Annotated in this window: 56 protein-coding genes and 5 pseudogenes (1 of these 61 running past the window's edge); 35 read left to right on the top strand and 26 right to left on the bottom strand. The window is 60.3% G+C overall.

The window, feature by feature from the left end:
• From aac(3) to N2597_RS03835, 3 genes are all read left to right on the top strand, one after another.
• Nucleotides 1–361: the end of an aminoglycoside 3-N-acetyltransferase gene (gene aac(3) / locus N2597_RS03825; RefSeq protein ID WP_183598926.1), read on the top strand. 455 nt of this gene lie to the left of the window's left edge; 361 of the gene's 816 nt are visible here — the last part of the coding sequence; the start codon falls outside the window, past its left edge; the stop codon is at nt 359–361.
• A 119-nt stretch (nt 362–480) separates the two neighbouring features.
• Nucleotides 481–822, top strand: coding sequence for a hypothetical protein (locus N2597_RS03830; protein ID WP_039618494.1), 342 nt, complete (start codon nt 481–483; stop codon nt 820–822).
• A 143-nt stretch (nt 823–965) separates the two neighbouring features.
• Nucleotides 966–1,502: a YidB family protein gene (locus N2597_RS03835; RefSeq protein WP_183598928.1), complete on the top strand. Its 537-nt coding sequence runs from the start codon at nt 966–968 to the stop codon at nt 1,500–1,502.
• A 505-nt stretch (nt 1,503–2,007) separates the two neighbouring features.
• Here N2597_RS03835 and N2597_RS03840 read toward each other — a convergent pair.
• Complete coding sequence (locus N2597_RS03840) at nt 2,008–2,853, bottom strand: dienelactone hydrolase family protein (protein WP_245435288.1); 846 nt, start codon at nt 2,851–2,853, stop codon at nt 2,008–2,010.
• Between the two features lie 133 nt (nt 2,854–2,986).
• On the opposite strand from N2597_RS03840, the pseudogene N2597_RS03845 reads away from it, so the two are divergent.
• The 4 genes and pseudogenes from N2597_RS03845 to N2597_RS03865 all read left to right on the top strand — a co-directional run.
• Nucleotides 2,987–3,295: pseudogene (locus tag N2597_RS03845) on the top strand (transposase); the annotation flags it as partial.
• A 233-nt stretch (nt 3,296–3,528) separates the two neighbouring features.
• Nucleotides 3,529–4,450, top strand: a pseudogene (locus N2597_RS33695) (integrase core domain-containing protein).
• Between the two features lie 181 nt (nt 4,451–4,631).
• Nucleotides 4,632–5,585 (top strand): phage tail tip lysozyme, encoded by a 954-nt coding sequence (locus N2597_RS03860; RefSeq protein ID WP_225881432.1) that lies wholly within the window; start codon nt 4,632–4,634, stop codon nt 5,583–5,585.
• Nucleotides 5,586–6,066: 481 nt separating this feature from the next.
• A complete protein-coding gene (locus N2597_RS03865) occupies nt 6,067–6,489 on the top strand; it encodes a class I SAM-dependent methyltransferase (RefSeq protein WP_225881433.1) in 423 nt (140 codons plus the stop codon).
• Nucleotides 6,490–6,532: 43 nt separating this feature from the next.
• Here the strand turns inward: N2597_RS03865 and N2597_RS03870 are convergent, their stop codons facing one another.
• The 7 genes from N2597_RS03870 to N2597_RS03900 all read right to left on the bottom strand — a co-directional run bounded on the left by N2597_RS03870 (nt 6,533) and on the right by N2597_RS03900 (nt 13,382).
• A complete protein-coding gene (locus N2597_RS03870) occupies nt 6,533–7,495 on the bottom strand; it encodes a class I SAM-dependent methyltransferase (RefSeq protein ID WP_077990179.1) in 963 nt (320 codons plus the stop codon).
• A gap of 17 nt (nt 7,496–7,512) precedes the next feature.
• Nucleotides 7,513–8,520, bottom strand: a complete 1,008-nt coding sequence (locus tag N2597_RS03875) for a fatty acid desaturase family protein (RefSeq protein WP_183598932.1) — start codon at nt 8,518–8,520, stop codon at nt 7,513–7,515.
• 41 nt (nt 8,521–8,561) lie between these two features.
• Entirely contained in the window at nt 8,562–9,425 is an 864-nt protein-coding gene (locus N2597_RS03880) for an O-antigen terminal fucose tri-O-methylation protein WreA (protein WP_039618505.1), read from the bottom strand.
• A gap of 16 nt (nt 9,426–9,441) precedes the next feature.
• Complete coding sequence (locus N2597_RS03885; RefSeq protein WP_225881434.1) at nt 9,442–10,083, bottom strand: O-antigen terminal fucose tri-O-methylation protein WreF; 642 nt, start codon at nt 10,081–10,083, stop codon at nt 9,442–9,444.
• A 110-nt stretch (nt 10,084–10,193) separates the two neighbouring features.
• Nucleotides 10,194–10,976: an O-antigen terminal fucose tri-O-methylation protein WreD gene (locus tag N2597_RS03890; RefSeq protein ID WP_039618509.1), complete on the bottom strand. Its 783-nt coding sequence runs from the start codon at nt 10,974–10,976 to the stop codon at nt 10,194–10,196.
• A gap of 2 nt (nt 10,977–10,978) precedes the next feature.
• Complete coding sequence (locus N2597_RS03895) at nt 10,979–12,310, bottom strand: GDP-L-fucose:lipid-linked oligosaccharide alpha-1,4-O-methyl-L-fucosyltransferase WreB (protein ID WP_077990177.1); 1,332 nt, start codon at nt 12,308–12,310, stop codon at nt 10,979–10,981.
• Between the two features lie 4 nt (nt 12,311–12,314).
• The gene (locus tag N2597_RS03900) at nt 12,315–13,382 is read right to left on the bottom strand and encodes a lysylphosphatidylglycerol synthase domain-containing protein (RefSeq protein WP_183598934.1); all 1,068 of its coding nucleotides are present in this window, start codon (nt 13,380–13,382) and stop codon (nt 12,315–12,317) included.
• 151 nt (nt 13,383–13,533) lie between these two features.
• Here N2597_RS03900 and N2597_RS03905 point away from each other — a divergent pair, with 151 nt between their 5' ends.
• Complete coding sequence (locus N2597_RS03905; RefSeq protein WP_183598936.1) at nt 13,534–14,865, top strand: hypothetical protein; 1,332 nt, start codon at nt 13,534–13,536, stop codon at nt 14,863–14,865.
• Between the two features lie 90 nt (nt 14,866–14,955).
• Complete coding sequence (locus N2597_RS03910) at nt 14,956–15,126, top strand: hypothetical protein (protein WP_341356223.1); 171 nt, start codon at nt 14,956–14,958, stop codon at nt 15,124–15,126.
• Here N2597_RS03910 and N2597_RS03915 read toward each other — a convergent pair.
• Nucleotides 15,107–16,192 (bottom strand): glycosyltransferase family protein, encoded by a 1,086-nt coding sequence (locus N2597_RS03915; RefSeq protein ID WP_077994684.1) that lies wholly within the window; start codon nt 16,190–16,192, stop codon nt 15,107–15,109. The two genes, N2597_RS03910 and N2597_RS03915, sit on opposite strands and share 20 nt — an antisense overlap.
• Before the next feature lie 527 nt (nt 16,193–16,719).
• Here N2597_RS03915 and N2597_RS33700 point away from each other — a divergent pair.
• Both N2597_RS33700 and N2597_RS03925 read left to right on the top strand, forming a co-directional pair.
• Nucleotides 16,720–16,824: pseudogene (locus N2597_RS33700) on the top strand (DapH/DapD/GlmU-related protein); the annotation flags it as partial.
• A gap of 44 nt (nt 16,825–16,868) precedes the next feature.
• Nucleotides 16,869–17,768 (top strand): hypothetical protein, encoded by a 900-nt coding sequence (locus N2597_RS03925; RefSeq protein WP_077994692.1) that lies wholly within the window; start codon nt 16,869–16,871, stop codon nt 17,766–17,768.
• On the opposite strand, the gene N2597_RS03930 is transcribed toward N2597_RS03925, so the two are convergent.
• On the bottom strand, nt 17,758–17,934 hold the full coding sequence (locus N2597_RS03930; RefSeq protein WP_167482301.1) for a hypothetical protein: 177 nt from the start codon (nt 17,932–17,934) through the stop codon (nt 17,758–17,760). The genes N2597_RS03925 and N2597_RS03930 overlap by 11 nt on opposite strands.
• Before the next feature lie 261 nt (nt 17,935–18,195).
• Nucleotides 18,196–18,339: pseudogene (locus tag N2597_RS03935) on the bottom strand (ATP dependent DNA ligase); the annotation flags it as partial.
• Nucleotides 18,340–18,631: 292 nt separating this feature from the next.
• Here N2597_RS03935 and N2597_RS03940 point away from each other — a divergent pair.
• From N2597_RS03940 to N2597_RS03975, 8 genes are all read left to right on the top strand, one after another.
• Nucleotides 18,632–18,859 carry an SGNH/GDSL hydrolase family protein gene (locus N2597_RS03940; protein ID WP_077994694.1) on the top strand — a complete coding sequence of 76 codons (228 nt, stop codon included), beginning with the start codon at nt 18,632–18,634 and terminating at the stop codon, nt 18,857–18,859.
• Between the two features lie 53 nt (nt 18,860–18,912).
• Entirely contained in the window at nt 18,913–19,125 is a 213-nt protein-coding gene (locus N2597_RS03945; protein ID WP_183598938.1) for a DUF7940 domain-containing protein, read from the top strand.
• Nucleotides 19,115–19,579 carry a lysozyme gene (locus N2597_RS03950; protein ID WP_077994696.1) on the top strand — a complete coding sequence of 155 codons (465 nt, stop codon included), beginning with the start codon at nt 19,115–19,117 and terminating at the stop codon, nt 19,577–19,579. Before N2597_RS03945 ends, N2597_RS03950 begins: the two co-directional genes overlap by 11 nt.
• Entirely contained in the window at nt 19,579–19,941 is a 363-nt protein-coding gene (locus N2597_RS03955; RefSeq protein ID WP_077994698.1) for a hypothetical protein, read from the top strand. The genes N2597_RS03950 and N2597_RS03955 overlap by 1 nt, the downstream gene beginning before the upstream one ends.
• A gap of 4 nt (nt 19,942–19,945) precedes the next feature.
• Nucleotides 19,946–20,173 (top strand): hypothetical protein, encoded by a 228-nt coding sequence (locus N2597_RS03960; protein WP_039623124.1) that lies wholly within the window; start codon nt 19,946–19,948, stop codon nt 20,171–20,173.
• A complete protein-coding gene (locus N2597_RS03965; RefSeq protein WP_183598940.1) occupies nt 20,170–22,023 on the top strand; it encodes a hypothetical protein in 1,854 nt (617 codons plus the stop codon). Before N2597_RS03960 ends, N2597_RS03965 begins: the two co-directional genes overlap by 4 nt.
• A 12-nt stretch (nt 22,024–22,035) precedes the next feature.
• Nucleotides 22,036–22,464, top strand: coding sequence for a DUF1515 domain-containing protein (locus N2597_RS03970; protein WP_077994701.1), 429 nt, complete (start codon nt 22,036–22,038; stop codon nt 22,462–22,464).
• Between the two features lie 189 nt (nt 22,465–22,653).
• On the top strand, nt 22,654–22,839 hold the full coding sequence (locus N2597_RS03975) for a hypothetical protein (protein WP_004669502.1): 186 nt from the start codon (nt 22,654–22,656) through the stop codon (nt 22,837–22,839).
• Nucleotides 22,840–23,143: 304 nt separating this feature from the next.
• Here N2597_RS03975 and N2597_RS03980 read toward each other — a convergent pair whose 3' ends face one another.
• Together N2597_RS03980 and N2597_RS03985 are read right to left on the bottom strand one after the other, a co-directional pair.
• Nucleotides 23,144–23,344 (bottom strand): hypothetical protein, encoded by a 201-nt coding sequence (locus N2597_RS03980; RefSeq protein WP_038687547.1) that lies wholly within the window; start codon nt 23,342–23,344, stop codon nt 23,144–23,146.
• Nucleotides 23,345–23,831: 487 nt separating this feature from the next.
• Nucleotides 23,832–25,334 (bottom strand): DegQ family serine endoprotease, encoded by a 1,503-nt coding sequence (locus N2597_RS03985; RefSeq protein WP_183598942.1) that lies wholly within the window; start codon nt 25,332–25,334, stop codon nt 23,832–23,834.
• Nucleotides 25,335–25,484: 150 nt separating this feature from the next.
• Here N2597_RS03985 and N2597_RS03990 point away from each other — a divergent pair, with 150 nt between their 5' ends.
• From N2597_RS03990 to N2597_RS04000, 3 genes are all read left to right on the top strand, one after another.
• A complete protein-coding gene (locus N2597_RS03990) occupies nt 25,485–25,757 on the top strand; it encodes a hypothetical protein (RefSeq protein ID WP_183598944.1) in 273 nt (90 codons plus the stop codon).
• 76 nt (nt 25,758–25,833) lie between these two features.
• Entirely contained in the window at nt 25,834–26,871 is a 1,038-nt protein-coding gene (locus N2597_RS03995) for a LacI family DNA-binding transcriptional regulator (protein ID WP_183598946.1), read from the top strand.
• 111 nt (nt 26,872–26,982) lie between these two features.
• Nucleotides 26,983–27,903, top strand: a complete 921-nt coding sequence (locus tag N2597_RS04000) for a LysR family transcriptional regulator (protein WP_039618528.1) — start codon at nt 26,983–26,985, stop codon at nt 27,901–27,903.
• Nucleotides 27,904–27,941: 38 nt separating this feature from the next.
• On the opposite strand, the gene N2597_RS04005 is transcribed toward N2597_RS04000, so the two are convergent.
• Nucleotides 27,942–28,895, bottom strand: coding sequence for an NmrA/HSCARG family protein (locus N2597_RS04005; protein WP_183598948.1), 954 nt, complete (start codon nt 28,893–28,895; stop codon nt 27,942–27,944).
• Nucleotides 28,896–29,139: 244 nt separating this feature from the next.
• On the bottom strand, nt 29,140–30,111 hold the full coding sequence (locus N2597_RS04010) for a quinone oxidoreductase family protein (RefSeq protein WP_039618530.1): 972 nt from the start codon (nt 30,109–30,111) through the stop codon (nt 29,140–29,142).
• Between the two features lie 71 nt (nt 30,112–30,182).
• On the opposite strand from N2597_RS04010, the gene N2597_RS04015 reads away from it, so the two are divergent.
• Nucleotides 30,183–31,049, top strand: coding sequence for a LysR family transcriptional regulator (locus tag N2597_RS04015; protein WP_039618531.1), 867 nt, complete (start codon nt 30,183–30,185; stop codon nt 31,047–31,049).
• An 82-nt stretch (nt 31,050–31,131) separates the two neighbouring features.
• Here the strand turns inward: N2597_RS04015 and N2597_RS04020 are convergent, their stop codons facing one another.
• From N2597_RS04020 to N2597_RS04040, 5 genes are all read right to left on the bottom strand, one after another.
• Nucleotides 31,132–33,426, bottom strand: a complete 2,295-nt coding sequence (locus N2597_RS04020; RefSeq protein ID WP_039618534.1) for a PBP1A family penicillin-binding protein — start codon at nt 33,424–33,426, stop codon at nt 31,132–31,134.
• A gap of 112 nt (nt 33,427–33,538) precedes the next feature.
• Complete coding sequence (locus N2597_RS04025; protein WP_039618536.1) at nt 33,539–34,180, bottom strand: peroxiredoxin-like family protein; 642 nt, start codon at nt 34,178–34,180, stop codon at nt 33,539–33,541.
• 419 nt (nt 34,181–34,599) lie between these two features.
• The gene (gene cysN / locus N2597_RS04030) at nt 34,600–36,096 is read right to left on the bottom strand and encodes a sulfate adenylyltransferase subunit CysN (protein WP_039618538.1); all 1,497 of its coding nucleotides are present in this window, start codon (nt 36,094–36,096) and stop codon (nt 34,600–34,602) included.
• Nucleotide 36,097: 1 nt separating this feature from the next.
• Nucleotides 36,098–37,051: a sulfate adenylyltransferase subunit CysD gene (gene cysD, locus N2597_RS04035; RefSeq protein ID WP_038687572.1), complete on the bottom strand. Its 954-nt coding sequence runs from the start codon at nt 37,049–37,051 to the stop codon at nt 36,098–36,100.
• 114 nt (nt 37,052–37,165) lie between these two features.
• On the bottom strand, nt 37,166–37,924 hold the full coding sequence (locus tag N2597_RS04040) for a phosphoadenylyl-sulfate reductase (RefSeq protein WP_039618540.1): 759 nt from the start codon (nt 37,922–37,924) through the stop codon (nt 37,166–37,168).
• Nucleotides 37,925–38,343: 419 nt separating this feature from the next.
• Here N2597_RS04040 and N2597_RS04045 point away from each other — a divergent pair, with 419 nt between their 5' ends.
• The 5 genes from N2597_RS04045 (at nt 38,344) to N2597_RS04065 (ending at nt 40,566) form a co-directional block, all read left to right on the top strand.
• Nucleotides 38,344–38,790, top strand: coding sequence for an RrF2 family transcriptional regulator (locus tag N2597_RS04045; RefSeq protein WP_010034604.1), 447 nt, complete (start codon nt 38,344–38,346; stop codon nt 38,788–38,790).
• Between the two features lie 110 nt (nt 38,791–38,900).
• Nucleotides 38,901–39,287, top strand: a complete 387-nt coding sequence (locus N2597_RS04050; protein WP_038687577.1) for a DUF6152 family protein — start codon at nt 38,901–38,903, stop codon at nt 39,285–39,287.
• A gap of 6 nt (nt 39,288–39,293) precedes the next feature.
• On the top strand, nt 39,294–39,767 hold the full coding sequence (locus tag N2597_RS04055) for a DUF6644 family protein (protein WP_038687578.1): 474 nt from the start codon (nt 39,294–39,296) through the stop codon (nt 39,765–39,767).
• 99 nt (nt 39,768–39,866) lie between these two features.
• The gene (locus tag N2597_RS04060) at nt 39,867–40,154 is read left to right on the top strand and encodes a type II toxin-antitoxin system HigB family toxin (protein WP_039623128.1); all 288 of its coding nucleotides are present in this window, start codon (nt 39,867–39,869) and stop codon (nt 40,152–40,154) included.
• Nucleotides 40,155–40,158: 4 nt separating this feature from the next.
• Nucleotides 40,159–40,566, top strand: coding sequence for a helix-turn-helix domain-containing protein (locus tag N2597_RS04065; RefSeq protein WP_039618543.1), 408 nt, complete (start codon nt 40,159–40,161; stop codon nt 40,564–40,566).
• A gap of 16 nt (nt 40,567–40,582) precedes the next feature.
• On the opposite strand, the gene N2597_RS04070 is transcribed toward N2597_RS04065, so the two are convergent.
• The 4 genes from N2597_RS04070 to betI form a co-directional block, all read right to left on the bottom strand.
• Nucleotides 40,583–41,020 (bottom strand): VOC family protein, encoded by a 438-nt coding sequence (locus N2597_RS04070; RefSeq protein ID WP_039618545.1) that lies wholly within the window; start codon nt 41,018–41,020, stop codon nt 40,583–40,585.
• Between the two features lie 80 nt (nt 41,021–41,100).
• A complete protein-coding gene (gene betA / locus N2597_RS04075; RefSeq protein ID WP_183598950.1) occupies nt 41,101–42,750 on the bottom strand; it encodes a choline dehydrogenase in 1,650 nt (549 codons plus the stop codon).
• A gap of 209 nt (nt 42,751–42,959) precedes the next feature.
• Nucleotides 42,960–44,423: a betaine-aldehyde dehydrogenase gene (gene betB / locus N2597_RS04080; RefSeq protein WP_039618549.1), complete on the bottom strand. Its 1,464-nt coding sequence runs from the start codon at nt 44,421–44,423 to the stop codon at nt 42,960–42,962.
• A 1-nt stretch (nt 44,424) separates the two neighbouring features.
• Entirely contained in the window at nt 44,425–45,105 is a 681-nt protein-coding gene (betI, locus tag N2597_RS04085; protein WP_341356225.1) for a transcriptional regulator BetI, read from the bottom strand.
• Between the two features lie 150 nt (nt 45,106–45,255).
• Between betI and N2597_RS04090 the strand changes: the two genes are divergently transcribed.
• The 5 genes from N2597_RS04090 (at nt 45,256) to N2597_RS04110 (ending at nt 50,268) form a co-directional block, all read left to right on the top strand.
• The gene (locus tag N2597_RS04090) at nt 45,256–45,834 is read left to right on the top strand and encodes an HdeD family acid-resistance protein (protein ID WP_106797259.1); all 579 of its coding nucleotides are present in this window, start codon (nt 45,256–45,258) and stop codon (nt 45,832–45,834) included.
• Between the two features lie 199 nt (nt 45,835–46,033).
• A complete protein-coding gene (locus N2597_RS04095) occupies nt 46,034–46,276 on the top strand; it encodes a ribbon-helix-helix domain-containing protein (protein ID WP_077994732.1) in 243 nt (80 codons plus the stop codon).
• A 159-nt stretch (nt 46,277–46,435) separates the two neighbouring features.
• The gene (locus N2597_RS04100; RefSeq protein WP_225881435.1) at nt 46,436–48,253 is read left to right on the top strand and encodes a GGDEF domain-containing protein; all 1,818 of its coding nucleotides are present in this window, start codon (nt 46,436–46,438) and stop codon (nt 48,251–48,253) included.
• Between the two features lie 78 nt (nt 48,254–48,331).
• The gene (locus N2597_RS04105) at nt 48,332–49,327 is read left to right on the top strand and encodes an NAD(P)H-quinone oxidoreductase (protein ID WP_183598956.1); all 996 of its coding nucleotides are present in this window, start codon (nt 48,332–48,334) and stop codon (nt 49,325–49,327) included.
• Between the two features lie 161 nt (nt 49,328–49,488).
• Nucleotides 49,489–50,268 (top strand): class I SAM-dependent methyltransferase, encoded by a 780-nt coding sequence (locus tag N2597_RS04110; protein WP_077994735.1) that lies wholly within the window; start codon nt 49,489–49,491, stop codon nt 50,266–50,268.
• A gap of 48 nt (nt 50,269–50,316) precedes the next feature.
• Here N2597_RS04110 and N2597_RS04115 read toward each other — a convergent pair whose 3' ends face one another.
• Nucleotides 50,317–51,744: an MFS transporter gene (locus N2597_RS04115; RefSeq protein ID WP_096764010.1), complete on the bottom strand. Its 1,428-nt coding sequence runs from the start codon at nt 51,742–51,744 to the stop codon at nt 50,317–50,319.
• A gap of 102 nt (nt 51,745–51,846) precedes the next feature.
• Here N2597_RS04115 and N2597_RS04120 point away from each other — a divergent pair, with 102 nt between their 5' ends.
• Nucleotides 51,847–52,470, top strand: a complete 624-nt coding sequence (locus N2597_RS04120; protein WP_183598958.1) for a helix-turn-helix transcriptional regulator — start codon at nt 51,847–51,849, stop codon at nt 52,468–52,470.
• A 28-nt stretch (nt 52,471–52,498) separates the two neighbouring features.
• On the opposite strand, the pseudogene N2597_RS04125 reads toward N2597_RS04120, so the two are convergent.
• Nucleotides 52,499–53,708: pseudogene (locus N2597_RS04125) on the bottom strand (MFS transporter).
• Between the two features lie 707 nt (nt 53,709–54,415).
• Between N2597_RS04125 and N2597_RS04130 the strand changes: the two are divergent.
• Complete coding sequence (locus tag N2597_RS04130) at nt 54,416–54,754, top strand: hypothetical protein (protein ID WP_010055075.1); 339 nt, start codon at nt 54,416–54,418, stop codon at nt 54,752–54,754.
• Nucleotides 54,755–54,818 lie beyond the last annotated feature (64 nt).

The raw sequence follows: 54,818 nt of genomic DNA on the forward strand, positions 1-54,818 counted from the left end.
CAAACTGGTGGAGGCGGGCGGCAAGGTCCTCATGGTCGGAGCCCCGCTCGATACGATGACCCTTCTCCACCATGCCGAGCATCTCACGCGAATCCCGGGCAAGCGCCTGCGCCGATATGAGGCGCCCTTCGCCACGCCGGCGGGCGTGGTTTGGCGCATGCTGGAGGAATTCGACACCAGCGAGCCGGTCGTGGACGGGCTCGAAAGCGATTATTTCGCCCGGATCGTCACCGAATTCCTTGCCGGCGGGCAGGGTGCGCAAGGCCTGATTGGCGAAGCGCCGTCGGTTCTGGTCGATGCGGCGTCGATCTGCAGCTTCGCCGTCGCCTGGCTGGAGCAGCATGTTCAGCCGGAGAACTGAGCCGCGCGATCCGGGCATTCGCAGACTTTCGCTTACCGCCCCGGCTTCTCCTGCCGACGGAACAAAATCCCGGCGGCGATGTTGGTATGGCGATAAGCAAAAGACCATGGGAGGAATCCATGCACAAGTCTCTGCAGTTCATACTGATCGGCCTGGCCGCCATGAGCGGGTTGACGATCGCGCCGACCATTGCCGCCGCGCAGGATTTGGAATTGCGCCTCGGCCCCGGCGGGGTCGGCGTTTACGACCGGGACCGGGACCGCGACCGTTACGACCGCTACGACCGCCGCCGGCCGCGCGGCTGCGATCCCGATGACGCGCTCGACATTGCCCGCAGCGAAGGCCTTCGCCGCGCCCAGATCGTCCGCATGTCGCCGCGCAGCATCGTCGTCCAGGGAATGACGCGCCGCGGGCCGGAACGGATGGTCTTCGCCAACCGGCGCGGCTGCCCGGAAATCTGACCGGCGCCTGAGCGCCGGCGCACGGCCGCACCTTCGCAATAAATGCGGCCGGGTGGACGGTTTGGCGGCTGCCGACGCTGTTTGAGCGCGCCTGCGGTCTTGCATGAAGCTGAACTGCTTCGAACAACGATGGAGGATTCATCATGATGAGCGGTCAATTGAAGGCGCTTCTCGCCGTGCTTGCCGTTGCCGGCTACCAGAACAGGGACAAGATCGGCGAGCTCCTGCGCGGTCTCCAGAACCCGCAGCAACCAGGGCCCGGAGGCCAGCAGTCGGGCGGGCTCGGCGGTATGCTCGGCAAGCTTGGCGGCTCCGGCGGCGGGCTGGGCGGCCTCCTCGGAGGGCTCACCTCCGGCGGCATCGTCAGCGGTGGTCTCGGCGATCTCCTGAAGACATTTCAGCAGAACGGGCACGGCGACAAGATGGAATCCTGGGTGCGCCCCGGCCAGAATGCCGACATCAATGACGGCGAACTTGCCGAAGCGCTCGGCCCGGATGTCTTGAACGAGATCGCCAGGAATACTGGCCTCTCGCATCAGGAAATCCTCGGACGGCTGAGCCGCGATCTGCCGAAGGCCGTCGACGAGCTGACGCCGCAAGGGAAGGTGCCGAGCGAAGAGGAGGCGTTCCTGTCTTCGGCGAGCCAGGCGACAAGTTCCGGGCGGCCGAGCGGCGTCTAGGCGCTTTCATTCGGCCGTGCCGCGGGCATCGCTGAAACGCCCTTGCGAAATCGCCCCAGCCTCTTCAGGTTTGAACCGCAGTGATCGCCTCGCACTCCGTCTTCCTCGGGATTGACCTGAGGACGCAAGCACGTCTCCACCGTCGCTGGGAATGGATCCCAGGCTCAAGGCCTGGGATGACGGAGGGTGGGGTGGCGTGGGTGCCAGACACGGCCGGGATGCGGACATGACCTAGAACCGTCGGGAAGATTCGGGCTGACCTCGGCGAGGGCGTGTTTTCGCTCAGGCGTCACTGAATTTGCCGCAAAGGTCGCCCCACGCTCCGTCCTCCTCGGGCGCGACCCAGTGCTTGACCCGAGGATCCAAGCACGTCTCCACCGCCGCAGGGCATGGATCCCGGGCTCAAGCTTGGGATGACGGAGGGTGGCGTGGGTTGCCAGTCACGGCGGGGACGGGAGATGACCTCGAGCAATCGGCCCTGATCTGCCCGAATACGCCAAGAGTTCTACTTCCCCAGATGCTTGCGAAGAAACGTGTACACCGCGCGGATGGATTTTCCTGCGCCGTCGCGGTCGTATTTTTCGATATGGCCCAAGACCCGCTTTCCCATCGCGAATTCCGGGGCGTCGAAACCGTGATACGTGCCCTTGTAGATGTTGAGCTCGATCGGCGGGCCATCGCCGCTCAGACGGGCGAGCCTCTTCTGGCATCGTTCGGGCCGGCTCCAATTATCCCGTTCGCCAATCAAAATCAGGCTCGGCACCGTCGCATCGCCGCGGTCTGCGTCACAGGCGGGATAATAGGCAATCGCCGCCCGGAACTTGCGTTCGACGAGTTGCTCGTATCCTCCGGTTTTTGTTGCATCCAGCGTTGTGGTGCCGCCGGCCGAAAAGCCCATCAAGGCGACGCGCTCCACATCGACGAAGCCTGATTGCGACAGGAAATCCAAGGCGCCATAGGCGTCGAAGGCGCGATCGGGGACATGGCTTCGACAGGGATCCTTGACGTTGCGGGTGGTGAAGCTGTCGACAACAAGCACGGCATAGCCCCATGAGACCAGCCGCTTCGGCCAAAGCTCCCTGACGCTCGAACGCAAGTGATCGCATCCATGCATGACGACGATTGCCGGGAAGGGACCATCGCCCCGCGGCCGAGACAAATATCCGAGCAGCGGCGTGCCTTGCGGCTGCGGGAGGATTTCCCCCAGTTCCCGGGCTTTGCGGATTCGAAACGGGCTGAGCTTAACCGGCACGCTTTCGAACCGCACCAATTCCTCGGCATCAGCCGGGTTCTCAGGCGCGGTGACGCCAAGAAAAGTGACGAAGCACAGAAAAAGTCTCGCGGTTTTCACAGGCTCCTCCACCCGTGTTATCGACGGCCTGCTGCTAATATAATCCTCGATGACCGTGGATGGTATTGCCCGCCGTGCAAGTCCATGCTGACGGCAAAGGACATGGCCATCCGCCGGAGTGCGGACTGCCATGGACGAGTTGGGCAGTTGTTCGGGCAAGCAGGCCGCCATGCTGGCAGGCCTGGCCCCAATCGCCAACGACAGCGGTGCCCGAACCGGACGGCGTTCCATCCGCGCCGGCAGGCCCGCACCCCGGCGCGCCCTCTACATGGCCGCCTTGTCGGCATGTCGCTACAATCCCGCGCTCGCGCGCTTCGCAGAAACCCTCAAAGCCGCAGGAAAACCAGCCAAGGTCGTCCTTGTCGCCATCATGCGCAAACTGCTCGTGCTGGCAAACTGTCTTCTCTCTCAGGATCGACTCTGGACCCCAAATCCACCTTGACAACCAACACAGATTCTCATCCGCCCGCCGGCACCTTCTCCCCGTAAACGGGGCGAAGGGGGCAAGCCGCGACCTCACGCTTCCCCACCTCGCAGGGCACGTCCCCTCGCCCCCGTTTACGGGGAGAGGGTTAGGGTGAGGGGCAGAATCCCGGTACAGCCCGGGCTGATCCCTGACAGAATGAACCGGGTTGATGGTTGACAAGTCATAGTGCGTCGGAGGGAGGGCTTCCGATGCCATTTGTGGAGACTTGTCGCATGGAAGAACGTGTTCGGGTGCTGTCGGACTATGTTTCGGGGCATTGGAGTGTGAGTGATCTTTGCCGTCGTTACGGTGTGAGCCGGGAGACATTTTACGCCTGGCGCCAGCGGCAGATGAGCGGTGCGGACGACTGGTTTGTCGACCGCTCGCACGGTACGGTTTCGTGCCCGCATCGCACGCCGGCAGCCCTAGTCGATCAGGTGATTGCGCTGCGTCAGCGGTTTCCGCATATGGGGCCGCGCAAGCTTTTGGCTTTGTTGCAGCGCCAGTCGGCGCAGACACCTTGGCCGGCAGCCTCGACGATCGGCGACATCCTCAAACGAGCAGGTCTTGTGGAGACTTCCAGGCGGCGGCGCAGGGCCTTGGATCAGGGTCGCCCGTTCAGCGAGGCAAGGCAAGCCAATGATGAATGGAGCGTTGGACTTCAAGGGCTGGTTCCGCACCCGTGACAGCAGCACTCTGAAGGCCCAGACATCCAAACCGCCGGCCGACAATGCCGGCCAGCAGCAGGTCCGTTTCGATGCCTTCCGCCAGCACTACAACGAGGAGCGCCCGCATGAAGCGCTGGGCCAACGCCCGCCCGCCGACCTCTATCTGCCCTGCCAGCCGCGTGCGATGCCTGAGCGTCTCGACGATCCCTGGTATGATGCCGACCACCAGGTGCGCCGTGTACGTGACAGCGGCGAGATCAAATGGATGGGAGGCCGGCTGTTCGTCAGCGAAGCCCTTGCCGGCGAACTCGTCGGACTGAGCGAGCTGGAAAATGGCGATCACGTCGTGCGCTTCTGCAATCGCGACATCGGCCTCATCGGCCCGGACGGCCGCTTCCGTCGCTTCGCTCCGCCGCGCCCGCCCGGGCCGATGAGGCCCGAAGCAGCACACACGACAGAATGAAAACTGTCAGGTATCATCCCGGTCGAAAGTGTCGACCATCAACCCGGTCGTTCATCCCGACTAGCTGAGGCTCGCGATTACCCCTTGATCACCCTCAGGCGGATCATCTAAGATTACTGCAAATCCAAGCTGCGAAAACTGAATCCAGAGGTGATGTCGGCGATTACGTCGATACCGCTCTTTGATCGCATGGGTCCTTCGAGCGCCGGCCTCTTCGCCCCATTGCCCGACAACCCGCCGGTTCCGACGCCGCGACCCGCTCGTCACAACGGATTGTCGCCAGGAGCGGCCCGGCGACGATGATTTCGCTCCGCTGCCCGACAATCCACCAATCCCGACGCCGCGACCCTATCGCGGTCCGCAGGGGACGACCGGCCATCGCCGTGGATCGGCCGCACAGCCTGTCGACAGCGCCATCTATGACGACTTCATGAGGACGGTGAAAACCAAGGTCTCGAATCCCTTTGGACTCGCCACCATTGCCTCGACGGGGCAGGCCGAAAGCAGCTCCTCGCCGAAGAGGGCCAACGGCTCATGGTCCGATCCGAGCCAGAGCGGGAAGCAGGGCACATCGGGCGGCATCATGTCGTGGCGCGACGCCCGCCTGCAGAACCTCTACAACTTCGCGGCCGCCAGGGGCGAACAGCCGGGTGCGATCAGCCCGCAGACGCAGGCCGAGTTCTTCCTGCAGGAGGACCCCCGCCTGATCGCCAGGCTGAACGCCGCAAAATCCGTCGAGGAAGCGCAGCGCCTGATGAACAATGCATGGCGATTTGCCGGTTACGATCAGCCGGGCGGCGAGGCCGCCCGCAGGACCGAGCAGGCAAACAGCCTTCTGCAGCAGTTTCTGTCGCATGGCGCGGCGGATCCTTTCGCTCCGCCTGCCAATCCGCCCGTTCCGACGCCGCGGCCTTATCGCGATCCACTGGTGACGACGGACGAGCGCCGCCAGCAGCCGGCGATGTCGCCCGCTCAGCCCGGCGACGATCCCTTCGCTCCACCCGGCAACGTGCCCATTCCAACACCGCGGCCGGCTTCTCGCAATCCGCGGCAGACGATGAAGCAAACCCGCGAAGGGCCGGGGGCCGCCCTCGTCCGCGCGCTCCTTGCTCGGCAGCAAAGTGGCCTGTGGTAGCCCGATCGAGGCTCCCAGACCGAAATGCGAGTCCTTAAATTGGGTTCGTGCCGCTATAAAACTACTGGTAGCCGGGAGCCCGTTGGTGTTGTAGACGGTCAGTTCATCCTTGACTGTCATCACTTCATCAATCGAAAAACGGCCCGTCATGCTCAAACGTCTCGTCAAACAGGTTCTACCTAGCGCCGCAGTTGCAGCCGTAAATAACTGGCGGACGCGTGAGCGGTTGTACAAATCATGGAGCAAAGCGGCGGCGGCGCCCGCCTATGGGGATATGCGCCTTACAGCATTCCGGATAGAACGATCACTGCGGTTAATTGGCTAGGAGCAGGCTTATGTCCAACCACCGGCAGATCTCCTGCCCGCCATGGATATCCCTGCCGGCCGGTTCGTCGACTTCGGCGGATCTGCTGGGGAAATGTGCGCCGTTCTGCGAGAGCAGTACCCCGCCTGGTCTTTTACGGTCGTGGAGACCAAGTCGATGGCGGACGCCGCACAGGCCCTGAGGCCGGGGATATCTTTCTCCGACCAACTGCCGCCAAAGTTCGATGTGTTCTATAGCAGTGGGACACTTCAATATCTTTCCGATCCAGAGACATTGTGGCGTGAGGCTCTGAGCAGGACAACTCGGTACGCATATCTGGCAAGGAATTCTTTCTCGAACAGGAAGCTTTTCACTGTTCAGTCATCCCGGCTTTTCGACAATGGGGCGGGGCCGGTGCCTGAAGGATTCGAAAATGTTGCGATACGTTACCCGCACCAGACAGTTTCCGAAGCCTCATTGAGAGGAATCGCTGATGAAATGGGCTTTGATCTGGCCGCTCGGTTTGAGGGCCGCAACAGTGGCGTGACGGGAACCCGCGCGGATGTCTATGGAGCGGATCTCTTATTCAAGAGACGGTAGCTCCACAGGATCGTCAGGAAAGCGGCAGCAGGTCGGCTCGCGCCTATACCTTTCTTGATATTGCCTGTTGGTTCGACGTCGTCAACTTCATCGCGATAGCGGCGGTGTCAAGGAAAGCAAAAGCCGCAACCAGCGGTATATTTTTGACAGCGAAAAGCTTAGTCAAGGAAGTTTTCCACCCGAAGCGCGCCTGCACAGCTCCTTGAAGAGAGTAAACCCAGATCAAAGGCGCTGGAAGACTGCGTTGGGACTCAACAGCCAATCCCACCCTGTTTAGGAGTTCGGCCAAGCGCTCGAAATTATAGAGGTTCAGGTGCCGCGGGAAATAATATCCGCCCCAGGCGCAGCGCGCAAACAGCCGTCTGTCCCAGCCGTCGGTATTGGGAGTTTCGATCAATAACCGGCCATCTTTCGCCAAGGCGCGGACGAGACGCCGCAAACTCTCTTCCGGTTCCCAAAGGTGCTCTATGAGCTGGAGCATGACGATGAGATCGAAGGGCTGCGCCGGCAATTCCGCCGCTTCAAGCGGCGCCTCGATTACACCTATGTCCTGGCTTTCCAGAGCGGCACGCGTTTCCACCGGGAAATGCCAATCCAGACCGAAAAGTTCAAGATCGGGACGTGCCTGGCGAAGTGCAATCAAAAGTTCGCCATTGCCGCATCCCACATCAAGCACCCTTGCCCGCAAAGGGAGATGCGCGACAACGCTCTTCAGGCGCTTCCGATTGACGATTGTCTTTATTCTACCAAGAAGGTTTGCCCGGCCCTGAAATCTGTTCGAGAAGGTGCCGTAATTGGCCGGGTACATCAAAGACAGCTCTGTGATGTCGGGTCGCGGATTGAGATAGAAATGACCGCATCCATCGCATCGGACGTAGCTGAAGGTGTCTTCACTGCCGTGATAGATGTAGTCGCGGCCGGTAGCGGCAATGGTGGAGCTATCGCTGCCGCAACAGCCGCACGTTGTGGGGGTCGATCTTATATGAGTTGTCACTTGAGAGTTCATATTGTCGCGTTCGATACCTAGAGAGCCAACGCATCTTGCACCGAATCCGAGAAGTCGTCGTTCCTGCGATTTCTCGAGAGGCGGATGAATTTTGCAAAACCGCTGCGCTGCAGGCACCCCGGAAAATGCTCGTAGAATCCGCCGTCGAGGAGGTGCCTATGAAGTTTTGCGAGATTGTGCTGCGGAATGGCGGGAAAAAGATGGTGTTCGATGTGATAGTTGAAATTCGCCTGGTACATAAGCCATTTTTCAAACCAATTGGGGACTGTCGTGCGGGCCAGCGGCATCATGGCCCGCTCCCGTCCGTCCTGGTAAAGTGGATAGTCCTCGGGCTGATGCTCCGCAATGGTGCGCACGATATTCAGGGCGATTGCTACGGCAGCGATGGGATAGCCCCATAAAAAAATGTAGAGATACCAGCGGCCCGTGGCAATGCAGAGCGCAAGCAGCAAGCCGTTGAAGATAATAGTCACCATCGGCGCTAGCCAGGAAGGCGACAGCGAGTTCCCCGATGCTTTCTTTCGAGCCAGACCACCATATTTGTCAGCCGCCAGCCATACGCCCATGCCACCGCTCAGCGCCTTTACCATGACCCACGCGAGCGCCCGCAAGCCCTTGATCGGCTCGCGGTAAGGGTAACCATCCGCATCCTTCTCTGTACCGAGATGTGCATGGTGGCTCATGTGGCGTAGTCGATAGGCGCCGACCGACATCCCGACCGGCGCGGCAAAGAACATATCGCACCAGATATCGTTCTTACGGCGGCTGGAGAAGAGATGGAAATGCGACGCCTCGTGAACCCAAAGCAACATGCCCTGCGTTGCTGCGGAATTAATCAGGAATGGCAGCCACAGGAGCCACCAGGGGCCGAGGAGCGCGATCGCCCAAGAGGTCACAATCTGAATCCAGATCATCGTGGTCGCCACGATAATTGCGCGCGGTTGAGGCTGTTTCAACGATTCAAGGAAGCTCGAGTCGACAAGCCTTCTCGCTACCTTCATGCATTCATTGAACTGCGCATCCATGCAGTGACCTATCCTATCCATCCGATAACCCGCGAAGAAAGTTATCTACCTTCCTTTGAGCTCTTGCTCCTAACCAGCACATTCATGCCGCCACCTTCCGGTATCATCGCGCGTACTTTGTCGGCGTCTTCGGGCAGCTTCCTGCCGGATGCCATTTCACCGATCTCGTAGCCGCCCTCCCAGAGTAGCTCCAACAATCTGTCGAAGTCTCCGGGATTCTCAGCATAAACATAGGGAGCCAATTCAAGCATTATGCGCGGCTGGAACTTTTCAATCGTCACCGTCGCCCCAAGTAGAACCGCAAGCTCATTTCCGTCGACGTCAAGTTTGATGAAATCGACCTTGCCGACCCCAAGATCCCGCAATGTTTCGTCCAGGGTGCCGAGCCGCGCGCCCTGTGTCGACATGAGGCGACCGTGGTGTTCGCTATGCAAATCTTCAGCAACTTCCAGCGGCCAGCTTGAATAGACCGCTTCGGGCATCGCTTCGGACGCACTTGCCATAAGCATCATCTGGTGAGCGTCGATTCGCTGGGCGAGCGTCGGGTTGAGCGAAATGTTGGCCTTCTGTTTCGCGAATGCGTGAGCCGTCGGCTCGAAGGAGATTACCCTGCCGGCTCCGCCCACCAATTGCGCCAGGGGCAACGTATGGGAACCCACATTGGCGCCGATATCGAGGACGATGTCTCCATCCTTGATCAGCTCTTTATACCTGTCGAGCGTTCTGACCTCGAATCCGCCCAATAGGTAGATCGCGAAATCGACACCGTCTCTCAGGTCCAGCGACCAATTTACTCCCCGGCGTTTTGCGATCACGGTGGCGGGTAGGCCAACGCAACCCCGGACGAACAAGACAGCTTTGGATAGAGTGCGAGCGATCAGGATTTTGTTGCTGGTGGATAACATTGTCCTCAGGCCGCCTCTAAATGGTTTTGTGACTGGCGGGCGCTCTTCTTGCAACGATCAGATTGCAATATTGGCCCGCGTTTTTGGGATCAAGGCTCTCGTCATTGAAAGCAGTGCCAGGTGGATCCGCTATGTTGTGGAACTCGAAATTCAGCATCGTCAGGAATCTGGTGAGCTCGGACGGGTTCACTGACGCTTTCGACAAGCCGTAAGGCCAGAACTCCATGAATACCCGAACGTCGCGATTCTCCCGCAGCACCCGCTCGGCACCCTGCAGAACGCTCAACTCGTATCCCTGAACATCGATTTTGATAAAATCGACCCGCTGCCCTGGCGAAAAGTAATCATCCAGCTTCACCAATGGGACGTCGATGCTCACTCGCCCGTCGCCACTATCAAATGTTCGGTGATCGACATTCAGCTCGGACGAAACATACAGCCTTGTGGTGCCGCTGGCCGCTCCTACCGCGGCGTGCTGCAGCGATACATTCGACAAGCCGCTTACCGTCGCTTCAAGCTTTTCGAAGTTCGCCGGCGCCGGCTCGAAGGCATGCACATGGCCGGTCGCTCCCGTCAGAGCGGAGAACATGCGGGTATATATTCCGATATTTGCACCGATATCTGCGACGATCATGCCCGGCGAAATCATCTCGCGCATCAGTGCGCGCTCACGTCGTTCTGAAACTGCCTTCCATACGGAATAGAGAGGGTAATAAAGGGGATAACAGTGTCGATAGAGCCAATCGGCCAGACGTAGCAAAACCATCCCTACACCTCTTCCTTTGACGTGAGGCGGGCCGTGAAGAATGAAGCGAACACCTTGGGCAGCGCGGTGCCTATTGCCCTGTCGAGCTTGAAGTAAGGCTTGTAAGCCCAACCAGGCACGGGAAACTTCCTCGATATCCCGCCTGTCACCATATAGGAGAGCGAGGTGAAATAGCTGATCCTCGTCTTCTCAAGGCTATAGCAATCTGCAAGCTCAGCGAGCCAGTCCGGCCGCTGAAAGAAGATCATATGTGGCATAGCCTGATTTGAGGTCGAAAGAGGACCCTGAACGGTATCCAGAACCGGGCGGCGGATACTGAAATCCACCGGCTCATGATGGAGAAGTTTATACATCGGGTAGGATAGCCAAGACAAATAAGGTTCCGTTACATACACCCTGCCACCTTTTGTGAGCTTGCGCGTCGCCCCGCGGAGGAACGCCAGGGGATCCTTCAGGTGATGCAGAACATTGGTCATCGTAATCACATCGACGCTATGGTCCGCAATGTCAGGCAACCTCGCGATCTCGTGGCAATCGAAGACAAAGTCCAGATAGTCCAACTTCAGCACATCGGAGGTGATGACATTCGGCAGGAAGCGCTTGAGAGGCGACGTTCCGCTTCCGATTTCCAGAACGGTATTCGTGGCAATATCCGGTTCCTGTCGAAACATCTCCTGGTAGAGCTCACCATACCAGTGCATCAGGTTCGGATTTGCGCTTAGCCGCTCGCGATTTGCCAGCGTCTGAGCAAGATCGGCGTCATAGAGAGTGCTTTCGGATTCCATCGTCAGAGAAACTTTATTCGTCTTGCCGCAAAAACCAGCATGGCCAACAGAATGGCACCGTGGCGCCAACGCGAGATGTTCGTTTCGCCGTAGAGTCTTTCACGATAGCTGATCGGAACCTCGACGATCTTAAGGCCCATCCGCGCAGCTCCGAAGATCAGGTCGAAATCACCAAAGGGATCGAAATCACCGAAGTAGGATCTGTTTGCCTGAAGCTTCAGATAATTGGAGCGGCTGATCACCTTGGTTCCGCACAGGGTGTCTTTGTATCTCTGGCCAAGAACGAAGGAGAAAGCCAATGCGAAAAACTTGTTGCCCAGGAGGTTGAAGAAACGCATCGCCTCCTTTTCCATGGGATAGACCAGGCGAGTGCCGTTGATGAACTCACCTTTTCCGTCCTTGATGGCATTGTAAAATTTCGGCAAATCCTCGGGCGGGACCGTCATGTCCGCGTCGAGAATCATCAAGACGTCCTTTGTGGCCAGCGAAAAACCCTTCCTGACGGCGTCGCCTTTTCCCTTGCCATCCTGCTGGTCAATCAGGATCGTGCGTTCGCCGCCATAACGCTGCTGCACTTCCTGGATCGCCTTCCAAGTCGTGTCGGTCGAATTGCCTTCGATAAAAATGAGTTCATCATCCGGCCCCATAACCGGCAGTCGCTTGACAATATCCTCGATATTTCCGGCCTCGTTTCTCGCTGGAACGACAATTGACACCGACGGCTCAGCCTTCGACGCGTCATGGCTGATCGGCCTCGCAATCGCGATGTTGAGAAGGCATAGCGTTCGAAGAAGCGGAAGAGGAGCAAGGCAACGGTTAACAAAGCCACTGATCAGTGGGATGTAAACCGGGATTAGGACCTTCTGGTCCAGTCGTATCAACTCGAAGTTTTCAAGCGTCAGAAGATTCTGGACGTCTTCATGAGCAAGCCAATTCGATTCAGGAACTCGCCGGCGCAGACCGAGCTTGGATGCCAGAGTCGCAAGCGGCCGCCACATGCTGCTGTAATAGGTAAGCACAAGCCGTGTCTCTTGCGAGCACAATGCACGTGCCTGAGCCAACATGCTCTGTATGTCTCGTTCGTAGTGGATGAGACCGCTGATGATCAGGTAATCAGGTTTGTTGTCAGCGACGTGCTCGATTTTAACGACCTTATGCTCGTCAAATTCATTCACAGATTCCGCCGGTTGCGCGCTCGAGCGAAATGCGACCTTACCCTGAGGAAATTTACCGACCAGAAGCGGCGTCGTCGGATCGATCTCGACCACAGAATTCTGGCTTAAGACAAACAGTCCAATGTACTTTCTCAAAAGAGAATAGAAATAATCCTTCACAGAGCTACCTCAGGGCTAAGCGGTTCAATCGCCAATGTCCCAGGATGAGGGCTGCTGGCACGACGTAGACCACAAAAAAGAGAAAATGAACGGCCGTTGCCAGGAGCAACCCCTCCGAGGGTGAACGCCCTAGTATTACGAATGCCGAAACGACGGAGGCGTGGAAAGTACCGACTCCGGATGGCGCAGCTGGGATCATCAGGCCCAAGCCGCCGGCGAACAACACGAACAACGACTCTTGGTAACTCAGCGCGACGCCGACAAAACGGCCCACGCAGATATACGCAAGCGCATATGCCGAAAGCCACAGAACCAGCGTGAGAACAGCAGGAACGATGGTCACCGAAAGAGATAGGCTTCGTGCGGAATTTCGGATGAAATGAATAATGTGGCGGTCAAAGAAATCCTGCAGTCGCACGAGACCGAAGACGGGTCGCAATATCGGGACAAGCCGATCGCTGAAATACCTTACGAGAACTGCCGACAGAAATATCCCAGCTATTGCACCAAACATGATGACCAGCAGAACATTTCGGTATTCGGAATTCAGTGTATGGCTCAGCAAGACCAAGGAAAATATACCGACAGAAATGATCGTCACCAGGTCGACCATTTTTTCGATCAGAAGCTTACCAAGAGCGTCGGCGTAGGGGACAGTTGCGACGACACGGCTGTAATGTACGCGTAAAAGGTCTCCGCCTCTCGCAGGAAGGAACATGTTGGTGCCAAGACCGAGCAGGGAGGCCATGAGGGACGCTCCGTAACCGATCCTACCGTCCAGCAACAGTCGCCATCGCACCGCATAACCCACGGCAATGCCGAAGGTAACAAGCATGAACCACAGGAGCGATGTGACGGATATTCCGCTACGAAAAATGCGGACAGCTTCCTCCCAATCCACTGCCTTTAGCAGGAATATCAGGAAGAGTAGGCTTATTGCCGAGGCTATAAGCATCTGCAAGCGTTGATGATTAAAGAGGCCGCGTATCACGTTTGCTGGGTTCTCTTTCGAAGCGGCGGCGCCATTGGACCGCAAAGGTCTTCGCTCTGCTCGGATCGCTGCCCCTAACATATTACAACAATCAGGAGCAACCCCTTGACCTCTCGCTTTCACAGGAGTTGCTGTCGCGACAGCGCTCGACCTTAGCCGGTGGCCCGTTGCCTTTTGATTCAGAGCCAATTGCCTCGCAATCCGCGGGGCCTTTTTACTTTGGAGACAATGAATGCCCAGAAACCCATCAACCGGCGTCTATTCCAAACCCGCCGGGACGACACCCTCCGTTGGCCAGGTCATCGATCCGGCGCCATGGAACGCGCTGACGACCGATCTCGGCAACGAAATCACCAACTCGCTGCCGCGCGATGGCTCGGCGCCGATGGCAGCGCCGCTCAAGGCCGCAGGCGGCACCGTTTCGGCGCCGGGTGTTGGCTTCGCCTCGAACCCGCAGACTGGACTCTATCTCAAGGGCGGCGGAGCGCTGGGTTTCACCCAGAACGGCGTCGACATCTTTTTCGACAAAGCCTCGGTCTATGCGGCGAAGTCAGGCGATTACACCGCGCTTGCCTCCGACGACAACGCCGTTCACCGCTTTACCGCGTCTGCCACGCTCACCCTGACCGCAGCGGCAACGCTCGGCGCAAACTGGCACTATTGCGTCATCGCCGACGGCGGCGACGTGACGATCGATCCGAATGGGGCAGAGACGATCGACAGCGCGGCAACCCTTGTCGTCCCGAACGGGTATTCCACCTTCATCGTCTGCAGTGGGACAGCGTTCTTCACGGATAAGCTGATTGCCAAGATCCAGGCTAAATCGGAGATCAACAACGTCGTCGGGTGTGAGACCGTCTATGTATCCAGCACTTCTATTCAGATGAAAACCGGCGAGGTGTTCTTCAATTCCAAGAACGTCGTCTATGCTTCCGCGCTGACAAAATCCCTGTCCACCACCTTCACGGCCGGCAATAGCGGCGGGTTCCTTGACACTGGCGTCATGCAGGCGAGCAAAACCTATTTTGTTCACTCTGTGCGCAACCTTACAACAGGCGTTGGCGATTGGGTTGCAAGTTTGCAATCTGTCCCGACGCTCGTTTCAACGGCAAACCTTACGGGATGGGAAGTTGTCGGGCGGGTAAATGTCGTATTGACAACGTCAGGCAATGTAATTCGTCAGTATGTTCAAGATGGTAATGAATATAGAATTGCTGTTGCCGTGCAGGAATACAATGGCTTCGGCATATCTGTCAACGACATACAGCCAGTTGGTACTCCTGCTGGGATTGCTACTGAAATTTATTGGATTCTTGCGGTTAATTCTGCGGCTAATTCATCGAGCGAGCTTGGCGCGGGAGCTGATGCTGTAACATCTCCTGTTGCAGTCTTGAATGTCAACGCGGGCAACACGGCACAAGCGGGCCGCGTATCTGCTCGCAGCCGATCGCGATCAACGGGGATTGTAACCTTTTACGCCATCACGACGGTCGGTAGCGTATCGTATACATTGCGATCAATCGGCTTTAACGACTATACCGTACCGCGCCTGAATGGAGCTTGATCATGACGATGGTTTGCGTGATGCGCGACGAAAACGGCGCAATCAAAAGCGTGTTCGCCGGCAGACAGTAAATCGCACAAGAGGCGATCGATGACCTGGAGCACGTCCTGTGAAAACGGAATCGACCTAGATCGTCTCGGCCGCGACACGCTGGACATCCTCAACATTGTGCACGAATGTGAGCAGCGGGTGCCTTCCATCACCGTTCTTGAACAGGTTAACCATCAAAAAGATCCGCAGTTTACCGACAGAGTTGCGTAAAACTCTCCCATTGAGCCTCTTTGCTGTATCGGCTCTTTATCATCATGTTGCCTGCCGCCGCGATTTCTCTCAGTCTGGTTTGGTCGGCGAGTGCAGTGCGAATTGATGCCACTGCCGACTGCGCACTGCCATAGGTCACTATGGTGGTACCGTCGATCATTCCATTGGGGTAGTTGCCAGCGTCGGAGATCATCAGAGCACCGCAGCCTAACGCTTCCCAGCAGCGCATGTTGCCTCGATCTGAGCCGGCCATGTCGACAGCTCCGTTCAAGACGATTTTTGCTTGCGAGATTCCGCGATACAGGTCGCGCCCAAAAACAGGCGGACGGGAAACCGCGCGAATGCCCTTAGGACGCCGATGATCATTCAGGGGCAAGAGCCATCCCAGAGGGCTTTCAGCAAGTCGCGTAAGGCGAGATCGGTCTAAGTGGTAGACAACCCGAAAATCCTTGCGAAGTTCGGAGACCGCCTCAAGAATTTCCGCGCGCCTGCTATGATGGCGGCTATATCCTCCGACAAATAAAATATCGATCGGGCGGCTGCTGTTCGCCGCATAGCTGTCCATTGCGAGGTCATGGGATGGCGCCATGTACTCTGCCCGCCATCCGCGGCCTCTGTAGCTCTCTATGATCGTTGGAAAATTGCAGACGAGAAGATCATATGCACCCAGATCGACGTTTCCTGAAGGCGCTGCTCGCCAAGCTATCGACCTTTTTACCGTTCCCGGCAACTTCCTGACGAACTCATTGCCGTATCGAATAGGATCAAGATTGTAAAAAATCTCAGTGCGGTGATCCTCGATCTGGCTAAGCAGTATTTGCTCCAACGCCGTGGAGGTCGGGAGGCCATGCTCTTGGGCCCAAAATCGCTGCGTAATGGGATCGTCACCGGTTGTGAAGAAAGCATCGCTACTTCCGTCGACCACTGTCTTAAGCAGGTGGCACGCGCCGAACGAATCCGAGAGAAAAACCTGCCGTCGTTCGGAAAAAGCATTCGCTGATGCTGCAAGCTTGTTGAGTCGGTGCATATATGCAGGGTATAGGCCAAAATTCTGAAAGACGCGCATTACTTAACCGATGTGGTGGCTCGCAGTTGAACCCGCGTACCATTAAAACCAATCGTTGGCGATAATGATCTTTCCAGTTGAGACGGTAAAGGCGGCAAGTGTTTTCAAGTCTGATATTAACTGCTCGCGAAAAGCTTTTAGCAAGCCTTGTCACTTCTGCCGCCAGGAGGGACGCCGTCCTTGGCATGTCCACCAAGTTGAGTTCCGAAGGCAGAGTCTTCAACATCCGCAATGACCGATCAGCGATCCAAGTGGGCGCCAACGGAACGATCCGCGGCGAACTTTTAACCTTCGGTTTCGGAGGGAGGATCGAGATTGGTGAATGGTTTTACCTCGGCCCGATGTCAACAATCTGGTCAGCGAGTGAAGTCATCATCGGCGATAGGGTTCTCGTATCGCATTCGGTTGCAATTCATGACAGCGACAGCCACCCGACCGATCCGCAGATGCGCTTCGCGCAGACAAAGCAAATTCTGACCAGTGGACATCCGCGCGAGAACCCCGGGGTAAAGACGACGCCGGTACGTATCGGAAATGATGTGTGGATTGGCATGGGTGCAATCATTCTGAAAGGCGTGACAATTGGCGATCGTGCGATTATTGGTGCCCGATCAGTTGTCAAGACAGACGTTCCTGCGGATGGTTTTGTGCCATCCCCCACAAGCGAGCCAAATCCATGAAGACCCGCCTTCGTCGCAAATTTCGTGACTTTGCCTTTCAGGCGCGACGGCTCATTGGCTTGGAAAAGCTACTTGTTCTGCAGGGTGAGACCCGCGGGCATCAGATAGCCCAGAGAGACGCCTTGGGCACTCTGGCTGAGGCCGAGTTTTCGGTATTTTCCCAATGGGGTGAGGACGGGATTATCTCTTGGCTAGTGGATACGATCCAACCACCCGTCACAAACTTCGTTGAATTCGGCGTAGAGGATTATCGCGAGAGCAACACGCGGTATTTGCTAACTTCGCGTTACTGGTCAGGCTTGATTATCGACGGCTCCGAAGACAACATCTCCTCCATTCGATCCGATGACATCGCCTACAAATATGATCTGCAAACCCGGGCGGCATTTATCAACCGCGACAATATCGCTGAGTTGATCTCGTCGGCAGGGTTTGTCGGGGGACTAGGGTTACTCAGCGTCGACATCGATGGCGTCGATTACTGGGTGCTTGAGAAGATTCGCGAGAAGGCTGCAATTGTTGTCGTGGAATACAACCATATCTTTGGAGATGCGCCCGTAAGTGTACCTTACGATCAGTCCTTTGTCAGATTGAACAAGCACTACTCCGGGATGTATTGGGGCGCATCTTTGGCTGCATTCCGGCACCTTCTTGAAGAGAGGGGTTACGAATTCATCGGCACCAATCGGGCCGGAACGAACGCCTTCTTTATCGACAACATTTACTCCGGAAAGCTACATAATAAACTGACCCGGCGCCACGAATGGCCATGTCGCATGCGAGAAGTTCGCAACCGGGACGGCAGCCTCGCCTTTAAAACATACAGCGAGGCTAAAAATTTGTTGAATGGCCTTCCGGTCGTAAACGTGACGACGGGCGAAACTGTCACTCTGTAGTTGTCGCCTGGTCACGGGCCCACCCGCCCAAATCTTCATCCAGGCTGCTGGCGACGATGTCTAAGATTCGGTTTAAAATTGGCTTCAGCGCCTCGACATCGCGCGCCTGCTCAATTTCTTCCCGCAGCTGCAATACTGTCGCCTTCTGTTGTTCAAGCGTTTGCATTTTACTCTCTAAATCTTCTCTAGACGGTAGCCATCAATACCGACGCAGTTAGATTAATTCCGGTTCGCCGCTCTGGGGGCCTCGAGGCGGCGTTTCTCTTCTCGCGCGGAGGCTTTAGCTCGCAGTGGCTGCATGAGGGACATTTCAATTGCCATTAGCAACCATATAAATCCGTTTTTCACAGCGAAACCTCAACCTCGGCATAATTGGTGATTGGTCGTCCCTACCGCCTCCGAGAGCGAAAGGCAATCGACCCAGAACCTAAACTAGAGATGGCGGGAGAGGGAGGTCAAAGACCAGGGTACTCTCAGCCGAGTCCCGCAGGCCCTTATATGAGGCATGCCGCAGCTTCCCGCCATGCGTCCAGGCGCGGTATTCGATCTCGGCAATCAAAATGGGCTTGATTCAGACAAGATCCTTGCGCCGAAGTTCACCTCGCAGGCCTTACAACTCAAACCAAAATGGCTTAGGCAAGCGCGGCGAGCGTCTTGACTGCGTCGTAAGCGTTCACCAAGACAGACGACACGGCTCCCTCTAAAGGTAGTTGACGACTAAGGACAGCGCCCCGAACACGCCGAGGTATACCGGGGTCCTAGGGCCTGGCAGCAGGTAGTCGATCGCTTGAAGCAGGCTGGAACGACGGTCACCTCGTCAGCATTCCCCCTGTCGAGCCGAAAAGCTACGCGTAAAGCGATCGATGGAAACGATCGAGCAAATGAACGCCATCATCAAGGATGAGATCGCCGCCCCATGTGGGCTTAAATACGTCGATCTCTTCGGGAAGGTGACGATCAATGGTCAAGCCACCCCCGGGTCCACGACGGACGGCATTCACTTCACGGCGGATTCGTACCGCGTTGAGTACTGGTTGCTGGACGACGCGCTCCGTCACCAGATCGCAGTGACCGGCAAGCCCTGTCAGTAATATCCCTCCCGCAGCGAAAGCGGGACTGACCTCTTCCACAAACTGGAGTCCTCATGCGCCTTGTAAAGCACAAGCGCCGCGTACTCACGCGGTCGCTATCGATGTGGTGCGTCTATGCCGCCGGCTTTCTGGAGGTCGTGCCGTACATCGTCCCGTATCTGGACGGCTGGATACCGAAATGGCTGTCCATCCTCTTCCTAGCGGCATCTCCGATCGCTCGCCTCATTCACCAGCCGGCCCTCAAGGAAAATGACAATGACAGGTAGGATGAAAAAGGGCAGTGCGGTTGCCGCGGCTGCTGTGGCACTCGTCGGCAGCTTCGAGGGGCTGCGTCAGAATGCCTATCCGGATCCGGCCACAAAGGGGCCGCCCTGGACGATCTGTTATGGCAGCACCAATGGGGTGAAGCCCGGGGATCGCAGGACGGTGGAGCAGTGCAAGGCGCTGCTGTCGCTGGAGCTTCAGACCTATGCGGGCGGCATCGAAAGCTGTGTCAGCGTGCCCTTGCCGGATGCGCGTTTCGTGGCGCTGACCTCGTTCGCTTACAATGTCGGCGTCAAGGCGGCCTGCGGTTCGAGCGCGGTCCGGCTGATCAATCAGGGCAGGACGGCCGAGGGGTGCGAGGCGCTATTGAAGTGGAACCGCGCCGCCGGCATCACCTTTCCCGGCCTGACGCGTCGCCGGCAGAAGGAACGCGCCTTCTGCCTGGAGGGCGTCTGATGTTCGGCCTTCTCGATACGCTGAAGATGGCCGCCGGCATCGCCGCCGGGCTCCTCCTCTATCACCTCTATGCCGTCGCGATCGGCTATCCCTCCGCAGAGCGCCAGGCGCGCGCCGGTTATGTCGTGCTGGCCGAGAAGGCGGCGGCCGAAGCCAAGGCGGACGAGATGGAGCGCCAGCGCGATGCGGCGGCCCACGCCGGCGAAGAGCATCGCAAGCGCCTGGAGGCGGCCAAGGCCGCCGAGCAGGCCGCCAGAGACACATTGGAAAACGAGATCCGATCCTATGAACTCGAGCTTTCAGAAAAGAACCGCACTTGCGCTGTCACTGCTGCTGATCGTCAGTGGCTGCTCCGCCACTGAGCGCCTGAACCAGGCGGCGGTTGCCAAGGGGAGGGCGGCGGCCGGCCTCGTGCTGCCGCCGCTGCCCGACGATCTCAGAAGGCAGGAAGCGCATGCGCCCGTGCGCGAAGGCGAGCCGTTGATCGCGATCCTCGCCCGTGAGCGCCAGGCGCTCGACCGCGCCAATGCCCGCCAGGGGCGCACAGTCGAATTCTATGATGACCTCACCAGCCGATACGGAACACGCCGATGATGAATGCCATTTCGCTTGCCCTTGCCAATCCGCTGCTGAGCGGGACGGGCGGCAATGCGGGAGATCCCGACCGCTACATGTTCTTTGCCACCCGCAACCGCATGCCGTCGGGCGGCATCGTCACCGCCGGGACGAATTATGTCTGCAGCAAGATCGTCGTTTGCACGCCGCAATATAAGACGCGGACCTTCCGCTTTCACCTCTCCGGCTTCGCCTCGACGGAGGGTGGAAACTCGCCGCAGGAAACTGTCGTCACCGGCACGATCGGCGCGCCCGGCAATTCGGTCATCGCCGATGCCATGTTCATCCGCGTCGCCGGCATCTTCTATCAGTGCACATTCGCCGGCGCGAACACGGTGACGGTCGCCGACCAGACGAACGGCGCCTGGACGGACGAATTGACCATTGCCGACGTCGCGCCGGAAAGCGAAATGGAAATCTGGCTGTTTTATCACACGGCCGTCGGCGACAAGATCTGGCCGGTCTACCGCATCCAGAAGCATCGCGGCGAACGTGTCTGGGGTGCGAGCGATCTCGACACGCTGCTTGCCTTCAAGGACACGCCGCTCGCCGACAGCACCGCCGCCCTCGATACGAGCTATGGCCTGCAGGCGCAGCCGCAATATTGGGGAGCCGATTTCATGGTCGCCAAGGGCGATTGGGACGGAAGGCCGGTCGCCCTCGGTTTCGTCGACAGTATCGGCGAGGCGCGCCAGGAATATTCCTCCACCGCCGACAGCCGCGGCAATCTCGGCTGGTTTCGTCGCTGGCTCGACAAGGACGGTGGCGCCGGACGAATTCCGCATTGCCTGATCGGCATGCCCGGTGCCGGATCGGTGCGCGAATACACCGGATCCGGCTCGTCGATCGCAACCCGGCGAAGGGATATCATCCGCGAGATCAAGGCCTTCAACGGCAACAAACTGCCCTTCACCGTCATCGCCAACCAGATGGGGCAGAACGACACCTCGACATCGTACAGCACCTGGTTCAACACGAACTATCGGTCGCTGGTCAACCGCATCCGCGCCGAATATGCCGGCGTCAAGATCGTCGCGTTCCCTCCGCTCGGCCGCACGACCGTCACCAAGTCCGCAACGCTGACGTCGGTGGGAACGACGGTCACGGCAACCCATTCCACTGCGACGGGCGGACTTGTGACAGGGCAGACAGTCACGATCTCCGGTTCAGCTCAGGCGGAATACAATGGCAACGTCGTGGTGACGGTATTGAGCCCGACGCAGTTTACCTATCAGTTCGCCGGCTCGGCCACCTCTCCGGCGACAGGATCAATCATTGTCAATGATTTGGGCATGCGGGCCGCCTGGCAGTCTTACGGCGCAAACAACATTTACCCTTCCGACGGAACCGACGCTTCCGGTAAATGGCGTCTGCGTGACGACATTCTCGCCGGGACTTCGGCCTGCTGCGATGACGCAATTGATACCTACGCAGCCTGGGCCTCGACTGAGAAAGCCGGCGCCTGGCCCGGCATGCTGGAGCTTCCGAATACGACAATCGCCGTGCAGGCCGGAACGGATGGTGTCACCACCTACAACCAGATCACCGTCGTGGACGCGAGCATTTTCAGGCCTGAGCAGCAGCTGCATTTTTACGCCGGTCCGGAGGGCGTCGTTCGTCTCAGCACCCAGACCATCGCCGGCATTTCGGGCAATGTGATCACCTATATGGGATCCAGCGCCGTCATTCTGCCGGTGGGCTCCATCGTTCGCCCGGCCCCATCCGTCGGCGAACTCTCGCCGCTATCCCTTGTTCACCCGCAACCCATCATGATCGACCGCATCGCGAGCGGGATTCCGCAATCCGAAAAGCTGAAATTCAATTCATAACAGGGTGCCGATATGACATCGAATGACGATATCCTGCGCGCCCTCGGGCGCGTGGAGGGCCGGCTGACCGGCATCGAGGAAAATGTCGCACTGCTGCGCCAGGAGATGAGCGACGAAAAAGCCAATGCTCATGATGGAAGGGCGGTGATCCACAAGCGCCTCGACGAGCAGGTAAGGCAGATCTCCCATCTCGATACGAGAGTGGCGATCGGCAGCGGCGCCGATGCGCAGTTCCGCGCCGAGATCGCAACGCTCAAGGAAACCGTCGAGAAGAACCAGGAGACGGTCGGGCCGGCGCTCGAGGAGTGGAAACGAATGAAATCGATCGGCTACGGGATCTCGGGGCTGATCGCCTTTGCGGGACTGACGACCGGCGGGATTGTCGCCTATGCGAGCGATGGCGCGGTGGCGGCGCTCAGGCATTGGTTGAAGATTAGCTGAGCAGAATCATAAATCTTTTCTAGGAATCCAGCATGTGGCGGAAACATTTCCAAGTAAACGCAGCAAAGCGCCAGCCGCCCGGTTTGATATATTGCTACAGCCGAAGCTCAACCAGCATATCGAAATTTTAGCATTCTCTAACGAACCAAACCGCCGTCTGTTTGTTATCCTTTTCAGGAGGAAACAGACATGAAGAGCATGAACAATCGCCAAGTTCGCATTCCCGGTCCGCGGGAGCATGATGTCGCGGAGCATTGCCGCAAGTTTGGCATTGGGCCGGCGGAGGAGAAGAAGCTGAAGAAGCTGCTCGGGTCTCACGCGCCGTTGCACGAGATCCAGGCCAATGCGCCGCCGCGCCAGCCGAAATGGCGGTGACTTGCTGTCTGTATTTCCGAAGACGGAAGCAGAAACTCCGGCAGCTACAAATAGTATAGTCAATTTTTACTCGGGCTGCGCGACTGTGCCTCACGGAATATTTCCGTATCGAGAAATAAGTTAGGAAATACTCTTCCGTTTCAGTATCTCCACTCGGAACTTCCGGCGCGAGCCGGTGTTTTGGTCGCAGGGCCGCGTGGCAGGGTTTTCGTCTCCTGTATCCCCTGCTACCCCTGCAGGCGCTGCGCGGCCCACTGAAACCACCCTTGGCTGGGGGCGGCATGCGGTCGTCCGCGCCAGCCGTTCAATGCCGCAGTTCGCGCGACAGCATCAGAATGTAATCATCTGCAATATCGGCGACCACCATGGCCGCTTCCGCCGGTGCAAAGCCCCAGCCGACCGCCTCGGCGACGATCTTCATCACATGCGCTTCAAGCGCCTGCCGGCAGTCCGACACAGTTTCGACATGCGGGCATTTGGCACGAAATTCCACGACATTGCTCATGGTATATCCTCCGTTTGATGTTGCTGCGCCTTGCTGCATGAAGCCGGTCTCTCCAGGGAAAGGCGGGCTATGGGTCCGGTGAGCTGTTCCGGACAATTAGTAATCGTGAAAATACGATGGCATAGGGCGGGGGGCATTCAAGCGGATGCTGATATTAAGGTAAGCCGGTAGGGTTAATTCGCCCGGCGGCAGCTTGTTGCCCCACGCCGGCTTGTCAGGCAATGGCGCAACAGCTTGTTTTGGTGTCGCTTTCCGGCACGGAAAACCGCCGGCTTCACCAGATTTTCGCGGGAAATCTCGGGAATTTACCATACGAGTGGCAGGATTGGCCTGGAGGCGGCAGCCGTGTGCCGGGACCGGACAGAAACAAGCAAAAGCCCGTCATCACGGGCTTTCCCTCTCCGGTTTCGGATGTCGCAACGCTCGGCCGTCTCGGGCCGCGGCAAACGGCACGGAGACGAAGGTTTTGCTGCCGGACGCGGCCGCATCAGGCCGCGGCAAAGGGTACAGCGACAAAGGTCTTACTGCCGTCGCGTTCGACGAGCAGCAGCACCGATTTGCGGCCGGCCTTGCCGGCTTCGGCGATCGCAGCCTTGACATCGCGAGCGTTGTGCACCGGCCGGTCGTTGACCGAGACGATGATGTCGCCCGACTGAATGCCGGCAGCGGCCGCCGATTTGTCGGGATTGACGCTGGCGACCACGGCGCCGCTGACGGAGCGCGGCAGGTCGAGCTGCCGGCGCACGTCGGGCGTCAGGTCGGCAAGGCCGATGCCGAGGCTCGGCTGGCCCGAAGCCTGGCCCTGCGTTTCCGGGTTTTCGGCCGCCGCCTGTTTCTGGCCGTCCTCGTGGGTGCCGACGGTGACGTTGAGATCGATCGTCTTGCCGTCACGCCAGACGCCGAGGGATTCCCGCGTGCCGGGCGAAAGATCGGCGACGAGCCGCGACAGGTCCTTCGGCGTCTTGACGGCCTCGCCGCCGACCGAGGTGACGATATCGCCGGGTTTCAGGCCGGCCTGGGCGGCCGGCGTATCGGCGGACACGGCGGCCACCAGCGCCCCGCCTGTTTTGTCGAGACCGACGGCATCGGCGACGTCTTTGGTGACCGGCTGGATCTGCACGCCGAGATAGCCATGGTCGATCGAGCCGTTCTTCTCAAGCTTGGCGACGATCGCCTTGGCCTCGTCGGAGGGAATGGCGAAGCCGACGCCGACGCTGCCGCCGTTCGGCGAATAGATGGCGGTGTTGATGCCGACCACCTTGCCCTCGCGGTCCACGAGCGGGCCGCCTGAGTTGCCGTGGTTGATCGGCGCGTCGATCTGGATGAAATCGTCATAGGGCCCGCTGTGCAGGTCGCGGCCGCGCGCCGAGACGATGCCGGCCGTCACCGTGGTGCCGATGCCGAAGGGATTGCCGATCGCCAGGATCTGGTCGCCGAGCTTCAGCCTGTCGGAATCGCCCCAGGCGATGGTCTGCAGCGGCTTGCCGGCCGTAATCTTCAGCACGGCGACATCGGATTTGGGATCGGTTCCGATCAGCTTGGCCGGCAGTTCGGTGCCGTCGTCGAGCGTCACCTTGATGTCGAGAGCATTGTCGATGACATGATTGTTGGTGACGATGACGCCGTCGGGGCTGATGATGAAGCCGGAGCCGAGCGCCATCGCATGCTGCGAGGGCTGATCGCGCGGCGCCTGTCGGGGCAGGGGGATGCCCTGATCCTCGAAGAACTGGCGGAATTGTTCGTCCATTGGCGATTGCTGATCGGCGCTGACGTCGCTCGCCTTCATCGTCGTGGTGATGGTGACGACAGCCGGCTTGTCGGCCTCGACGATTGCGGCGAATGAGCCGCCTGCGGCCAGGATGCCGCCGGTATCCGAAGGGGCGGCGAGCGCGGTCGAGCTGTTGATCGCAAAGGGCAGGCAGGCCGCGCCGGCGATGATGGCGGCTCCGACGAGCGCTGCGGTGCGGTGTTTGCGGAGGATGTGTGACATGGCGGTAATCCCTTGGGCGGTCGCCCTTTGGAAGAAGATTGGCTTTTGATGGCGTCGTGGTTCCATGTCATGGGACCTGGCGTCGGATGGTGTAGGGCGCCAATTCTCTTGGGGACACGCGCAGTCGTCGGGGGGGCGGCGGCCTGGCGAATGGAAGAATTCGCGCTTGGGATTCATATGATCCCGCCGGACCGATTTACAAATGAAATATCGATCATGTTTATATTGCCGATTTGTAAGGTTTCACTTGGGTTTAACCTTCATTTTCCGCCGCCGCTCAAGGCGGCTGCGGCGCATCGGCAAATGCCGGCTGGTTCTTCAGGCATATCCCTTCCGCTCGGATTTCCATCGAAAACAATAGGCTTATTGGCAGCAGACGATCCCGCTGCCTGCGCGAAATATGTCGTCATCATACGATGTTAGTAGACTCTAAATTATTTCTTCTGCAGAAAGTAATGGCGGAGAATCGCCGAGTCCCGCAGCGGCAGACGGGGAGGCGATGAGCAAGTCGGTGGAGCGGGGGAAGAAGCCGAGGCGCAGCGCGCCTGTGAAGCTCAGCGATGTGGCGAAGAAGGTGGGTGTCAGCCCGATCACCATCTCGCGCGCGCTGCGCAATCCCGAAATCGTCTCGGAGGATCTGCGCGAGGAGATCCTGCGCGCGGTCGAGGAGATGGGTTATATTCCTAATCTCGCCGCCCGGGCGCTGGCCGGCCGCCACAACGGCATCGTCGCCGTCATCACGCCCGCCTTGCACCAATACGGCTTTACCAGCCTGATGGTCGGTATCGAGGATCGTTTCCGCGACACCGATCTCACCGTGCAATATTCCAATACGCTGCGCCATGCCGAGGGCGAGGCCGGCCTGTTGAAATCCTTCCTGACGCAGAAGCCGGCCGGCGTCATCATTGCCGGCGCCGAATCCTACCGCGATCTTCTGCCGCTGATCGACAATGCCGCCTGTCCCATCGCCCATGTCACCGATCTCAGCCAGGAGCCGCAGAAGCTGGTCGTCGGCCTCGATCATTATACGGCAGGTGCCGAACCCACCCGCTTCTTGTTGTCGAGAGGCTATAAGAGGATCGCCTTCTTCGGCCGCGGCGCCGATGTCCGCTCGCGCCGGCGGATAGAAGGCTATGAGGCGGTGATGCGGCAAGCCCGGTGTTTCGACCCCGCTCTCATCATCGGCGGCGATGCGACAAGCCGGACCGGCCTCGGCAGGGAACTGTTTGCCCGGCTGATCGAACGCGTGCCCGATGTCGATGCCGTCTTTGCCCAGAGCGACGAACTGGCGCTCGGCGTCCTTATCGAATGCAAGGCGCGCGGCATCCGCGTGCCGGAGGAGGTCGGGATCTGCGGCTTCAACGATCTGGAATTCTCCGCCTTCATTGAGCCGTCGCTGACGACGGTGTACATCCCGCGCCAGGACATCGGTTACCGCGTCGCCGACATGCTGCTCCGCGCCATCCGCGACGAACCGCCTGACGAAGACAGGGTCAATTGCGGTTTTTCGATCATCCCGCGCGGCTCGACACGGTGATCTGTTAAGACACCGCGACAATAGGCGTGGAGCCGAGCCTTCTGAAGCCTGGGCTGGGCATCATCGGGACTATTCCGTATATGGACAGAATGACAATCACTGTGCTCAAAAATGGATAAGCTAGGCTTGTCTTTTGACAGAATGCGTACCTTTGTTCGCGTCGCCGAGCGCGCCAACCTGTCGGTGGTCGCAAGGGAGCTGGGCGTCGGCCAATCCACCGTGACGCGGCACCTCAATGAACTGGAGGAGGCTGTCGGCGTGGCGCTTCTCAGCCGCACCACGCGTCGCGTCACCCTGACGGAGGAAGGCAGTCGCTATTATACCAACTGCCTGCAGATCTTGCGCCTGGTCGAGCAGGCTGCTGAAGAAGCCAGAGATGCCCGCCAGGCGCCCGCCGGCGCAGTTCGCCTTTCCTGTACGGCAGCGCTTGGCGTCATGCATGTCACGCGAATGATCTTTGCCTTCCAGGACAGGCATCCTGATATCCGCGTTGATCTCAACCTGACGGACGAGCGGATCGATCTGGTTCGCGAAGGCGTTGACGTGGCGCTGCGTCTTGGACCGCTCGCCGACAGCTCGATGAAACTTCATGCGGTCGGAGAGAGCCAGCGGCTGCTGGTCGGCGCTCCGGCTTATTTGTCCGCCCGGGGACGGCCGGAGCGTCCGGCCGATCTGTCACGCTACGAAACCGTCGTGATGTCCAACGTCGCAGGCAGCAATCAGCTCCTGCTTTCCGCTCCCGACGGCACCAGCCTGACAATCCCGGTCAGCGGGCGGTTGCGCGTCGATCACGGGCTTGCGGCGCGCGCAGCCCTGGCCGCCGGGCGCGGCATTGGTCCTACTCATCTCTGGCTGGTTCACGATCTTCTCGACGATGGCCGGCTCGAGGTCGTGCTTGGAGACTATCAGCCTTTTCCGGTTCCGGTGAGCTTGCTGATTGTGCCGGAGCGTGCAGCCATTGCCCGGGTTCGGCTCCTCGTCGACTTTCTTGCCACCGAGATCGCCAAGCTGCCGGGCATCCGGCCATCGTAAGTCTTTGTTTCAAGCATGTCGTTATCGCGAGAAGGGCTTCAAGCTCCGAAAGACCGCTTGTCGCCGCGCCACGCCGACGTTCGCAGAAACTGCTCCCAGTTGAGCGTCTCGGGAGCCAGGCGCCGGCTCCATTCGAGATCGTGCTCCTTGCCGAAATAGCCGTACTCGACAGCGTATTCGACCATTCCGAGAAGCTCTCGGACGAAAAATTCGTTGGCGGCAAACTCCGGAAAATAGTTGAGCAGGCCCTCCCTGTCGAAAGCGTTCCGATACTCGGCCTTGCGGCCGGTCACGCGTTGAAAGGTTTCGACCATCTCCCGCGGAGAAATGATCTCGCCGATGACCGGCAGCGTTTTGCCGTTGTAGCGCTCGGGGTTTGAGAAGATTTCGAGGACAACAGGCCCGGTCGCCGTCAGCGGATCGACAAAAGGTGCGGCGAAATCTTCAGGAAGATAAATCGGCAACAGCAGGGTGTCACCTTCCATGCGAGGCGCATAATATTCAATTAGATTGGTGTAAAAGAATGCCAGCATGATGAAGGAATGCGAGACCGGCAGGCCGCGAATGTAATCTGCAACGCTGGCCTTATCGGTAAAATGCGGCGCATATTTCGTCCCACCGGTGATCTTGTCGACATTCTCGAGCGTGCTGAACACAATATGCCCGACGCCGGCCTCGACGGCCGCATCCGCCAATTGCCGGCCGAGAGGCGCCTCGATTTCCTCCGGCGCGGCGATCGGCGGCGTCATCAGAAAGGCGCCATCCGCGCCCTTGAAGGCGGCAACGAGATCCTCCTGACGGCCGAGTTCGAGAGGCACGGTGGCGATCTCAGCGCCGAGTCTTTTCAGACGTAAAGCTTCCGGCGACTCCTTTCTGCGCGTGAAAGCGCGGACGCGGAAGCGCTGGCTTTGAAGAAGTGTCGCAACGACGCTGCGCCCCTGTTTGCTCGTTGCACCGGTAACCGCGATCAGCGGCTTGTTGTCTGTAGACATGGCTTTCATCCTTCCCTTCATTGGCTGCCGGCGGGATTGCCAGGCGTCTTATGCGGGGAGGGCGGCCGGCCCATGCCGATAGCCCACCTCAATGGCGGGCACGTTTAGCTCAACACCGACTACAGCAGTAGATATCTATAATGCATAATATAGTGCCATATTTTGGATAAATGGACCGAAACCGCGCCGGATGACCGCGAAGCGCCACCGAACCATAGCTCGCCGGCGCCTCTTCTATCAGCACTCAAGGTATCAGCAGGATACTGCCCGCCGAGCGCCCGGATTCCATCTCTTCGTGCGCCTTGGCAACATTGGCCAAACGGTATTCGGCAGCGATCTGCGAAACGATTCCTGTTTCCATCGCGCCGACTGCAGCGAGTGCTGCCTCGCGATACTGTGCGATGTCAGCACACCAGGCCATGATGCTCGGATGGCAGAGGGCCTTGCCCGGGCGAAGTTCCTCGACAGGCACAGGCGGAATGGCACCGGCGGCCTGACCGATGGTGACAGCCATGCCGAATGGCCGGACAGAGCGTATGGTTTTGAGGAGCGTGTCGCCGCCTATGCCGTCATAAGCGACGTCTACGCCTAGCCCGTTCGTCAGCCGCTTCACTTCCGCGACGATATCGGCGTCTCGTCCAACGATAAGGTGATCGGCTCCACATGATGTGGCGAGCACGGCCTTCTCGGCAGAACCGACCGTCCCGATCACCGTCGCATCGAGCGATTTGGCCCAGCGAACGAGGATGCTGCCGAGCCCGCCCGCGGCAGCATGAATCAGAACCTGCATTCCCCCACGCACATCATAAGTCTTTTTCAACAGCATATAGGCCGTCATGCCCTTGAGAAGCGAACTTGCTGCCGTTTTTGCTGAAACGGCATCCGGAAGCTTGATCGCCCTTTCAGCGGCAATATTCCGCGCGGAGCGATAGGCGCCAACCGGAGGCCCGGCATAGGCGACGCGGTCACCCCTTCTGAACATCGAGACGCCGGCGCCGACGTCCTCGACGATGCCCGCCGCCTCGGCGCCGATCACTGAGGGGTAGGACGGCATCGGATAAAGGCCCTTTCGGTGATAGACGTCGAGAAAGTTGGTTCCGATCGCCTCATGACGAATTTTGATCTCGCCGTCACCGGGAGGCTTGCAATCATGCTGCTCGACATGGAACTGGGTGACATCGCCGGGGGCGTTCAGCCATACGATCTGGTCGGTCATCGCTCGTGCTCTCCTTTATGCCCGGAAATTAAGCGATGGCGTGATGTGTGAAAATTCCCTATTGTTTCACAATGATTGGGAGAGAATTCACAAATATCGACTGGGACGATCTTCGGCATTTCCTGGCGCTCGCCCAGTCGGGAACGCTGCTTGGCGCCGCAAAGCAGCTCGGCGTCGAACACGCCACGATAAGCCGGCGGATTTCATCGCTTGAAGCCAGCCTCGATCGCAAGCTCGTCGACCGGCGCGGACGGCGCATCAATTTGACCCAGGACGGCGAGCAGGTTGCCAGGCACGCAGCTCTCGTCGCGGTTCAGACGGCAGCCATCGAGCAGCTTGGTCGCAGCAGCACCACGGAATTGCGCGGTCACGTCAGGATCAGCGCTCCCCCGGCACTCTCGAGCGTGCTGCTGGCAAAGCCGATCGCCGCCGTCAGGCGCAACCATCCCGGCGTTGAGATCACGCTTGTCGGGGAAAAGCGCCTCGCCTCCCTGAACAGACGAGAGGCCGACATCGCCGTGCGGATGTCTCGTCCCGAGGACGGCGATTACTCGATCGTCAAGCTCGGGGAGACAAGCTTCCACCTTTACGCAACAAAGACCTATCTTGAAACCGTTCCACCGCAGGACTGGACCTTCATCGGTTACGACGAAACCATGAATGCCTCGCCGCAACAGTTGCGGCTGATCGAGCTGGCTGCCGGCCGGCCGATCGCGGTCAGGTCGTCCGTTCTGGAGTTTCAGGCCGCAGCCGCAAGTTTTGGCGCAGGTGTCGTCATGCTACCCGATTTCGTCGTCCTGGAGTCCAGTGGTCTCCGGCGCATTGAGACGGAACGTCCTTTGACGAGAGAGGTCTGGCTGGTTGTTCATTCGGATATCAAAGACGTCCCCTCCATTCGCGTCGTCATCGATGCGCTGAAAAACGTTCTGGGGGCGTAGTGTGCCTGGTTCGCAGGCACCTGCTGCAGCTGATCGGAAACACCGCACGCCGGGCGAGCATGGCCGGCGCTCTGGAGCCACTTTACTTTTCGCAGAGCCGTCGGCCGCCGGAATAGGGCTGATAGGTACAATCGGATGGCCGGAAGGAGCGGTAACTGCGCGAGCAGGCAGTGATGTTGCAGGACGGTGCGCCTTGACCATCGACGACTGCTTCGGCAGATCGCACGCCGTTCAGCGTTGGTTCGGTCGTCGCCCCGCGGATGAAGTCCCGCCAAATATGCGCCGGCAGGCCGCCGCCCGTTACCCCCTTCATCGGCGCATCATCATCATTGCCAACCCAGACGCCGACGACGAGCGCGTCCGTGAAGCCGACGAACCAGGCATCACGATTATCTTGGCTCGTGCCGGTCTTGCCGGCCGCAAAATTGCCGGGATCGGCGCCACGTCCCGTGCCGCGCTCGACCACCAGTTGCAGGAGGCCGAGGAGATCCGACTGGTAGGGTGAAAGATCGACATTCGGCTTTGATTGTTGGCCAACGCGAAATGTGTTGGGCTGCCCTGCCGCCTGGAAGTCGATGATGCCCCAGGGCTTGACGGGCGCCCTGCCGAGTTGGACGGAGGCATAGGCGCTGGTGAGGTTGAGCAGATTTACTTCGGATGTGCCGAGTGCCAAAGACGGCGTATCGGCCAGTGGCGCGTCGATGCCGAGTTCGCGGGCTGCGGCAATCACATTGTCGAGACCGACCTCTTCGGCAAGCGTCACCGACGCGGCATTCAGCGATCGCGCGAAGGCCTCGGCAAGCGTTACCCAACCGCGATAGTCGCCACCGGAATTTTCCGGCGACCAGCCGTTGATGTCGATTGGCGCGTCCAGAACCGAGTCAGACAGAGTGAGCCCAGCCTTCAACGCTGCGTAATAGACGAACAGCTTGAAGGTGGAACCCGGCTGGCGCATCGCGGTGACGGCGCGGTTGAACTGGCTCGCCTTGTAGTCGCGCCCGCCGACCATCGCAACGACCGCGCCGTCCGGCGTCATCGCAACCAAGGCCGCCTGCGATGCTCCGACCGTCTTTCCCTCACCGTCCAGGGCTCTTTTCACCACCCGTTCGGCGATCTGCTGCAACTGCGGCACCAGCGTGGTGCGCACCGTGGTCGAGCCTGGCGAGGCGCCGGCGATTTCGCTCGCTTGCGGCGAAATCCAGTCGGCAAACCAGCTTCCGGAGCGCGGCGTCGGCGTCGTCGGGTGCAGCTTGGCAAAGCTCGTCTTGGCCTCCGACGCCTGTGGCGCGGTGATCTTGCCATTGGCCGCCATCGCGTCGAGAACGACCATGGTGCGCTGCCGGGCGCCTTCGAAATTATCGATGGGATTCCATTGGCTCGGCGCCCGCAGCAATCCCGCCAGCATCGCCGACTCCGGCAGGTTGAGGGCACCGATGTCCTTGTTGAAATAGATGCGGGCGGCGGCAGGCATGCCGGTGGCGCCGGCGCCAAGATAGACGCTGTTGAGATAGCGCGTCAGGATTTCCGCCTTGCCGAGCTTCCACTCCAGCCAGAAAGCGATGACGACTTCCTGGATCTTTCGTTTTATGGTTCGGTCGCTGTCGAGATATTGCAGCTTGATGAGTTGCTGGGTGATCGTGCTGCCGCCCTCCACCACCGAGCCTGCTTCCAGGTTCCGCAGAAGCGCCCTCGCGATGCCTCGGGGATCGATGCCGAAATGATCCATGAACCGGCGATCCTCGATTGAAAGGACGGCATCGATCAGATGCGGCGGGAACTGGTCATATCGCGCATATGGACCCTGATAAGGCCCCTGTCTTACCAACGGCGCACCGTCAGCGGTTTCCAAAACGACGACCGGCTTTAACGTTCCATCGCGGATTTCACTCCACGGCACGTCTTTCAGTGCCCACACCAGCACGCTTCCGACGAGGAGGCAGACAAGAAGCGCGAACCCCACCGCATATTTCCGCCAGCCCGCGATGAGCCATGCGCTCCGTCGACTTTCACGCGGCTTTGAGCGCCGGTCGCGAATGCCGCGCCCGGCTTTGACCAAGGCTGTCGTCATCCATTTATGGGGCGCCGACGCTATTCCAGGCCGCGTCGACCTCCTCAGCTTTGCGCTCCAAGACAATACGGCTGTCTTGATCTTCGCCAAGGCAGAACTTGCCTGCAAATCTTGGCGTATCGCACGGAACAGAGTTCTGGCGGCCTGCCTGGTTTGGTCGAATGATCCATGGGGCGGCTGCGGGTCGTCGCTTTGGGCGGTTGCTGGTGAATCCGAGGTGGCCGCTGGCGCTGCCGCATCCAGGTTCTGATTGCGACCCGAACTCGAACCGCTAACGCTTTCACCTGTGGATTCGGGAAAATGGGGCATCGGTTACCGCTAAAAAAGCCAACGCAGCACGACCTTTATAGACGGGTGATGCCGAGTGTTCTACCGCAAAAGGCCCACCCGGACGGCGGGTCTTCGAGCGAGTTTTTCGTTGTCATAGTGCGACTTGGGAAGCTACCGATATCAATTCCTGGGAATTCGGTGCCTTGAAGGTCTGGACCCCAGGCTCCAGAACTTCCGTGAAGCTCCAGCGTACGATGCCGTCGCGGTCGATCAGGAACTGACCAACAAGCTGCCCCTTGTCGGCAGTCATCATCTGCCGATCGGCCTCGGTCATTTGATAGCCTTCCTTCTCGTTGATAAATTCATCCATTGCCATCGGGTTCATCGGCTCGGGCAACTCGCCCGGAAGATCGATCCGTATCGCCATGACCGCGTCGATCCCGACCTCGGGTAAGCCGAAGGCTCGGTGTGAAGCCTTTACCGGGTCGGAAGCCGCAAGAAGATCGGGTATCGGATGGTAGCGGAAATAGAGCCGCGCGCGTTCGACCGGGGTGTTTACCACAGCCAGGGACTGAACGCCTTTCTCACGCAGCATCGGGTTGAGGTAGGCCATGGCCGCGACATGGCGCCGGCAGAACGGACAATGCAGGCCTCGAAACAAACCGATCAACAACGGGCTGCGCCCACGAAAATCATCAAGTGCGATCTTCCCCTCGCGCGAGATCGCGTCAAACACAACGTTCGGGACCGGGTCGCCCGGTTGCAGCGGATGGTCGACATAGGGCGTGGACATGGACAACCTCCTCGCTCGGGGATCAGTCGAGAAAAGGCGCCACGTCAAGTCGAGGTCGAAATGAGCGTTGCAAGGCATGACCTCTCGTCTTACCGCATCGCCAGGATCTGATCTAAAATGGTCCCACATCGGCCCGCGGGCAAGCGCCAGACAGCGAATCGTGAACGGAAGACGTCCGTTTTCTGCAAAAGATATTTTTGGGCGGCCGTAGAGGCCGGCAGAGAAAATTTAAGTTGAGGGAGCAGCCACACGGCACATCGATCAGCCCTCAACCTGAGGTGCCCCGAATTGGCCTCGAAGGACGGGCGCGGGTGATGAGCACTCCCTATCGTCCTCGAAGAGACGCCGGTGGCCGCCCTCGTCCTTCGAGCCCCTTCGGGGCACCTCAGGATGAGGGCGGAGGGAGCCCTTATCTCCTATCAGATATCGCTCGCAGCGCTCGACCACAGGTCGGCGGCTTCGGCGGCCGTCATGCGCCGCACCTCGGCCTCGTGGCTACGGCTGGCGAAGAGTTCGCTGGCCATGATCTGTTCGGCGAGATCGGCCGGCAGCGAGAGGATGACACGGGCGTCGCCATTATGCAGGCCGCCGAGTTCGGTGCGTTTGCCGGTCACCATGCCGCCGGCGACCGTGTTGTTGGTCTCCGGATCGATCAGGATGAAGGAGCCGGACTGGCGGTTCTGTTCATAGGGATCGAAGATCGCCGCTTCGTCGAAGGAAAGGCGCACCTTGCCGATCGCGTTCATGTAGAGCCGCTGGGCGGCGTTCCACGTGCCGGTCTTCAGTTCCAACTGGCTTAACGGCTGCACCTGGACGCGCTGGCGGCGGCTACCGCTCTTCAGCCAGTAGCGTTTGCCGGGCTCGATGCCCTCGGGCTGGAGGGCGACGATCTGCGCGTCGAAGGCGAGGCCGACCTGCGGCTGGGCGTCGATCGAGACGATCATGTCGCCGCGCGCCACGTCGACCTGACGGTCGAGCACCAGCGTGATCGCATCGCCGGCGACGGCGGCATTGCGCACCAGATCGAAGGTGACGATCTTGGAGACATTGGCGACCATGCCCGACGGCAGGATCATGACGCTGTCGCCCGGCTTGACCGAGCCGCCGGCAACCGTGCCCTGATAGCCGCGGAAGCTTTCGCCGGGACGCGAGACGCGCTGCACCGACAGGCGGAAGCCGACTGTCTGCGACGAACGCACGGTCGCCAGCTCCAGCGTCTCCACCAGCGTTGGGCCTGTGTACCAGGGCATGGCGGCCTGACCGGAATAGACGACGTTTTCGCCCTTCAGCGCCGACATCGGAATGGCGGTGATCTGCTTGACGCCGAGCGACAGGGCAAATTCCCGGAATTCATGGCTGATCTTGTCGAAGCCGGCGCGGTCATAGCCCGTCAGGTCGATCTTGTTGACGGCAAGCACGAACTGCTTGATGCCGAGCAGCGAAGCGATGGTCGCATGACGGCGTGTCTGTTCCAGAATGCCGAAACGCGCATCGACCAGCAGGATGGCGAGGTCGGCGGTCGAAGCGCCGGTCGCCATGTTGCGGGTATATTGTTCGTGGCCGGGCGTGTCGGCGACGATGAAGGAGCGCTTGTCGGTCGAGAAATAGCGATAGGCGACATCGATGGTGATGCCCTGTTCGCGCTCGGCCTGCAGGCCGTCGAGCAGCAGTGCGAAGTCGGGCAGGCCGAGATCGTTCTGCTTGCCGGTGGAATCGCGCTGCAGCGTGGCGGCCTGGTCTTCCTTGACCGCCTTGGTGTCCCAGAGCAGGCGGCCGATCAGCGTCGACTTGCCGTCATCGACGCTGCCGCAGGTGATGAGGCGCAGCGGGCGCGAGTCGCGCTGGGCCTTCTGCGGCTCGGCCGCGGGGAGGCTGACGGCGGTTGCGGCCGAGACGGCGGTGTTGGCTGCGGTCATCTCAGAAATATCCTTCACGCTTCTTCTTTTCCATGGAGCCGGACTGGTCGCGGTCGATGGCGCGGCCCTGGCGTTCGGACACCGTTGCTATTTCGAGTTCGGCGATCACCTCTTCCAGCGTGGTCGCCTGCGAGCGGATGGCGCCGGTCAGCGGGAAGTCGCCGAGCGTGCGGAAGCGGATCATGCCTTCCTGGCGCACTTCGCCGGGCAAGAGTTCGAGGCGCGGATCCTCGGCCAGGATCATCATGCCGTCGCGCTCCACGAACTTGCGCTTCTTGGCGTAATAGAGCGGCACCAGCGGAATGTCCTCGGCCTGGATGTAGCGCCAGATATCGACCTCGGTCCAGTTCGACAGCGGGAAGGCGCGCACGCTCTCGCCCTTGCGGATCATGCCGTTGTAGACGTTCCAGAGTTCCGGACGCTGATTGCGAGGATCCCAGCGATGGTCGGGCGTGCGGAAGGAATAGATGCGCTCCTTGGCGCGGCTTGCCTCTTCGTCGCGCCGCGCGCCACCGAAGGCAGCGTCGAACTGGCCGGCATCGAGCGCCTGGCGCAGGCTCTCGGTCTTCATGATGTCGGTAAAGGCGGCCGAACCATGGGTGAAGGGCGTGATGTTTTCGGCCGCACCGCGCGGATTGATGTGCTCGATCAGGTCGAGATCGTACTTCCTGGCAGTCTCGTCGCGGAAGGCGATCATCTCCCGGAACTTCCAGCCGGTGTTAACATGCAGGAGCGGGAAGGGCACGCGGCCGGGATAGAAGGCCTTGCGCGCCAGGTGCAGCAGCACCGAGGAATCCTTGCCGATCGAATAGAGCATGACGGGACGCTCGAATTCGGCCGCAACCTCGCGGAAGATATGGATGGATTCGTTTTCCAGCGCCTTCAGATGCGGGTCGAGCGGCGCTTTGGCGCTCTGGGGATTGCTGAGTTCCGTATCCGGACGGCTATCGGGCATGTCTTACTCCAGGCTGTCGATCTTTGCGGCTGCCCGCAAATAATTCCTTGATGTTGGCTTCCCCAAAGGCTGCGGCGGTCGCCGCGCCCTGATTGGGAAAGCCGTGAGGGTTGATTATTGTGCGGCGATCACCGAGGCCTCTTCGGCGACATGCAGGCCGCATTCGCGCTTCTCGTCCTGCTCCCACCACCAGCGGCCGGCGCGCTCCGGCTCGCCGGGCTTGATCGCCCGGGTGCACGGCTCGCAGCCGATCGAGGGATAGCCGCGGGCATGCAGCGGATTGACCGGCACGCCATTGTCGGAAACGAAGGCCTTGATCGCCTCCAGGTCCCAATCGGCGAGCGGATTGACCTTCAAGAGGTGGCGTTCGGCATCATATTCGGCAAATGGCGTCTCGGCGCGGTTGGCCGATTGGCCGCGGCGCAGGCCGGTGATCCAGATCGTTGCACCCTCGAGAGCGCGCGCAAGCGGCTTCAGCTTGCGCACGCCGCAACAGGCATGCCGGGCTTCAACGCTTTCGTAGAAGCCGTTCAGGCCGTATTTCGCTGCATAGGCGTCGATATCGGCCTTTTCGGGGGTGAAGCGCTGGATATGGATGTCGTACTGGGCTTCCGTCTCCTCGATCAGCGACAGCGTCTCGGCAAACAGCCGGCCGGTCTCGAGCGTCGCGATGTCGATCGGCAGGCGGTGCGTGCCGATCTCGGCGCTGATCACCTGGTCCTCGATGCCGAGCGAGGTGGTGAACACGACGCGCCCGCCAAGGCCTGCCACCAGCGACAGACGTCCGGCAAGGTCGAGGCCCGCCAGCTTGTCGTTCAGCGCCTTGGCTTCCGCAATCGGCCCTTCTTCCGCAATCGTATCGATAACAGTCATGAGAATCCTGTCCTTTGTTGACCGGAGTATCGCAGTTCAATCCTGGATCGGACAGAAAAAGGGATTTCGAAAGCTGCGGCCGGAGGAGCAAATATCTCTCCGAAGCTGCCGCAATGCAAAAAAACAGCCGCCCGAGGATAAAAATCCCCGCGAACAGCTGGTATGTCTACAAAAATAGTAGAGTTACACGCAGCCTGTCAATTCGAAATCTGAAGTGATGGCGAAAAAGGTGCGGAAGCCACAGTTTCGGCGTAGATTGAGTAAGCTTGGCTAAGGGCGAAAAACAAGGCCAAAACGCTTGTTCCTCAAGGCTTTCTCCGGCGCGTTCAAATTCCGTTCATGCTGGCTGTGCCATAGAGGCTGATGTACCTGTGAAGCGGCGCGGAATTCGCGCCGCATGTGTGTGTCGACGGTCCGAGATGATTACGCAAAAGGCAAAATATGCGCTGCGGGCGCTGACGGTTCTGGCGGATGCCGATGCCGACGAACCGGTGATGATTTCCGACATTGCCGCGCAGCAGAAGATCCCGAAGAAGTTCCTCGAACAAATCCTGCTCGACCTGAAACATCACGGCATCGTCGTCAGCCGCCGCGGCAAGCAGGGCGGTTATCTGCTGCTGAAACCCGCCCACACCATCACCTTCGGCGAAATCCTGCGCATCATCGACGGCCCGATCGCTCCGTTGCCGTGCCTGTCGATCACCGCCTACCGCAAATGCGACGATTGCGACGGCGAACAGACCTGCGAAATCCGCCACGTCTTCGCCAAGGTCGCCGACGCCACCCGCAAGGTGCTGTTCTCCACGACCATTGCCGATGCCGTCGGGCCGCGGCATGGCGCCGAAGTCACCCGCCTGCTCGCCTGAGCGTCGCGCTCGACGAGTCTGCGGGACGCCTTCTTCAAGATTTGGTGAAATGCCTTTTCTCGCCGCTGCGGTGCTCCACCTGCCTGTCCATTCGGGTAGGGAGAAGATCCATGTTTGCAATTTCGACAAAGCATCTGCTGGCGGCCGTCGGTCTGTCTGCTGCCCTCGCAACGAGCGCTGCCGCGCATCACGGCTGGTCATGGGCCGAGGCGGACCAGATCGAGCTTCGCGGCACCATCGAGAAGATTTCCATGGGCGGGCCGCATCCGACGCTCGATGTCGCGACCGCCGATGACGGCGTCTGGCGGGTCGAACTCGGCAATCCGCGCCAGACGGAACGCTCCGGCTTCGTCGAGGGCGTCGCCAAGCCCGGCGATCAGGTGATCGCTCTCGGCAACCGTTCGCAGGATCGCAGCGAGAAGCGGATGAAGGCCGTGCGCATCACCATCGGCGACAAGCGCTACGATATTTATCCCGATCGCATCCGGACGAACTGACCTGTCGTGATCGCCGTTCTCGAATGGCTGTCGGCCACGATGCCCGCGGTTGCGCTCCGGCGCTCCGCAACCCTCTACATGTTCGTCAATGCCGGCCATATCCTTTCGATCGGCCTTCTCGTCGGCGCCATCCTACCGCTCGATCTGAGGCTCGCCGGCTGCTTCCGCAAAGTGCCGGCGGAGATCATCGCGCCGTTTCTGTCGCGCGCGGCGGGCGTCGGCCTTGCCGCAGCCGTCGTCACCGGCTTCTGCCTCTTCAGCGTGCGGGCGGTCGAATATGCCGCCAATCCCGCCTTCCTCACCAAGCTCGTCCTGATCGGGCTCGGCCTGCTCAATCTCCTTGCCGTCCATCTCGGGCAAGGATGGAAGACGCTGATCGCCACCGGCCTGATCCGGCACGGCCTGCGCTTCTCCGCGGCGCTGTCGGCGGCAACCTGGATCGCCGCCCTATTGGCGGGGCGATGGATCGGATTTCTCTGACGATATCCTCGATATAAAACGCCGCTATAGCAACTTGCTATCGCGGGATGATTGCGCTAAATTTGGCATAGCAAAATGCGATGGACGCTATTCCGGTTTATGCACGTCATCACACAGAAAAAGATCTGGGAGGCGAAAGACCGATGGCCTCAAGCGGCCAATGCTCTGGATACTTGGTATCGACTGATGAAGGTGGCGGAGCCGACAGATTTCGCCGACATGAAATCATTGTTTCCGGCAACAGATAAAGTCGGACAGCATCACGTATTCGACATTGGTGGCAATAAGATCCGCCTAATCGCGGTGGTGCAGTACAAATTCAAGAAGATCTATATTCAGCGGATTATGGATCACGCGGAATATGACAAAGGAGCATGGAAGGGTTAGGCCAATGAGCGCACTTGTAAAACTTGTAAGCGAGCACTGGACGCATGTGGCTCCTCTTCTTGCCATGCCGATCAACGAGGCTGAGTATGATCGTCTGGTGGAGCAGCTTGATGAGATTCTCGCTGAAGTGGGCGACGATGATGATCATCCTTTGGCCTTGCTTGCGTCTCGCATGGCGGACCTTGTTGAGGCCTATGACGAGCAGAACCGGCCGATGCCTCCCGTGACCGGAGCCGATGCACTTCGTTATATTATGGAGGAGCGGGGCCTCAGCCAGTCCGAGGTGCCGGAAGTCGGCGCTCAGTCCGTCGTCTCTGAGATCCTCAGTGGGAAACGGCAAATCAATCTCAGGCAGGCGCGCGCGCTGAGCGAGCGATTTCTCATGCCTGCATCAGTATTTCTCTCACTCTGACAGACCCTCATTGCGCTCAGCCGAGTTCCTGGGCGAGTCCGATGAGAAGCCCCTCAGGACCACGGATATAGCAGAGCCGATACGCGTCCTTATACTGGATGACCTCGCCGACGAGCTGCGCGCCGCGCCTGCGGAGCCTTTCGAGGGTGTCGTCGATATCGTCGACGGTGAACATGGCGCGGAGGTAGCCCAGCGCGTTGACCGGGGCGCTGCGGTGATCTGCGATGATATCAGGCCTGAGGAAGCGGGAGAGCTCGAGCCGGCTGTGTCCATCCGGTGTGCGCATCATGGCGATCTCGACATGCTGATCGCCCAGTCCGGTCACGCGTCCGGCCCATTCGCCTTCGATCGTGGCCTGTCCTTCGAATTCGAGACCGAGTTCGCGAAAGAAATCAATCGCCCCTCCAAGGTCTTCGACGACGATCCCGACGTTGTCCATCCGCTTGAGCGCCATGTTTCCAGTCTCCCGAGTGTCATTGCAACCTACAGGGTGTCGTCTGGTCTGACAACGGACGCTTGATCAGGCCTCCGCCGTCACCGATCACTGACCGCCGCCCTTGGATTGACCCAGGGCTCCTGGTTCGAGCGCGCCAGCGGCTGCTTGCCGAGGATGTGGTCGGCGGCCTTCTCGCCGGTCATGATCGAGGGGCCGTTCAGGTTGCCGTAGGTGACGTGCGGGAAGATCGAGCTGTCGGCGACGCGCAAGGCCTCGACGCCGATCACCCGGGTTTGCGGATCGACCACCGCCATCGGATCGTCCTTGGCGCCCATCTTGCAGGTGCCGCAGGGGTGATAGGCGCTTTCCAGATGTTCGCGCAGGAAGGCGTCGATCTCCTCGTCGCTCTGCACGCCTTCGCCCGGCTGGATCTCCGGGCCGCGATAAGCGTCGAAGGCCGTCTGCCCGAAGATCTCGCGGGTCAGCCGCACGCAATGGCGGAATTTCTCCCAGTCTTCCGGATGGCTCATATAGTTGAAGCGCAGCACCGGCTCGGCCTTCGGATCGGGCGAACGCAGCGTCACGCTGCCGCGCGATTTCGACAGGTTGTAGCCGACATGCACCTGGAAACCATGGCTTTTGGCGGCTGCTTTGCCGTCATAGCTGATGGCCACCGGCAGGAAATGATACTGGATGTCGGGCTGCTTCAGCCCGGGTGCGGAACGCAGGAAGGCGCAGGCCTCGAACTGGTTGGAAGCGCCGAGCCCGCCCTTCGACAGCAGCCATTGGGCGCCGGCCACCCCCTGCCAGAACCACGGCAGCCAGGAGTAAAGCGACACCGGCTTGGTGCTAACCTGCTGGAAGTAGAATTCCATATGGTCCTGCAGGTTGGCGCCGACGCCTGGCCGGTCGGCCTTCACTTCGATGCCCATGTCCGTGAGATGCTGGCCGGGGCCGATACCCGACAGCATCAAGAGCTTCGGCGAATTGAAGGAGGAGGCCGAAACGATCACCTCGCGATTGGCCTTCACCACCTCTACCTTGCCGCCGCGCTCGATCTCGACACCGGTTGCCCGGCCGTCCTCGATGACGATTTTCCGCGCCACACCGTAGACGATCCCGACATTTTTCCGCTTCAGCGCCGGTTTCAGATAGGCATTGGCGGCAGACCAGCGGCGGCCGGCAAAGATGGTCTGCTCCATCAGCCCGAAGCCTTCCTGCTTGCTGCCGTTATAATCCTCGGTCGTCTCGAAGCCCGCCTGCTTGCCGGCCTCGATGAAGGCGCGAAACAGCGGATTGGTGAAGCCGCCGCGCTGGACATGCAGCGGCCCGTCGGTGCCGCGCCAGCCCTCCTCGCCGCCATGCGAATGCTCCATCCGCTTGAAATAGGGGAGCACGTCGGCATAGGCCCAGCCGCTGGCGCCGAGCTCCTCCCAGCGGTTGAAGTCTTCCGCATGGCCGCGCACATAGACCATGCCGTTGATCGAGGAGGAGCCGCCGATCACCTTGCCGCGCGGCGCGGTGATGCGCCGGTTGTTAAGGTTCGGCTCCGGCTCGGAGAGATAACCCCAATTGTAGCGCTTCATGCTCATCGGCCAGGCAAGCGCCGCCGGCATCTGGATGAACGGCCCGAAATCGCTGCCGCCCGCCTCGATGACGAGGACGCTGTTCTTGCCGTCCTCGGAGAGGCGATAGGCGAGGGCGGATCCCGCCGAGCCCGAGCCGATGATGACGAAATCTGCTTGCATGGTTCTGTCTTTCTCGATTTGCCCTTCGGCCGGCTGCTTGTTTGCCGCGCCTACCCCTCATCCGGCTGCCGCCACCTTCTCCCCGTTCTGACGGGGAGAAGGGATCTTGCCGCAACCTGTCCGTCCCCCGCAGGCTTTTCGTCTGGCACGTCCCCTCTCCCCGCGTGCGGGGAGAGGGTTAGGGTGAGGGGCAGGCCGGAGCTTGTTACTCAATAAGGCGCCACCACCGGCCCCATGCCGACGTAGACCGTCTTCAGCTCGGAATAATGCTCCAGCGCGGCCAGCGAATTCTCGCGGCCGAAGCCGGATTGTTTCGAGCCGCCGAACGGGATTTCCACCGGGCAGAGATTATAGGTGTTGATCCAGAGCGTGCCCGCCTCCAGCCGATCGACGACGCGGTGGGCGCGGGTGAGGTCGGCGGTGAAGACGCCGCCCGACAGGCCGAATTCGCTGGCATTGGCGCGGCTGATCACCTCGTCCTCCTCGTCGAAATCGAGCACCGACATCACAGGCCCGAAGATCTCTTCGCGGGCGATGGTCATCTCGTCGGTGACGTCGGCAAAGACGGTCGGCTGCACGTAATAGCCTTCGCCGGAGACATTGTTGGGAATGCCGCCGCCGGCAATCAGGGTGGCGCCCTCGGCCTTGCCCTTCTCGATATAGGCGATCACCTTCTCGCGCTGGGCCCAGGAAACCATCGGGCCGATCTGCGTCGCCTCGTCCATCGGGTCGCCGATCAGCATCGCCTCGGTGCGCGCCTTGAGCCGCTTCAGGAACTCGGCCTTGATCCCCTTCTGCACGAAGACGCGCGTGCCGTTCGAGCAGACCTGGCCGGTCGAATAGAAATTGCCGAGCATGGCGCCGCCGACCGCCGAATCGAGATCCGCGTCGTCGAAGACGATGAGCGGCGACTTGCCGCCGAGCTCCATCGTCACATGCTTGAGATTGCCGGCCGCAGCCGCCGCCACACGGCGCCCCGTTGGCACCGATCCGGTCAGCGACACCTTGGCGACATCGGGGTGGTTAACGAGCATCGGCCCGGTGTCCCGATCGCCCTGGATGACATTGAAGAGCCCCTTCGGCAGCCCCGCCTCATGCAGAATTTCCGCGATCTTCAAGGCGCCGAGCGGCGTATTCTCCGAGGGCTTGAACACCATGGCATTGCCTGAGATGAGCGCCGGGGCAGCTTTCCAGCAGGCGATCTGCTGCGGATAGTTCCAGGCGCCGATGCCGACGCAGACGCCGAGCGGCACCCGCTTGGTATAGGCGAAATCCTGGCCGAGCGGGATATGCGAACCGTTGAGCCCGGCCGGTGCGACGCCGCCGAAGAATTCGAAGGCGTCGGCGCCCGAGGTCGGATCGGCGACGATCGTTTCCTGGATCGGCTTGCCGGTATCGAGCGTTTCCAGTTCGGAGAGCTCGCGATTGCGCTCGCGCATGATGTCGGCAGCGCGCTTGAGGATGCGGCCGCGCGCCAACGGGCTCATCGCTGCCCATTCCGTCTGAGCGCGCTTGGCCGCGGCAATCGCCTTCTCGACGATTGCGGGCGTGGCCGCATGCAGGCGGGCGATCACCTCGCCGGTCGCAGGATAAAGGCTCTCGATGACGGCGCCGTCGCTATCCTCGACATATTCGCCGTCGATGAAGTGCGAGGCTTTCGGCTGGGCTTTCATGTCATTTATCCCTGGGTGGTTCGATGTGGTCGTCCCTTCTCCCCCGTGGGAGAAGGTGGCCCGCAGGGCCGGATGAGGGGGCGGCAGTCTCGGCCTTCACCCGCTGGGGAGAAGGGGAGGCGCCGGCCAGAAGCGCATTCAGATAATCCTCCGTCAGCGCGATCGAAGCTTCGATGCCGATCGGCGCCGATTTCAGACTCTGCCTGATATAGAGCCCGTCGATCATCGCCGCAGCGCCCTCGGCGACGCGTTCTGCGGCATCGGCCGGCAGGAGCGTCTTGAGATCGGCAAGCAGGTTGGAGCGAAGCCGTCGGGCATAGATCACCAGGAAGCGCCGTGTCTCCTCCGAGCGCTGCGCTTCGGCGTAAAAGGCAAGCCACGCGGCAATCGTCTCCGGCGCGAACTGGTCGGCGTGAAAGCTGACGCGGATGACCGCCGAAAGCCGGGCGCGCGCTGTCTCGGCGGCGCGCAGCGCCGCCACCGTATCGCGGCGCAATTGCCGCAGCAGCGAGCGGATCGTCTCGATCAGCAATTGCTCCTTGCTGCCGAAATAATGATGCGCAAGGGCTGGCGACACGCCGGCCTGGCGGGCGATATCGGACATGGTGACGGCAAGCGAGCCGTGGTCGCCGATCACCCGCAGCGCCGCATCGACAAGCGCCTTGCGGCGCAGAGGCTCCATTCCGACCTTCGGCAAACGGCATCTCCCATGAACACGGCGCCAGATTATTTTTGATTGACTGATCAATCAACAAAAATCTTTGTCGGTTTGGCGAGCGCCGATCTTTCCCTGAAAACCTGCTGCAACATATCGGGATTCAGGAGGTGCATCATGGCCGATGTCTTTGAGGGAACCCCGACATCCCAGCTGCGGTCGAAATGGGTCTGGTTCGTTGGCCTCGGCGTTCTGCTGTTGGTCTGTGGTCTGATCGCGCTCGGCAATCTGATGCTCGCCACCGTCGTCTCGGTCTATTATGTCGGCATGCTGATGCTGCTCGGCGGCATCATCTATCTCGTCCACGCCTTCCAGGTGCGCGGCTGGGACCACGTGCTGTTCTGGGCGCTGAGCGGCCTGCTTTACGTGCTGGCCGGTATCGCGGCCTTCGTCAATCCGATCCTGACCTCGGCGGCGCTGACGCTGTTTCTGTCGCTCGCCCTTCTCATCGCCGGCGTCTTCCGCACCTGGGTCGGCAGGCGCATGAAGCCGGCCAAAGGCTGGGCATGGATCGTCGTCAGCGGCGTCATAACCGCCCTTGCCGGTTTCGTCATAGTGCTCGGCTGGCCGGTCAACAGCCTCTGGATCCTCGGGCTTTTCCTTGCCGCCGATCTCATCGTCCAGGGCTCGACGATGATCGCCTTCGGCCTCGGCATCCGGATTGAAACGGTGGAGAAGGGTGACCCGGCTTTTTGACAAGCAGATGCCTGGGGATTAGACTTGAAGGATTACCGGCCGATCCTAACTACTGGGATCATCCGATGTGCGAATGCACCACCGCATAATTCCTTAGATCGGTATCGGTTTAAGGATCGGCGAGATCGCCGAGAATGGCAAAAATGGTCGTGCATCCCGATAGGCAGGGTTCTGCCTGATCGATATAGGGAGGAAGTTCATGCCGATGGTAACCGTTTCCCTCTCTCCGCAACAGGCCGCGGGCATCCGCGCCGCTGTCGATAATGGCGGTTATGCCTCAAGCAGCGAGGTCGTCCGCGAGGCGCTGCGCCTCTGGGATGCCGCCCGCAAGCTCGGCGAAATCAAGGCCGAACTCCTCGATGACGAGAGCGGTGCCTCCGGCGGCAGATGTGTCGCCGACATGTTCGCAGATCATGAGGCGCAGCGCCGTCGCTCCGCCTGAACAAGCGTCTGATTGCGTTGGAAAATCCGATTAAACGCGGAACGCGTGGCGATGCCCTGCGTCTTTCACAAAACTTTCATATTGGCGAAAGGGTTCATTGATCCTTCTGCGGCATGGTCCTGGCTCAAGAAGAACAAGTCACAGTGGAGATCGGCCGAGATGAAAACCGGCACATCCCTGACTGCCGCCGTCGAACCTGGCGTCCTGCGCCGTTATGCCAGCGATCAGATCGTCACCCTTGCCAAGCTCGTCGTCGAGAACGCTTTTCAGCCGATTGTCGAGGCCGGCACAGGCACGGTGTTCGGCTACGAATCCCTGATGCGCGGCCAGGATCGCATCGGCTACGATACGCCGGCCGATATTCTTGATGAAGCCCATCGGGCCGGCCAGCTGCTGGCGCTCGAACAGATGCTGGCGAGCCGCGCACTCGCCAAATTTGCGACGCTGCCGAATTTCTCCACCGCGACGCTGTTCCTCAATCTCGATGTCCGGCTGATCCCCGATGGCGAGCGGCTGGTCGAAAGCCTGCTGCAGCATCTGAGGAGCGCGAATATCCCGCCGTCTTCGGTCTGTTTCGAATTCTCCGAGCGTTTCGACAACACAAGCGTGCCGGAATTTTCAGCTCTGGTGTCGAAGCTGCGCAAGGCCGGCTTCAAGCTGGCGATCGACGATTTCGGTGTCGGTCACGGCGAGATGAAACTGCTCTGCGATCATCCCGTCGATTATCTGAAGATCGACCGTCATTTCGTCGCCGATATCGATCGCAGCCCGCGCAAACGTCACCTGCTGAAAAGCATCGTCAATATCGCCCATGTGCTCGGCACTCGCGTCATCGCCGAGGGCATCGAGACCGAAGCCGAATTCATTGCGTGCCGCGAATATGGCGTCGATCTCGTCCAGGGCTGGTTCATCTCGCGTCCGACGACGCATATGTCCGAACTGGCGCCGTCCTTCCCGCACCTGCAGGAGCTCGGAAAAAGCAAGCGCGCCAGCCAGTCGCTCGATGAGATCCTCATCCGCAGGCAGATCGAGTTGCTGCCGACGGTTTACGAGAACGACAGCATCGACAGCGTCTTCGAGCTTTTCCGCCGCAATCCGCGCCAGGCTTTCTTCCCCGTGCTCAACGCCAATGACGAGCCGCGCGGCATCATCCACGAGCATCACCTCAAGGAATATATCTATCAGCCCTTCGGCCGCGATCTCCTGAAGAACAAGATGTATGAGCGCAGCATTTCGCATTTCGTCGAGATGGCGCCGATCGTCGGCCTCGACAGCGATGCCGAGCATCTGATGGCGATCTTCGCCAATATGGAAGGCAGCAACTGCCTGATCCTGACCGACAATATGCGTTATGCCGGCGTCGTCTCCGCCGCCTCGCTGATCAAGGTCATCAACGAGAAGCAGCTGAAGACCGCCCAGGACCAGAACCCGCTGACCGGCCTGCCGGGCAATCGCGCCGTTCGCGATTTCATGCGCCAGTCCGGCCGCGACGGCGATGAGGTTCGCCATTTCTGCTATTGCGATTTCGACAATTTCAAGCCGTTCAACGATGCCTATGGCTTCCATCTCGGCGACCACGCGATCTCGCTGTTTGCCGCGCTGATGCGCCGCTATTTCTTCGCCGAGCGGCATTTTCTCGGCCATGTCGGCGGCGACGATTTCTTCATCGGCGTCGTCGGCTGGACCAAGGAGGAGTTGACGGAGATCCTCGACCGGCTGATCAGCGATTTCCACGACGACGTGCTCGACTTCTATTCCGACGAGCACCGCGCCGCCGGCCGCATCCTCGGTCACGACCGCAGCGGTGCCGAAGCCCTGTTCCCGCTGATGCGCTGCTCGATCGGCGTGATCGAACTGGCGGAAGGCCTCGTCATCGACGATATCAACCGTGTCAGCGCCGAGATCGCCGTCATCAAGTCGGCCGCCAAGGAGAGCGAGGAGGGCCTCGCCTTCCACGTTCTGGGCGAGGCGAATTGACGCCCTTGCCGTTTCCGACCTTCCCAAGCCGGCGGTGCTGATTTAATTCCCCTGTTTTGGATCAGGGAGGATCGCACCATGCCATTGCCTCGAGAAATGCGTTTCGTCGATCTCAACTCCTTCGGCGGGCCGGAGGTGATGGTGATCGGCAGCCGCCCGCTGCCGATGCCGCAAGAGGGGCAGGTGCTGGTGCGCGCCGAGGCGATCGGCGTCAACCGCCCCGATATTGCCCAGCGCCAGGGCAGCTATCCCCCGCCGAAGGACGCGAGCCCGATCCTCGGCCTGGAGCTTGCAGGCGAAATCGTCGCCGTCGGCACCGGTGTCAGCGATCACGCCGTCGGCGACAAGGTCTGCGGCCTTGCCAATGGCGGCGCCTATGCCGAATATTGCCTGTTGCCGGCAGGCCAGATCCTGCCCTTTCCCAAGGGTTATGATGCCGTGAAAGCGGCCGCCCTTCCCGAAACCTTCTTCACCGTCTGGGCCAATCTTTTCCAGATGGCCGGGCTTACCGAAGGCGAGACGGTGCTGATCCATGGCGGGACCAGCGGCATCGGCACGACGGCAATCCAGCTCGCCCGCGCCTTCGGCGCCGAGGTCTATGCGACGGCCGGCTCGAGCGAGAAATGCGAGGCCTGCGAAAAGCTCGGCGTCAAACGGGCGATCAACTACCGCAGCGAGGATTTCGCCGAGGTGATCAAGGCCGAGACCGGCCAGGGCGTCGACATCATCCTCGACATGATCGGCGCCGCCTATTTCGAGCGCAACCTCGCCTCGCTCGCCAAAGACGGCTGCCTGTCGATCATCGCCTTCCTCGGCGGCGCCGTTGCCGAAAGGGTCAATCTGTCGCCGATCATGGTCAAGCGGCTGACGGTGACCGGCTCCACCATGCGTCCGCGCACGGCCGAGGAAAAACGCGCCATCCGCGACGACCTCCTCTCGCAAGTCTGGCCGCTCTTGGAAACGGGCGCCATCGCCCCGGTCATCCACACGGTCTTTGCCTTCGAAGCAGTCGTCGAGGCACACCGCCTGATCGAGGAAGGCAGCCATATCGGCAAGGTGGTGCTCACCGTCTGAGGTCAGCTTCGGACCAGCATTCGTACGCAAGGTGAAGCTGATCCTGGGCGTTTCGTGAGTCTCCGGGGTCGTTGAACAGTTGTCTGATCGAAACCTGGCCCCGAAACTGCGCATCTTGATGTGGCGTTGCTTGCGCGTTGTACGGTCCCTATGAGGATACAATGGCTCTATTCCACGCGTGCCCCATCTGCCGCAGCAGAATTCCGCATTTCGTACCGCTTCCACGCTACTACGTCGACAAAGCGGTCGAGCACGGCTTTCCCTATGGCCTGCATGAATTCGAGACGATCAACCATCAGGCCTATAGCTGCCCCAATTGTCATTCGACCGATCGCGACAGGCTCTTCGCGCTGTTCCTGACGCCGGTATTCCAGCGCCTCAACCAGGCGCAGGCTGTCCGCTTCCTGGACATTGCGCCCGGCCGCGCCTTGACCTTCTGGCTCAAGAGCCACCCGCATATCTTCTACCGCAGCTGCGATATGTATTTGCCCGAGGCAGACGACAAGGCGGATATCCACAACCTGCCCTACGCCGATGAGAGCTTCGACTTCGTGCTTTGTTCCCACGTGCTCGAACACGTCGACGATCCAGTGCGTGCCACCGCCGAAATCCGGCGTGTTCTCAAGCAGGACAGCGTCGCCATCCTGATGGCGCCGATCTGCCTGTCGATCGAGGACACCTATGAAAATCCCGAGGTGACGACGCCGGAAGGCCGCTGGGCGCATTTCGGCCAGGACGACCACGTGCGTCTCTTCTCAAGGTCCGGCTTTGTCGATGTGATCCAGCGCGCCGGTTTGGCTGTCCAGCAAATCCCGGTCACCGAATTCCTCACGCCCGAGGTCTGCGAGACCTATGGCATCAGTCGCGACTCCATCCTCTATCTCGGCGTGAAGCAGCAGGCCGTCCAGCAGGCGCCGGAACCGGAGCGCAACGTCGCCTGAAAGCTTTAACCTTCGTTACAGAGGCGCCTCGAACCCTGAGGCGCCTTTTCAATTCCGGTTGTCCCTCAGCGTCATTGCTGCGGCGATCGCGACGATGCCGGGCACTGCCATGGCGACATAGAGCCAGTGCGCCGCCGACAGCGCGCCGGATATGCCGCCCGGTTCGACGAGGCCGGCTCCATTGGCGATGACGCCGGAAAAGGCTGCGCCGAAAGCGCCGCCGAGCGAGCTCATCGTCGGGATCGCCGAAGATGCCTTGTCCTGTTCGTTTCTGGCGACGAGCTTCAGCACCATGGCGACGAGATGCGCCCAGCCGAGGCCGATGCCGAAGCCCATCATGAACATGGCGACCGCCGCCGGCACGATCAGCGGCAAAAGAGCCTGCGGATTGTCTTTGGCGAGGAAGATGGCCAGCGAAGCGGTTGCCGCCGCCTCGATCAGCGCGCCGGCAATGATCGCCGCGTGCGCCCGCCGGCCGGTCAATGAGCTGCTGAGGAAGGCGGCTAAGGTCCAGCCGAGGGCGACCAGCGCTACCAGATAGCCCGAGATCAGCGGCGTCACCCCATGCAGGACCTGCAGGAAATAGGGAATGAAGACGTCGCTGACGAGCACGACGGTCATGGCGAGCATCGCCAGATAGACGCGGGAAATCGGCTTGGAGAGGCTGACGGCGCCGGAAGGCAGCAGCCGGTTGCGGCTTCGGGCCTCGATGAGAAGCATGGCTGCCACCGCAACGACCGAACTGGCGATCAACGCCGTTTTCATGGCTGTCGCCTCGATCGCACCGGCGGCGCTGATCATCAGGACGGCGGCAAGAAGCAGCCCGATCTGGGCAACGGGCGTCTTCACGTAATCGCGGTCGTCCTCGACCTCCGGCAAGAGCCGCGGTGCCAGCGCCGCCATCACGACGCCGAGCGGCACCAGCACGATGAAGGCGTAGCGCCAGCTGCTGCCGGAGGAAAAGAAGCCGCCGAGCGTCGGGCCGATGACGGTCGAGATGCCCCAGATCGCCGCATAAAGCGTCGTGGCCTTCGGCCACAGCGGTTCGGGATAGACGAAGCGTATGAAGGCGTAGCCGAGGGCCGCAAGCGCCCCGGTGCCGAGACCCTGCAGCGCCCGGCCGATCAGCACCACCGGCATTGACGGGGCGATTGCGGCGACCAGGCTGCCCGCGCCGAAGACGAGGGCGGCGATCACATAGACGCCGCGCAGCGTAATCCCTCGCGGCCGCATGGCGACGAAGATCGAGCCGAGCACGGCGGCGGCGACGAACAGGCTTGTCACCCAGGAAAACAGGGCAAGACCGCCGATGTCGCGCACGATCGAAGGCGCGATGGTCGCTGTGATGTAGCTCTCGACCGCATAAAGCGTCACGCCGCCGGCCAGCATCAACGTTGCGGCCAGGTGCTCGGGAAGGAAGAGGCGGAGGACGGAGCTGGTATTCGGAATAGCAATGGTCTGGTCGATTTCGGACATGGGGCGATCCTCGACGTTTTTGCTGGCGGGAAATAATTTTCCAAGTTATAAATTGGAAAATTACATGCCGTCCTGATTAAAACAAGACTTGACTTGGAAAATATGCGCCAATCCCCAGCCAACCGGATCCTGATCCTGATAAAGACCGAGGGTCCGCAGCTTGCCTCCGCAATCGGCGATGCGCTCGGCATCTCCGGCGAGGCTGCCCGCCAGCAACTGGCCAGGATGGCGGAGGAGGGGTTGGTGGAGCCGGTGACCGTCGCCGCCGCCGGCCGGGGACGCCCGCGTCAGCTCTGGCATCTGACCGCGGCCGGCAACCGCCGCTTTCCCGACGGCCATGCCGAATTGACGGCAAACCTGCTCGCCACCCTCACCGAACAGCTTGGAGCCGCAGCGCTCGACACCGTCATCTCCGCCCGCGAGGCCGAGACGCTGGAGCGCTATCGCCAAGAGCTGGAGACGGCCGGCGACCTTGCCGCCCGCGTCGAGTGCCTTGCCGCCATCCGCACCCGCGAGGGCTATATGGCCGACAGCTGGCGGGAGGCCGATGGCTCCTTCATGCTGGTTGAAAACCACTGCCCGATCTGCGCGGCGGCCACCGCCTGCGCCGGCTTCTGCCGCTCCGAACTCGAAACCTTCCGCGCCGCCCTCGGCGCCGAGGTCGAGCGCAGCGAACACATCCTCGCCGGTGCCCGCCGCTGCGCCTATCGCATCACGCCGCGGTGAGGCGGCGCGCTGACATGCGGCCCACACCTTAAGCCGGCTGCCGCACCTGCCGCCTGCTGCTTTCGAGATAAAGCAAGGCGCCGATCGATGCCAAGCCCGCGGCAGCGCCGACGAAGGCGGTGCCGGAATAATCGGTGACCGATGTGCCGAAGACGAAAATTGCGGCGCTGATGCCGGTGCCGATGAAGGTATTGAGCGAGAGTAATGAGGTTCCGAGCCGGCCGGTCGGCGATCACATCCTGCAGATAGGTGATCGGCACGCTGAGGATCGCCGCCGCTCCGCAGGCGTTGAGAAGGAGCAGCGCATAGATGTGCCAGCGCGCCGAGGCGAAGCCGAGCAGCATCAGATAGGCGCAATAGATCAGCGCTCCGAAGGCAAGCACATGCACGGTGCGGAAGCGCCGTTGGGCAAAACCCCACGTCATCATGAACGGCATTTCGAGAAGGGCCGTCAGACCGGCCATGAAGCCGACATCGACCACTGTTCCGCCGGCCGCATTGGTGATGATCAGCGGCGAGAGCATGCCGTTCAGCCGCTGCAGCCCGAAGAGCAGCGACATGACGATGACGCGCACCAGCACATAGGGCATGAAGATCCGTTTCAGCGAAGCCAGGAATCCGACGGGATCGGGGGCGGAGCCGGCCGTGCCGTTGCCCGGCGCGAAGAAGAAATACAGGCAGAAGCAGACGAGGCTTGCGAAGGCCGCGATCCCATAGGCCGGCGTCATCGACGGCGAATTGACGAGATAGAGGCCGATCAGCCCCGGCGCCAGCGCCCAGGAGCCGGAAAACAGCGCCCGCACCGTTGCCGTGACCGCGGCTGCCTCGCCGCGCTCGATCTGGTTGGTCCTGGCCCGCAGGCTGGCGAAAAGCAGGGAATAGGTGGAGTTGCTCATCGGCACCAGCAACAGCGTCGAGACGATGAAGATCGCCGGGCTGTGGATGATCGCGATCGATCCGAAGCCGAGCATGCCGGCGACCGAAAGCCCCAGCACCAGCGGCCGCCGCTCCTTCAGCCGGTCCGACCAGATGCCGAGCGTCAGGCTCGTCGTGACGTTGACGATCGCCGAGAAGAACACCAGCGCCGAATAGGTGCCGTTGCTCAAGCCCAGTTCATTGATGCCGATGATCGACTGGTATGGCACGGTCGAGGCATAGGTGAAGGCGAGCGCGACGAGCGTCACGGTGGGAATGCGGATCCTGTTGTCGCGCAGAATCAAGGAAAGAGTGGATGACATTCGGGGCGGTTCCTGATGCACCATCTTTAGCCGCGTCCGATGCATCAGAGAAACGATAGTTTGCGATCGTTTCAGTCAATTCCTGTGATGATTGCTGCGTCAGATCTGCGCCATTAAACTGGAGAGCCAGAAATCGATTTGCCCCAAGGGAAGAACGCTTCCGAGGAAACCGGTCAGAACTGAAGCAATCGACATCAAGACCAACCCCAGAAGCGCTCCGAGGATGATTCCAACGCTTGTCCTCTTGGGCCGGCGCGCCAACCAGCACGCCAGACCGAGAGAGACGAGCGTGAAAAATATCCACAATATTGAAGCTGAAATGGATAGACCTGATTGCAAAACACTTCCTTCGAATGTGATTTTGGTTGCAAGATAGCGTCGCTACGCGTCCAACCTCAAGGCTTGCATTTACACGCGGCGCGGACATCAATCCGGCTGGAGCCAGGCGCAAGATCTGGGATGACGGCGGTCGAGGCCGAGTTGGCAGCATGCGCATCCTCCGCCCGGCATTGCGGTTCTGCTCCACAAGCCACCCCACCCTCCGTCATGCTCGGCCTTGAGCCGAGCATCCCCACCGCATCCATCAAGGCCTGGGATGACCGAGTGTATGTGGGCCCTTCGGCGTAATGCGCACCGTGCTCTGGCCGATTGACTCTACCAATTTTCTGCCTTTAGTGCTCGCCGGGGTTGATCATTTGGATGGGACGATGAAATTTCGCATTCTTGGCGTTGTCGCGCTTTCTTTCGCCGTTGCAGGTTGCACGCACACAGCCCCCGATGGTCGGCCGCTCGTTCAGCACTTCTTCCGGAATCTCGTGATGAACGGATGTGGTTTCCAGATGACATGGGAATCGGCGAAAAAAGCCACAGATACGTTTAAGCCAGTCATCCCGACCGACAGAGAACGCCTGACCGACAGAGGTCTCATGAGGGCTGCAATCGCGGTTTGCGGCAAAGCGCCGTCCGGACGTAAGAGCAAAGCCATCGAAGTCGAGGTTCCCGACAGTGGCGGTGTCCTCAGGAAAATCGTTGTTGAAAGAGAATAGGCGCGGACTGCTCTCCATCCACCGTCGTCCTTCGGCTTGACCCCGGATCCATGCCGCTGCTGTT

It is taken from the genome of Rhizobium sophoriradicis (genome assembly GCF_025200795.1).
In the GTDB taxonomy this organism is placed as follows: Bacteria; Pseudomonadota; Alphaproteobacteria; order Rhizobiales; family Rhizobiaceae; genus Rhizobium; species Rhizobium sophoriradicis.

Excerpts from the sequence above, each read along its gene's own strand:
- N2597_RS03875 (WP_183598932.1), bottom strand. The coding sequence starts at position 8,520 with ATGGATGCGCAGTTCAATGAATGCATGAAGGTAGCGAGAAGGCTTGTC.
- N2597_RS04105 (WP_183598956.1), top strand. The coding sequence starts at position 48,332 with ATGCCATTGCCTCGAGAAATGCGTTTCGTCGATCTCAACTCCTTCGGC.
- N2597_RS03900 (WP_183598934.1), bottom strand. The coding sequence starts at position 13,382 with ATGTTAGGGGCAGCGATCCGAGCAGAGCGAAGACCTTTGCGGTCCAAT.
- N2597_RS03880 (WP_039618505.1), bottom strand. The coding sequence starts at position 9,425 with ATGTTATCCACCAGCAACAAAATCCTGATCGCTCGCACTCTATCCAAA.
- N2597_RS03865 (WP_225881433.1), top strand. The coding sequence starts at position 6,067 with ATGGCGGACGCCGCACAGGCCCTGAGGCCGGGGATATCTTTCTCCGAC.
- N2597_RS03940 (WP_077994694.1), top strand. The coding sequence starts at position 18,632 with ATGGAAACGATCGAGCAAATGAACGCCATCATCAAGGATGAGATCGCC.
- N2597_RS04100 (WP_225881435.1), top strand. The coding sequence starts at position 46,436 with ATGAAAACCGGCACATCCCTGACTGCCGCCGTCGAACCTGGCGTCCTG.
- N2597_RS04015 (WP_039618531.1), top strand. The coding sequence starts at position 30,183 with ATGATTGGGAGAGAATTCACAAATATCGACTGGGACGATCTTCGGCAT.
- N2597_RS03870 (WP_077990179.1), bottom strand. The coding sequence starts at position 7,495 with ATGAACTCTCAAGTGACAACTCATATAAGATCGACCCCCACAACGTGC.
- N2597_RS04090 (WP_106797259.1), top strand. The coding sequence starts at position 45,256 with ATGGCCGATGTCTTTGAGGGAACCCCGACATCCCAGCTGCGGTCGAAA.
- N2597_RS03975 (WP_004669502.1), top strand. The coding sequence starts at position 22,654 with ATGAAGAGCATGAACAATCGCCAAGTTCGCATTCCCGGTCCGCGGGAG.
- N2597_RS04040 (WP_039618540.1), bottom strand. The coding sequence starts at position 37,924 with ATGACTGTTATCGATACGATTGCGGAAGAAGGGCCGATTGCGGAAGCC.
- N2597_RS03945 (WP_183598938.1), top strand. The coding sequence starts at position 18,913 with ATGCGCCTTGTAAAGCACAAGCGCCGCGTACTCACGCGGTCGCTATCG.
- N2597_RS03890 (WP_039618509.1), bottom strand. The coding sequence starts at position 10,976 with ATGGAATCCGAAAGCACTCTCTATGACGCCGATCTTGCTCAGACGCTG.
- N2597_RS03830 (WP_039618494.1), top strand. The coding sequence starts at position 481 with ATGCACAAGTCTCTGCAGTTCATACTGATCGGCCTGGCCGCCATGAGC.
- betB (WP_039618549.1), bottom strand. The coding sequence starts at position 44,423 with ATGAAAGCCCAGCCGAAAGCCTCGCACTTCATCGACGGCGAATATGTC.
- N2597_RS03925 (WP_077994692.1), top strand. The coding sequence starts at position 16,869 with ATGAAGACCCGCCTTCGTCGCAAATTTCGTGACTTTGCCTTTCAGGCG.
- N2597_RS04020 (WP_039618534.1), bottom strand. The coding sequence starts at position 33,426 with ATGCCCCATTTTCCCGAATCCACAGGTGAAAGCGTTAGCGGTTCGAGT.
- N2597_RS04010 (WP_039618530.1), bottom strand. The coding sequence starts at position 30,111 with ATGACCGACCAGATCGTATGGCTGAACGCCCCCGGCGATGTCACCCAG.
- N2597_RS04095 (WP_077994732.1), top strand. The coding sequence starts at position 46,034 with ATGCCGATGGTAACCGTTTCCCTCTCTCCGCAACAGGCCGCGGGCATC.
- N2597_RS03915 (WP_077994684.1), bottom strand. The coding sequence starts at position 16,192 with ATGCGCGTCTTTCAGAATTTTGGCCTATACCCTGCATATATGCACCGA.
- N2597_RS03910 (WP_341356223.1), top strand. The coding sequence starts at position 14,956 with ATGACCTGGAGCACGTCCTGTGAAAACGGAATCGACCTAGATCGTCTC.
- N2597_RS03885 (WP_225881434.1), bottom strand. The coding sequence starts at position 10,083 with ATGCGCGAGATGATTTCGCCGGGCATGATCGTCGCAGATATCGGTGCA.
- N2597_RS03930 (WP_167482301.1), bottom strand. The coding sequence starts at position 17,934 with ATGCAAACGCTTGAACAACAGAAGGCGACAGTATTGCAGCTGCGGGAA.
- N2597_RS04120 (WP_183598958.1), top strand. The coding sequence starts at position 51,847 with ATGCGCCAATCCCCAGCCAACCGGATCCTGATCCTGATAAAGACCGAG.
- betA (WP_183598950.1), bottom strand. The coding sequence starts at position 42,750 with ATGCAAGCAGATTTCGTCATCATCGGCTCGGGCTCGGCGGGATCCGCC.
- N2597_RS03980 (WP_038687547.1), bottom strand. The coding sequence starts at position 23,344 with ATGAGCAATGTCGTGGAATTTCGTGCCAAATGCCCGCATGTCGAAACT.
- N2597_RS04130 (WP_010055075.1), top strand. The coding sequence starts at position 54,416 with ATGAAATTTCGCATTCTTGGCGTTGTCGCGCTTTCTTTCGCCGTTGCA.
- cysD (WP_038687572.1), bottom strand. The coding sequence starts at position 37,051 with ATGCCCGATAGCCGTCCGGATACGGAACTCAGCAATCCCCAGAGCGCC.
- N2597_RS03950 (WP_077994696.1), top strand. The coding sequence starts at position 19,115 with ATGACAGGTAGGATGAAAAAGGGCAGTGCGGTTGCCGCGGCTGCTGTG.
- N2597_RS03985 (WP_183598942.1), bottom strand. The coding sequence starts at position 25,334 with ATGTCACACATCCTCCGCAAACACCGCACCGCAGCGCTCGTCGGAGCC.
- N2597_RS04070 (WP_039618545.1), bottom strand. The coding sequence starts at position 41,020 with ATGGCGCTCAAGCGGATGGACAACGTCGGGATCGTCGTCGAAGACCTT.
- N2597_RS03995 (WP_183598946.1), top strand. The coding sequence starts at position 25,834 with ATGAGCAAGTCGGTGGAGCGGGGGAAGAAGCCGAGGCGCAGCGCGCCT.
- N2597_RS04000 (WP_039618528.1), top strand. The coding sequence starts at position 26,983 with ATGGATAAGCTAGGCTTGTCTTTTGACAGAATGCGTACCTTTGTTCGC.
- N2597_RS04005 (WP_183598948.1), bottom strand. The coding sequence starts at position 28,895 with ATGTCTACAGACAACAAGCCGCTGATCGCGGTTACCGGTGCAACGAGC.
- N2597_RS04115 (WP_096764010.1), bottom strand. The coding sequence starts at position 51,744 with ATGTCCGAAATCGACCAGACCATTGCTATTCCGAATACCAGCTCCGTC.
- betI (WP_341356225.1), bottom strand. The coding sequence starts at position 45,105 with ATGGAGCCTCTGCGCCGCAAGGCGCTTGTCGATGCGGCGCTGCGGGTG.
- N2597_RS03965 (WP_183598940.1), top strand. The coding sequence starts at position 20,170 with ATGATGAATGCCATTTCGCTTGCCCTTGCCAATCCGCTGCTGAGCGGG.
- N2597_RS04110 (WP_077994735.1), top strand. The coding sequence starts at position 49,489 with ATGGCTCTATTCCACGCGTGCCCCATCTGCCGCAGCAGAATTCCGCAT.
- N2597_RS03835 (WP_183598928.1), top strand. The coding sequence starts at position 966 with ATGATGAGCGGTCAATTGAAGGCGCTTCTCGCCGTGCTTGCCGTTGCC.
- N2597_RS03955 (WP_077994698.1), top strand. The coding sequence starts at position 19,579 with ATGTTCGGCCTTCTCGATACGCTGAAGATGGCCGCCGGCATCGCCGCC.
- N2597_RS03970 (WP_077994701.1), top strand. The coding sequence starts at position 22,036 with ATGACATCGAATGACGATATCCTGCGCGCCCTCGGGCGCGTGGAGGGC.
- N2597_RS03905 (WP_183598936.1), top strand. The coding sequence starts at position 13,534 with ATGCCCAGAAACCCATCAACCGGCGTCTATTCCAAACCCGCCGGGACG.
- N2597_RS04025 (WP_039618536.1), bottom strand. The coding sequence starts at position 34,180 with ATGTCCACGCCCTATGTCGACCATCCGCTGCAACCGGGCGACCCGGTC.
- N2597_RS04065 (WP_039618543.1), top strand. The coding sequence starts at position 40,159 with ATGAGCGCACTTGTAAAACTTGTAAGCGAGCACTGGACGCATGTGGCT.
- cysN (WP_039618538.1), bottom strand. The coding sequence starts at position 36,096 with ATGACCGCAGCCAACACCGCCGTCTCGGCCGCAACCGCCGTCAGCCTC.
- N2597_RS04050 (WP_038687577.1), top strand. The coding sequence starts at position 38,901 with ATGTTTGCAATTTCGACAAAGCATCTGCTGGCGGCCGTCGGTCTGTCT.
- N2597_RS04060 (WP_039623128.1), top strand. The coding sequence starts at position 39,867 with ATGCACGTCATCACACAGAAAAAGATCTGGGAGGCGAAAGACCGATGG.
- N2597_RS03990 (WP_183598944.1), top strand. The coding sequence starts at position 25,485 with ATGGAAGAATTCGCGCTTGGGATTCATATGATCCCGCCGGACCGATTT.
- N2597_RS04045 (WP_010034604.1), top strand. The coding sequence starts at position 38,344 with ATGATTACGCAAAAGGCAAAATATGCGCTGCGGGCGCTGACGGTTCTG.